Origin of the sequence: Mucilaginibacter sp. NFR10, from assembly GCF_900100445.1 — a bacterium.
Classification (GTDB): domain Bacteria; phylum Bacteroidota; class Bacteroidia; order Sphingobacteriales; family Sphingobacteriaceae; genus Mucilaginibacter; species Mucilaginibacter rubeus.
The window spans coordinates 461,372-519,042 of record NZ_FMTV01000001.1; the positions used below are offsets into that span (position 1 = coordinate 461,372).

Consider the following 57,671-nt stretch of genomic DNA (forward strand, 5'->3'; position numbering starts at 1 on the left):
GAGTAATTCATGCCGCTTTTTTGTTTGATAAAGCCCTATTTAAATCCATGTCATTGCGAGTGCAGCGTGGCAATCGCATGCTATACAGGGCGGACATGCTTCCGTGCGGTTGCCACGCTGCGCTCGCGAAATGACATGGTTTTTGTTTGTTTTTCCATGCAGCTTTTATCTTCCCAACACCTGTGGTTAAAAACAATCGCAATAAAAGTTCTATAAATTCTCTAATTCAATAAATTCGAGTTCAGACAAACCCACCGCAACAAAAATTATACACCGGCAATTCATTAACCGTTCATAAAAAATGCGTTTTTTAGCAGATTGAAAAAATATCCTAATTTTATTTAATGCGTTTTTATTGGTTTTTGCTTATCGCGTTTATATGTCCGCTCATAGTTTCGGCACAAACCGGTACTATTACAGGTAAGGTAGTGCGGGCTGATACCAAAAGCCCGGTAGCCAATGCCAGCGTGTTTTTAAACAATGCCACTTATGGCACTTCCACTGCCGAGGATGGGACCTTTACTTTGGCTGGTGTTAAGCCAGGCCAATACCAGCTGGTGGTTACCGGAGTAAGTATTGAAGAATATTCCACAACTGTATTAGTTGGTAAAGAGCCTGCAAAGCTAAATATCGAGGTTAATCAAAAAGTGCTGATGCTGCGCGAAGTAGTGATCAGCAGCAGCGCCGACTGGAAAAAGAATTACGAACTGTTCCGCAAGGAATTTGTTGGCGATACCGAAAACGGCAAGGAGTGTAAAGTTACCAACCCACATATTTTAAATATTATCTACCACAGGGGAAAGCAGCAGTTGGAAGCCTCTGGCGATGAGTTTTTGGTGGTAGAGAACCTGGCCTTAGGCTATCGTACCAAATTTTTGCTCAAAAACTTTTTGTATGATGCTATTGAGCATACCATATCCTATTCGGGAAGTGCGCTTTTTGAAAACCTGCCCGGCAGCGCAGCACAAAAGAAACTCTGGAAGCAGAAACGCGAACAAGCCTATTACGGATCGGCCCAGCATTTTTACCGTTCGCTTTATAAAGGAACGTTAAAACAAGAAGGGTTTGAAGCGCATGATTTTACAAGGCAAATTAATCCCGAGCGCCCTGAAGAAGCTGTGTTGATGCAAAAGATGAAAAAATACCGGGAAGGCCCGCGCGATTCGGCCATGCGTTATTATAACCTGTCGAAGATGACCAAATGGTACCGGGAAAACCTCGCTAAGCTGCCTTACCAGGAGTTTGAGATTTTGCGTAAAACACCACAGGATGGCATTTATGCACTTACCTTTCCGCACTTTTTATATGTAGTATACACCAAACGCGAGGAAACTACCGAGTTTAAGGACGTCTATCATCCGCTGGATATGCCTAACTACGAAACCAGTATCATGACCAAATATTCAAGTTATATTGCTTTTGATATGAACGGTATCGTGGTATCAAGCCCGAGCCCGCTTTATGAGGGTTCATGGTCGAAGGCTAAGCTTGGCGATTTGCTGCCGATTGATTACGAGCCGGGGGATTAGTTTGGTCGTGGGAAGTATTTTATGAATAAACAGCTGTTTAATTTATTAAAATTTTGATTCTGCGTTGATAGGACTTGTTGTAGTTTGCATAGACAAAATCAATGATAAAAATAGTTGCCTTAGAAGATGTGATTATCGTGTTACATAACACTTTGTAACAGACAGATTGTTATGTCTATTATGACTACAGCAGACACCACATTAATAAAAGTTCCGCAATTTTCTTCAGAGAATGGATTTTCTACAACGCAACAAAGGAGTAGACATATGGCTAAGATAAAAGGAAAAAATACGAAGCCGGAGTTGACGTTTAGAAAAGCACTTTGGCAGTTAGGAATACGTTATCGTAAGCATCTTAAAAGTCTGCCAGGAACACCTGATATCACAATTTTAAAACATAAAATTGTAATATTTATAGACGGTGAATTTTGGCATGGGTATAATTGGGAGGAAAAAAAGAAACAAATAAAAAAAAATCACGCTTTTTGGATTCCTAAAATTGAGAGAAATATTCAAAAGGATAATTTGAATAATAATACTCTTATTAACATGGGTTTTAATGTCTTAAGGTTTAGTGATAAACAAATTAAAAGCAATTTGCAAGACTGTTTGAAAATTGTTATCAATTATATTGAAAACACTAATGAAATTAGATTATCAGTCTAAATTTTTGCTAAACCTATTAGACTTATATGAATTATATAGTTCGATTTCGTAACATTGTAATTGAAAAATTCAAATGTTAGAACTACAAATAAATAATAGAATTAAATCAATTCCTTTAACTTTAAACGAGACAAACGAATTGTGTGATATAGATTGGATTCGTTCAAAAGAAAGATCGACTGTTTTAAAACCTATTAAAACAATATCTGTAATCGATTTATATAGCGGGTGTGGTGGAATGAGTTTGGGGGTTAGGGAGGCTTTACAAAAGAATAATTTAAAATTTGATATAAAACTTGCAGTCGATACAAATCTGTCAGCCTTGGAGGTTTATCGTCGCAATTTTCAAAAGCAAGAAGATATTGTCAGAAATTTAGACATCAACCAATTTGTTTCGACTAACATAGGCGAAAAGCCTAACGAAATAGAATTGCGAACACAGTCTCTTTTTGAAGGTACCCAAATTTTGGTTGCTGGACCACCTTGCCAGGGGCATTCAAATTTAAACAACCACACAAGAAGAAATGACCCAAGAAATAATCTTTATTTAAATGCAGTAAGATTTGTAGAGCTTATTCGACCCAAAATAGCTATTATCGAAAATGTTTCTACTGTTATACATGACAAAGATACTGTTGTACAAAAAGCGGAGAAAGCGTTAAAGCGAGCAGGGTATACTATTTATTCGCAAATTCTAAATGCTTCTAAATATGGGATAGCTCAAACCAGGAAAAGGCATTTTCAGGTTGCAGTACTAAAAGAAAACATTCATTGGGATTTAAATGATTATGAAGAAGAAACTACAGAGCTTTCTAAATATCTTGAGGATATTTTGACCGAACATGAACGGAATAAAGGAATATTCTATTCTCCATCCATAACACAGAAGGTAAACCAAAGGAGAATAGACATATTATTTGAACAAAATCTTTATGATTTACCGGATGAACATCGTCCTGATTGTCATAAATTTAAAAATCATAGTTATAAGTCGTGTTACGGAAGATTGTACTGGAATAGACCGGCGCAAACTATTACAAGTGGTTTTGGTTCTATGGGACAAGGTAGATATATTCATCCGCTACAAAGAAGGGTAATAACTCCCCATGAAGCTGCAAGAATTCAAGGATTTCCGGATTTTTTCAAATTTGATTTTGTACAAAAACGAGGAGATTTACATACCATGATTGCAAATGCAGTACCACCAAAATTAATTGCAATCATTTTAGATTCATTAATTAAAAAAAATGCCCTATAATGCCTAAAAGACTTATCACACAAGAAGAACAAGATTCAGCGGAAGAACAGATCTTACAGCAGCAAGTTTTCGCTGATTATGATACTAAGGAATATCCGATAGAGGTAATCGTTCAGAAATACGAAGAAAACAAAGATGATGATTTAAATGAACTATTTATTCCTACTTACCAAAGAGATTTCGTTTGGGATGAAAATAGACAGTCGAAATTTATAGAATCGATTTTAATTGGCTTGCCAATTCCATACATCTTTACGGCAGATCGAGGCGAACGTTTTGAAATTGTTGATGGTTCTCAAAGAATACGATGTTTGGCAGCGTATATTAATGATGAATTGGTTTTAAAGAATTTGGAACGATTACCAAAGTTAAATGGAATGAAGTTCTCTGATTTGATTTTATCTCGTCAACGAAGGTTTAAGAGAAAGACACTTAGATTAATTGAGTTGAGTGAAAAGGCAAGTCTTGAGGTAACGAATGATTTATTTGAAAGGATAAATACAGGTAGCGATATCTTAAGAAAGATGGAAGTGCGAAAGGGGGCATTTGCTGGGAAGTTTTATGATTTTGTTACTGAATGCTCCCAAAATGACTTATTTGTTAGACTTTGTCCAATTAGTGAAAAAGTCAGAAAAAGAGAAGAGGCACAAGAATTGGTTTTACGTTTTTTTGCCTATTCAGATAATTATTTGAAATTTAAACATCGAGTTGATGAATTTTTAAATGATTTTTTAAAGGAAAATAAAAGCGATTTCGACGAGGACAGAATGCGTGGTGAGTTTTTGCTAATGTTAAAATTCGTTGAAACATATTTTCCTTATGGTTTCACAAAAGGAACTAATTCTAAAACTACGCCAAGAGTTAGATTTGAAGCAATTTCTGTCGGCGTCAATCTGGCGTTGCGGATAAATCCTAATTTGATTCCACATGATTTATCTTGGATGGATTCACAAGAGTTTAAATTACATACACGTTCAGACGCCAGTAACTCTCGACCAAAGATTAAAGGAAGAATTGAATTCGTACGCGATAACCTGCTGAAATAATATGAAAGTTGTTTTGGTTGAGTTTGAAACGAGGGTTAAAGAAATCGATTTGTATTTCGATTTCATCACCGATATTATCGAAAATGAAGCTCAGCTTCTTTTTCCCAAAAAACAGAAAACTAAATATAAAAACATTGACAGTGAGTTAACTAAGATATTAAAGGCGAATGCCTTTTTACTTTTGTATAACCTAATCGAATCATCGCTCAAAAAATCAATACAAGAGATTTATAACTCGTTGAATAAAGAGAATGCCAAATATGTCTCTGTCACAGATGAAATTAAAAAGCGATGGATTGAAGTGAATTATAAAAATTTCAAGTCTCAGCCTTATGTGGCAGAAAAGATTCTCGAAATAATAAATACCATCAATGAAGATGTTATAAACATGGATTTTAATGCATCTAAGACAATAAGTGGAAATGTTGATTCTCGAAAAATAAAGGAATTTTCAACTATTTATGGTTTTTCTTCAAAGACCCATCATACTACCAATGATGGTAATAAGTTATATGTTGTTAAGAACAAAAGGAATGATTTAGCGCATGGAACGATTTCTTTTTCTGATTGTGGTAAAGAATATACGATTGAAGACATTACAGAGATAAAAAAACAAGTTGTTTCGTATATGCGGGGGATTTTAAAAAACGTTTCAAAGTTTCTTGACGAAAAAAAGTATTTAAAAGCAATAGCTTAAATCTCGTATTGTGCTTTGATACACCATTAATGTATCCACTCCTAATTTTTCCTTACCTTTATCGCCATAAATCATATGAAGTTTATTTATCAAACATGGTGGAAGGTTGCGGCTGTTTTGCTGGTGCTGTCTACCTTTTACACCGGCCTGGTTTTCAAAGCGCCGAGACTGCCAATTATTCACGAAACCATCCGTAATTTGTATTTTCACGTACCCATGTGGATGGGCATGCTGACTGTTTTTGTGGTATCGGTTTATTTTAGTATCAAATACCTGCAAACGGGTAAAGAAGAGCACGACCTTGCCGCCGTTGAGAGTGTTAATACCGGCTTGCTGTTTTACACCTTGGGCCTTTTAACCGGTATGCTGTGGGCAAAATTTACCTGGGGCGAATTTTGGAGCGGCGACCCCAAACAAAATAGCGCGGCCATTGCATTTTTGTTGTACTGTGCTTACCTGGTGCTCCGTAACTCTATTGATGAGGAGCAGAAGCGGGCCAAGATTTCGGCCATCTACAATATCTTCGCTTTCCCCATCATGATTGTGCTGATATTTGTTTTGCCCCGCATGACAGATTCATTACACCCCGGCAGCGGCGGTAACCCTGCATTTGGTAAATACGACCTTGATAACGGTATGAAGATAGCCTTTTACCCGGCTATGGCAGGCTGGAGTTTTATTGCCCTTTGGATAGCAACTATCCGTTACCGCATCCGTTTAATTGAGAATAAGAAGAACGCTATAAATTAAGATGAAGAAATTAACGCTTTTATTGCTACTGCTTACGTTTTGTACCGCTGTTTTTGCACAGCCAGGGCAGCAGGTTGAAATGGCCGATGCCCTGCGCCAATCGGGAAAAATTTACGTGGTTGTAGCAACTATTTCCATAATTTTTGTTGGACTGGCTATTTACCTGTTTACTATAGACCGCAGATTAAAAAAAGTCGAAAACGAAAAGTAGTTCAAATAATATGTTTAAACAATTTAAACATATCATTCGTAACGGTGTTGACTGGTGTATAGGGCACACTAACTAAGAAATATTTGCAATATTGATAAAAATTGTACCAAATTTGCTCACTTTTTTAAGAGATTAATATTTATACAATAGTTATGGCTACGAATATTTTGATTGCCGACCAGGAAACACACTTCTTCAGCGACGTGTGCAAAAACTTCGATCATGCTGCCCAATTCACCAAACACGATGCAGGCCTGCTTGATCAAATTAAATCATGTAACAGTGTTTACCGCTTCCGTTTCCCCATTCGCAAGGGTAACAGTTTTGAGGTAATTGACGCCTGGCGTGTGGAGCACTCGCACCACCAGTCGCCAACCAAAGGAGGTATCCGCTACAGCGAAATGGTGAACGAGGATGAGGTAATGGCCCTCGCCGCGCTCATGACTTACAAATGCGCCATTGTTAACGTTCCGTTTGGCGGCGCCAAAGGCGGTATCAAAATAAACCCTAAAAACTACACCGTAAGCGAGCTGGAAAACATCACCCGCCGTTATACCGTTGAGTTAATCAAAAAGAACTTTATTGGCCCAAGCATTGACGTGCCGGCACCTGACTATGGATCGGGCGAGCGCGAAATGAGCTGGATTGCCGATACTTATGCTACCATGAACCCCGGTCAGCTGGATGCCATGGGCGCTGTAACCGGTAAGCCTATCGCCCTGCATGGTATCGCAGGCAGGAGGGAAGCTACCGGCCGTGGTGTGGCCATTGCTACCCGCGAGTGCGTAAGCGTTGGCGAGGATATGCAAAGAATTGGCCTTTTGCCAGGCTTATCAGGCAAAAGGGTAATTGTACAAGGCCTGGGTAACGTGGGTTACTATTCGGCTAAGTTTTTATCCGAAATGGGAGCGATAATAGTTGGCCTTTGTGAGTTTGAAGGCGCTATTTATAACGAGAACGGCTTAGATATCGAGGCTGTATTCCAGCACCGTAAGGCAACAGGTTCTATTTTAGGATATGCTGCCGCGATACAGGAATTTACCAATACCATGGAAGGCCTTGAGCAGCCGTGCGATATCCTGGTTCCGGCAGCCCTTGAAAACCAGATCACCGAAGCAAACATTCGCAATATACAGGCTAAGATCATAGTTGAAGGCGCTAACGGCCCAACCTCGCCAGAGGCTGAAGCCATATTTTATGCCAACGGCGGTATCATCGTGCCTGATATGTTTGCCAACGCAGGCGGTGTTACCGTATCTTATTTTGAATGGTTGAAAAACCTGAGCCACGTAGCATTCGGCCGTATGAACCGCAGGTTTGAAGAGAACTCCAACCTTAACCTGGTAAATATGGTTGAAGGTATTACCGGCGTAGCTTTAACCCCGGTACAACGCTCAACCATTATTAAAGGTGCATCCGAGCTTGAACTGGTAAACTCAGGACTGGAAGATACGATGATCCGCTCATACCATGAGATCAGGGAGATCTATAAAAGCAATCCTGAGATTGGCACCCTGCGTAACGCAGCCATGGTTGGCGCTATTAATAAAATAGCGGTATCATACCAAAATTTAGGTATCTGGCCATAATTAAGGATTTAATAGTTTTATATATAGCGAGGTGGGTTTGAAAAAGCTCACCTCGTTTTTTGTTTTCAATCATGCCGCGATAGGGATCGCAGCGGATACCGGCCACTGAGCGTAAAGCCTGCAGGCGTATGAGCGCAGAGCCCGGGCCGCAGGCATCGCCCACAATTCGCTTTTTGTAACATGTATTTTATCTTACTTTTATAACATGGGAACATGGGATGCTGCTATCGAAAGCAATGATACTTTTCTTGACGTCTATTCTGCTTTTTTTGAGCTTTATAATAAAGGGCAGAGTCCTGTTTACGCTTTTGGACAGGTAATGACAATGTTTAGTGATGATTTTGAGGACGAAGACTCAGCAAATAACGCGCTGTTCGCGGTGGCTTTAGCCCAGTGGGAAACAAAATCACAAAATACTGAACTATTAAATAGAGTTAAAGAGGTTATTGTTACGGGAAAAGACCTCGAAGTTTGGACTAATTTAGGTGCCGATGAAGAGTTATTGGAGGAAAGAAAATCGGCACTCGACCAGTTTTTATTAAAAATAAGTACTCCCAAAGAAAAGGCGAAACGTAGGGTTAAAGAAAAGTTTGTTTTTACCGCTGTTGAACTCATAAAAATTACTTCGCCGGATGGATTGAAGACTTTTAGTATGAGCGAAGAATACACTAATGGAAATTATATTCATACAAGTTCGAGCTTAAATTGGAAGAACGGAGGCGGTTCAATATTGTACTTTAATGAGCTTGGAAAAAATATCACTGCCCGGTGGATAGATAATCAAACATTAGAAATTGTTCACGATAGTGATATACTGTTTACGTTAAAACGTAACAATTCCGCCTACTATAACGATTTGGTTAATGTAATTTATGTTCCTGTTGGAGATAAGCCCGCTCCTCCACCGCTTTTAGTTTATTAATGTTCGTTGTTTAGAATCAATCAAGAATGATTCTAAATAATACATATGTCTTGTAATAAACATTATTCGCTGCACGTTTTGTATTTTTGCAAATCGTTATTTTAATAATATAAACCGCGGATGAAAAAAAGTGCAATTTTTGGTCTTGTTGTTATCGCTATAGCCATAGCGGTTATCATTAGTGTTTATTCAAGCTCAAGCACCTATGCTACCTTTGCCGAAGCGCAGCAAACCAGCAGTGAACTGCATGTAATAGGCCATTTCAGCAAGGGAAAGGAAATGGTTTATGACGCTACTAAGGATGCCAATTATTTTTCATTTTATATGAAAGATAATAAAGGCGAAGAGCGTAAAGTTGTTTTTACCGGTACCAAACCGGAAGATTTTGAGCGTTCGGAGCAACTGGTACTTACCGGCCAGATGGTTGGGAGTGAGTTTCATGCATCAAAGATCCTGATGAAATGTCCTTCCAAATACACGCAGGATAAGTTAGAAGTTACAGAAGCGAAGGCTAAACAAGCCAGCATTTAATCATTTTTGATGAATACAGTTTTTAAGGGCGAACACCTTTTACCGGGACAAATCGGCCAGTTTTTTATTGTTCTTTCGTTTGGTGCAGCCCTGCTGTCATTTATAAGTTACTATTTTGCTACTACAGATGATGCCGGTAAGGCCGACAGCGGCTGGCAGCGTTTAGGCCGTTTAGGTTTTTACGTAAATTCTATCTCTATTTTAGGAATGGGCACCTGCCTGTTCTATGTGCTTTATAATCATTATTTCGAATATCATTATGCCTGGGCTTATACCTCGCGCTCATTGCCTGTTTATTACCTGGTATCGGGTTTCTGGAACGGACAGGAGGGCGGCTTTTTGCTTTGGGCCTTTTGGCAGGCCGTTTTAGGTAATGTACTTATTGCAAGGGCTAAATCATGGGAGCGCCCGGTGATGACTGTTGTTGCCCTGTCGCAGGTTATTCTGGGAACCATGGTACTGGGTATCGATATTTTCGGTCAGCGGATAGGCAGCTCACCATTCTTGTTGTTGCGTAATTCAGGTATCGAAGCGCCTATATTCTCGCAGCCAAACTACCTCGACTTTATAAAAGACGGACAAGGAATGAACCCATCGCTGCAAAATTACTGGATGGTGATTCACCCGCCTACCTTGTTCCTGGGGTTTGCATCTATTATAGTTCCGTTTGCTTACGCGGTTGCCGGGCTTTGGCAAAAGCGATATAAAGAGTGGGTACAGCCCGCCATATCATACGCCTTGTTTGGTTCTATGATATTGGGTACCGGTGTAATCATGGGCTCGTTCTGGGCATATGAATCATTGAACTTCGGCGGTTTCTGGGCCTGGGACCCGGTTGAGAACGGTTCGATATTTCCATGGTTAACTATGGTAGCAGCCTTGCACGTACTTATCGTATTTAAAAATACAGGTCATTCCTATTTTACAGCTACGTTGCTGGTATTGCTAAGCTTTGTACTGGTATGGTACACCTCATTCCTTTCAAGAAGCGGTATTTTGGGTGAAAGCTCTGTACATGCGTTTACCGATTTAGGGATGTTTTGGCAACTGGTTATCGGCATCCTGATATTCCTTGTGCTATCTGTTTTTGTTTTGGTATGGCGATGGAAAGAATTGCCTATCACCAAAAAAGATGAAGAAACCTACTCCCGCGAATTTTGGATGTTTGTTGGTTCGGTATTTTTAGGGCTGTCATGCTTCCATCTTATTGTAGTAACATCGGTACCTGTATGGAACGCCATGTTTGGCACCAAGATAGCACCTCCCTCTGATGCTGTTAAACATTATAACGTGATCCAGTCGTCATTTGCATTTGTGGTGACTTTATTGACCGGCTTTACACAATTCCTGAAATATAAAAAGACCGATATTACCCGGTTTTTCATTACCACAGGCGTTTACCTTTTGTTTGCCATATTGGTAACGGCGCTTGTTGTTTACTTAACCGGTGTTTATCGCCTTAATTTCGTGTTCAATCTGGTGATGTGCGGTTCGGTTTATTCGGTTATTGCCAATGCCAAAGTTTTGGTTGATGCTTTTAAGGGGAAGTTTAAACTGGCCGGTTCGGCCGTAGCGCATTTAGGATTTGGCTTGTTGATGGTGGGCGCGGTAATAGCGGCAGGCACCAGTAAAGTAGTTTCTGAAAACGCGAGTGGCGTAGTTAATGTGCAGGGTTTTGACGCCAAGGCTGGCAATGCCCGCGAAAATATTATGATCTACAAAAACACCCCGGTAAAAATGGGCGATTATACAGTTACCTATCTTGGCGATTCGATTTCATCACCATACCATTTTTACAGGGTTGATTATAAAAAGTTTGATGCCAATGGTAAACTGCTTGAAAACTTTGTGCTTAAACCCAAAGTGCAGGCCAGCCGTGATGCCGGAATGTCTTCATCGCCCGATACCAAACATTACCTGTTAAATGACTTGTATACCCATGTCACCGCTATCCCAAGCGAAGGTTTTGCCATGCAGGGCGAGGCCGGTCACGACGAAGGTAACGATGATAAAAACTACGATGAGCCTGTAGCCCATGAAGTTGCCATTGGCGATACCATCCGGTACCGCGACGGCTTCATGCTGGTTAAATCATTAAACAAACAGGCCACGGTACAAAATATCCCGCTTACTGCCAACGATGTGGCTATCGGCGCCAATATCGAAGTTCATGCGCATGATGGCAAGGTGTATACTGCCGAACCTGTATTCATGATCAGGGGCGGTAACGTGTTTGATTTTGCCCGCAAGGTAGAGGACGCAGGTTTAAAACTGCGCTTTTCAAGGATCAACCCTGAGAATAAAAAAGTAGAAATCACTGTTTATCAGCAGCCGCAAAACAAACGCCCATGGATTGTGATGCGCGCTATCAGCTTCCCGTATATTAACTTTTTTTGGAGTGGTACTATCATTATGGTGATTGGCTTTTTGCTTTCTATCCAAAGGCGTAATAAAGAACTTAAAACCGTTTAACTGTTGTTAAATGGATATTACCAGGCATCAGTATGAAATAGCCCGGCAGGGGTGTTCTGTTGTTGAGCATATTTATACTGATTCTGAAGTAAAAGTCATCGTCGCCGCTATTGAAAACGCGGATAAAACCAGTCCGCTGTTCAGGCAAACAGATGACCTGTTTGCCATAAGACAGTTTTTAAAGGCTGTGCCCGAAATAAGCCCACTGATTTTTACGGGGAGATTAAAAACCTGCTTACAGCAATTGTTTGGTGACGGTTATTTTGCCGTTAAATCTATCTATTTCGATAAGCCCGAAACATCCAACTGGTTTGTAGCCTGGCACCAGGACCTGACCATTTCTGTTGATAAGAAAATTGAGATAACAGGCTACGGCCCCTGGACGGTTAAGCATAACCAGTTCGCCGTTCAGCCCCCGCTTCATATTTTGCAGGATAACTTCACCATCCGGATCCATTTGGATGATACCGATGAAGGTAATGGCGCTCTGAAAGTGCTACCAGGTTCACATCTTAAGGAGATCTATCGTTCTGAAAATATCGACTGGCAGAAGGAAATCGAAGTAAGCTGCAATGTACAGGCAGGCGGCATCATGATCATGCGGCCTTTACTCATGCATGCCTCAAACCGTACTACCAACAGCAAACGGCGTAGGGTAGTGCATATTGAGTTTAGCAGGACTGAATTGGCAGAAGGGATTGATTGGGCTGAAAGAATTTAATTATTCGGAAAGTCATATGTTTTTCCGGTAGTTCCGTAAGAGACACCAATGTCGATAAAAAAATCTCTAAGCATTTGATACTTTTGTGTGCACGGCACCCCTTCATCTATTTTTCTTGATTCAGATTCACTTCTTTGGCAGTGAAAACAAATGTCCAGGTGATCTATAACTTTACCTTTTTTGTCAAGAAAAACAATTGAGTTGCGCGGCTCAAAGCAGTTGGTGAATCCTACTATAAGGTAGTTCTTCATGCCGCTGTAACCATAGTTATAGATAATATCGGTGAAATTTTCTATCTCTTTATTAGTTAATATTTTCGATTGTTTAACATTATCGTATTTCAAACGGTGATTTTCAATAATGATGCCCGGAATCGTATCCGGAGCTTGTTTAGGGTTTCGTATCGAATTACCTGCAGAGTCTATTATTATGTCCTGATTTGGTTGCCCTCCTCCCACATAAGATATTGCTATTATTTTAGCAGCAACTGAAAAAGGATATTTCTTTAATCGTTGAGCAACAGTAAACCTTTTTGTATAAATGCAATTATCAAATTCAGGTTTATAGCCCTTAATACTTTCACGTGTGTAGGTAACATGTGGTACAATTTTTCGCTTGAAAATATGTTTTACTTTTTGATGAACCGTTGTATCTGTTAAATAATAACCATTGCGACTACAGTTTGCGTAACAGGCAAGGTTTATCAATAACGAAAAGCAGGTAATCAATCTAAATTTCATCTGATAAAACTACAGATAAAATTGATTTTCTTACCCCTTCAAAAACGAAAGGATCTTAGCATTTACGGTGTCGGCCTTTTCAATCATGGGTAAATGTGCTGCGCCATCAACAGGGAAAAAGTCGGTCTTTAATACGCTGCGGATAGAATCGCTGAAACGTGGCAATACTGTTTTATCAGCTTTACCCCATATCAGTAATACGCTTTTGCCTGCACTGTTGAGGCAGGTATTGCTCTCACGACCATTTTGATTGTAATTGTACAGCGTTGAAACCAGCGCGTTTCTAAACCCTTTATACTCCATTTGGGGGAGGTAACGGTTTATCCACCCGGGGTGGTTTTTGGGATAAAGAAAATCGGTTGTTTGTCCTTTTGCTCTTTCGTCGGAGTTCACGGCTTCGTTATAAAGTGTGAAATATTGCGGAGCTACCGGCTTTTTTTGTTCATATACCGGGTCGACAAGGATTAGTTTGTTAACCATACCGGGGTGACTGCAGGTAAAATTGGTTATCACCGCGCCGCCAAATGATACGCCAGCTAAATTTATTTTCCCGCTTAATTTAAGTTGATTAATGAGATCGAGCAGTTGCGTATTGTAAAGCTCCTGGTTATAGGGAACATCGGGCCTGTCTGAATAGCCGCGGCCATACATATCATAGCGTAATACCCGGTATCCTTTTTTTATCAAAAAATCGTACGTTGGGTCCCAGATATAATAGGGTACGCTAAAACCGTGAACAAGTATAACAACCTGGGCACTATCAGGGCCCTCAAGCTGGTAATGGGTTACGCCCTGACTTAATTTGATAAAGCTGCCAGGGATGTTTATGCGGCTGGCATCGGTTAAGGTTTTGGTTTCTTTATTGTTATATCTATAGAAGCCGTATAGTATTAATGACGCGGCCCCGACAAGAAATATCACAATTATAATGCTTACTTTAAGTATTTTCATGCGGTATTAGATGTTGGTTTCTAAAATACAGAAATATTTATACTACAGTTAGTTAAATAATTATATCTATTGTAAAGAATATATGAACATTACCATAATAGGCTCCGGTAACGTAGCTACGCACATGGCAGCGGCCTTTAAGAATGCCGGACACCGTATTGTACAGGTATACAGCCGCGATATGCAGCATGCCGCGCTTTTAGCCTACCATGTAGCTGCCGAAGCTGTTGATAACCTTGACAATATTAATCCCGATACAGGATTGTTTGTTGTTTCGGTTAAGGACGATGCTATAACGACTGTTGTTAAAGCGTTGTCGGCCCATAAAAAGTTAATAGTACATACATCGGGCTCAACCGATTTGAACAGTTTGCTGGCTTTTACCCCGAAGGCCGGTGTATTTTATCCCCTGCAAACGTTTAGCAAGATAAGAGAGGTTGATTTCCGATCTGTCCCGCTCTGTCTTGAAGGTGCTGATGATGGTATACTTGCTGATTTAAAGCAGCTGGCATTTACCATCAGTAATAATGTATATAGCGTTAACTCCGCCCGGCGCAAAATATTGCACCTTGCCGCGGTATTTGCCTGTAATTTTCCCAATTATTTGTATGGGGTTGCCCAGGACCTGCTTGCGCAAAATCAAATGGAGTTTAACATGCTACGCCCCCTGATCATGGAAACTGCCCAAAAAGTGCTTGAGCAGGAACCGCGCAATGTACAAACCGGCCCTGCGGTACGTAATGATGAGGGTACTATGGCTACTCACATGCAGATGTTGAGCGAGATGCCTATGTTACAGGATATTTACAATTTATTAAGTCAGGGTATTATCAAAAACAATAAAGGGTTTACCGCACCCGAGTAATTTTGTTACTTTTGCTTAAATGAACATTTATAAAATAAAGATCAATTTCGAGGAAAAAGGGCACGAAAGCGTTGAGTTACCTATAGCCGAAGGAGAATCTGTATTAGACGTATGCCTGGAGAATGGCATTGAACTACAGCACAATTGCGGTGGTGTTTGCGGATGCAGCACATGCCATGTTTATGTAAACAAAGGGATGGATAATATCCAGGAGATATCCGATAAAGAAGAGGATTTTATTGACAGGGCTGTTAACCCGCGCATTAATTCGCGCCTGGGTTGTCAGTGTGTGATTGTTGATGGCGACATTGAAGTTACCCTGCCGGATCAGTCGCAGTTTTTAGGCCACTAATATTTGCATCAATCCGTTTAAACAATAAATAAAACGTATAATTTACAACGTATTAGCGTAACCCCCGGGTAGTACGTAAAATCAACAACAATGAGCGATAATAAATTTGCCTTACCAATTCACTGGAATGATTATGAAGATATTGCCATTGAACTTTATGAAAAGTTTGGTGACGATTTTGACGAATCAAAAATATACCGCATCCGTTTTACCGAACTGCTGGAATGGGTATTGAGCCTGCCTAATTTTGCCGGTACCCGTGCCGAATCAAACGAAGGCCACCTGGAGCAGATCCAGTCGGCCTGGGTATACGAGTGGCGGGATAATCAATAATTCAATTGGCAGTTTTGAGCTGGCGGTTTGCCGTTTTAAATTTGCGATTAGCAGTTTAGCACGAAGCAAACATTCTATAGTCAAAGAATCGGTGAAATCACCTCAACAAATCGGTGTAGTCACGAAACAAAATCGGTGTAATCACAACCATGGAATCATTCCTGAATAAATTAAAAGATATTACTACCCTCATTTTTGATGTGGATGGCGTTTTGACCGACGGGTCTGTTTTTGTAACGGAAGCCGGCGAACAAAGCCGCGCCTTTAATATTAAAGATGGCTACGCGCTGCAGTTAGCTGTTAAATGCGGTTATAATGTTTGCGCGATATCGGGCAGCCGCTCAAAAAGTGCCATGTACAGGTTAAACAGCCTTGGCATCCAGGATGTGTATATGGGCACACATACCAAATCGCAAAGGTTCAAGATCTACCTGGAAGAAAAAAGCATTATTGCCACCAATGTATTATACATGGGTGATGATATTCCCGACCTGGAAGTGATGAAGCTTGCAGGCCTGCCTGTTTGCCCTGCCGATGCTGTTGAAGAGATCAAAGCGGTTAGCGCTTACGTATCGCCCTACGGCGGCGGCAAAGGCTGTGCCCGCGATATCATTGAAAAGGTGCTGAAGGTTCAGGATAAATGGATGAGCAAACAGGCGTATAGCTGGTAGGGTTTGGTCCATAGTACATAGTCGATAGTCCATAGATAATGGTTCATGGAATTAACCCGGCAGATCATGGTTATAAATAGTTTTGTTGCTACTATGATCTATGAACCATTTGCTACGAACTAATCAATGCAGCTGCCATAATCTATGAACCATCAACCATGAACTAAAAATATGAACATCATCCCACCCATAATTCTCGCATCAAAATCGCCAAGACGGCAGGAGCTGCTCCGGCTTATGGATATTGATTTCAGGGTTGTGCTTAAAGAGGTTGATGAGTCATTCCCCGATGGGCTTACCCCAACAGAGGTTGCCCTGCATATAGCCCGTAAAAAAGCAGAAGCATTTGACGAAACGGTAGGAGATGAGGTAGTACTTACTGCCGATACTATAGTTTGTATTGATGGCCTGATACTGGGTAAACCCGAAACCCGCGCACATGCTATCGAAATGCTGCAAATGCTATCGGGCCGTGTACACCAGGTTATTACCGGTGTATGTTTGTTATATAAAGGGCGTTATAACAATTTTTATGATCTTACCGAAGTGCTCTTCCGCAAGCTTTCTGATGCCGAGATCAGTAATTATGTAGATAAGTATCAGCCGCTTGACAAGGCCGGATCATACGGCATCCAGGAGTTGATAGGCCTGATAGGCATCGAACGGATTGAAGGCTCATATACCAACGTTGTTGGTTTACCTACCCAAAAGGTTTATGCACAATTGCTTAACTTAAGCAAATAGATTTCACATACAGGCGCAAGTATTGTGCGGCTGCCTGTGCGGGGATTACTTGTGCCTTTCGCAAACCATTTTATTCGTCGTTACAGTTTCGCTAAACATCGTTACTTTTTGATAAAGCGTGTTTTTTCCGGTACAATTAAATAAATAATTATTTAATTTAAACCTTTGTTTCCTGCATAGTCTAAGGTGTTAAATAAAGGGAGTAATTTGTCATGAAAAAAACTATTAATACAGGGCTGGTGTTACTGCTGGTGGCCACCTTGTCTGCATGCAGCAGTTACAATTATTACACTGCAGCCCGAAACAAAACAGATTTATCCGCTTACCGTACATTTGCCTGGCTGCCTCCTGCAACCATGACCAATAAAGCCGGCGCAGTTGTAAAAAAGGAAGTGGCTGATGAAAAGGTTAAGGACGCGGCTATTTCGGCATTGGAAAACAAAGGGTTAAAATTCCAGGAAAACAACCCCGATTTACTGGTAAGTTATACCACAGTTACCGGCCGGGGAATGAAAACTGAGTTTTATCCTTATTACTATGGCGGTTACCCGGGCTTCGGTTTAGGATTTGGCTGGGGTTGGGGCGGTGGCTGGGGCTATCGTCCGTTTTATGGCTACGGCGGCTGGGGTTGGGGATATCCTTATGGTTACGGTTATGGCGGCGGCGGTTATGCCCGCGTACCTTACAAAGAAGGTACCCTGATTATCGACATTATGGATACCAAATCGCGCAAACTGGTATGGCGTGGTTTTGGTGTTGGCGAACTGCACAACCCGCAAAAAACTGTAAAGGAACTGCCCAAAGTAGTTAACGGCATTATTGAACAACTACAGCTTAACCAGGTACAGCAAGACCAGGTGCCAATGAAAAAAGCATAAAAAATTTGCTGATCAATTATTGAACTAATGCAAAAATCCCTTCGGGCGCTAAGCCTGGAGGGATTTTTGTTTGCGGTATAAATGGGTTACAGCAAAAGTAAGGGCAGCTACGGCTAAAACAATAACCCAGGCATCAAGCGGGCAGTTAGCGTCGCCGTCGGCATTATCACATGGATTATCTAACTGGGCAAAACAGCTTAGGGTGGCGGCCGCAAAAACAAGAGCGGTTAAAAAGAACTTTTTTTTCATATGCGCAAATCGCTTGTTATTGTTTTAAAAATTTACCGGTGCCAATCAACTGCTTGGTTTTGTTATCGGTAACCCTTATGATATATGTCCCGGGTACCAAACCGGTTACGTTGTTTTTCCAGTAAAGCTGTGTGATATTTACTGCCTTCAGTATCACGCCACTGCTGTTAGTTAACTGAATATTATAGTTTGCTGAAGCGTTGGTTTGCCCTATGGTTAGGTTTAATGTTTCCGTTACAGGGTTTGGATATATCGTAAGCAGGCTATTGCTTATGTTATTTTTTGTATTGGCATACATTAATGGCAGCTCTTTTGACAGGCTGATATCATTGTTTAAATCAGTTAACTGAACACGGTAATTATTTAAGCCTTTTGCCGGGTTAGGGTCGGTATAAGAGTAAGTTCCCAAACCGTTCGATTTTATCACATCCAGGTTTTCCCAGGTTTTGCCGTTATCGGTGCTTCTCTGCAGTGTAAATGTGGTGTAGTTGGCCTCATTTTCAACAATCCAGGTTGTTTTAGCGCCGCCGGTTGCTTTTACTGCATTAAAATCAAGCAGCCGCAGGCCCAATTTAGGTGATTGGCGCAATATCAGCTGAAAACGTTTTTTACCAAAAGTAGCCGGGGTACTTTTATCAATATTGTAGCTGTAAATGTTGTTGTGTTTAAGATCCAGCGAATCTTTAGTAAAGTTATCCTTAAGCCATATTTCATAAATGGCAGGTACGTTACTAAGCGCTCTTAGTTTTAATTGATATGGCCCGGATGAGGTAGCGTCAGACGTTAGGGGGATGATCTCCTGCTGTTTTTTAGGGAAAGGCCGGTGATGGATAACGGTTTTAACGCTATCGCTTGACAGGGCCGACAAGGCTATCTGTGCACCATTGGTTCCGAGGTCTTCCGCGTCTTTACTATTTCCAAAAGCCGTACTGGCGTCGTTGTTAAACGCAATAACAATATCATCGGTATTAATGGAATCCTTTATCATTTGCAGCCTTAATATCGGTTCGGCCAATGATGATGCATTTTGTTGTGATGCTGCTGATTGTGCTTCGGCAGCCTTCAATATGTCCATGTCGGCAGCTGTGGCCGCCAGCTTCTGTAACCCCTTATCAGCAGGGGCACTTAATAAGGCTATCAGATTTGATGCCGTTGGTTGCGTTGTTGACTTCGCCGATTCCCTGAAAGTTAATGATTGCGAAGCTGAGGTAGCCTGTATAAAAAACGCCTGCCCGCTGGCTATCATATTACTTGCATAGCCATCGCTCGAAATACCGGGGTTAATATTGGTAGTCGTATCTGCCGTAGATATAGCAGTGGCCTTTTGCATGTAGCTGGCATACTGCTTTGTTTTTGGATTGTAAACCCATATTTTGCCCGGAGCAGATAGGGTTGCAGCCGAAGATACCTCTGAGGGGAAACCGGCCCCGTAAATTGATGATGTGGCGGAAACGGTTGTTGTTGTGCCCCTGCGGTTAAATTTTTCCCAATTGATGGTGGCCGCGTAAGGATTTCCAACCAGGTTATATCCGTTAACCAGGCTGCCTGTAGTATTGCTGAACAAGAGGCTGGTTGTGCCGCTGTACCAGTTGGTTACTGTAATGTTACCTGTATTTAATGTACCTGTTGCTGTTAAAGTGGTGTTGGTGGGCACATAGCTTGCGGTTGTTGAAGTTGCAAGATCGGCGGCCGTCCTGTCTCCCCTGAAAAAGAAAAGGAAACCGTTGCCGACAGGTATGGTATGTGAGCCGTCGGTATCAAAAATATAAGTTGGCGGGGAGTTGATATTGTTGATGCCCCTGAAATTACCGGCTGTAAAAGACACTTGCGACGAGGCTATGTTTTCCCTGAAGCAGTAAATTGTGGGATTGCCCGATTTATCAAAGCCGCCTGTTGTGCCTGTGGTACCGGTTATCCATGATGAGTTTTTAAGGTAATTTACACTGATTACCTTGGCAGCTGAACCTGTATTAACAGGAGATGAAAGTAACCTGTACCCCCGGTTATATGAATTGCCACCGCTTATAAAACGCTGTACGTTTACATTGCCTGTAATTGCTGTTCCGGAAGGGATAGCATCTACAGTGGCCGAACCTGTTGCATCGGAGTTTAATGTTAACACACCGCCGGCGGCAAGGGTAGCTGTACCGCCCATAGTAAGTATACCCGAGGATGATACCGCGAATTTACCCGTGCCCGACATGGTTTTTATACCGCTGCCATTAACAGTAACATTATTGAATTTTGTGCCGTTGGTGCTGTTGTCTGTAAGAGATTGAGCGCCTGCTTTACTAAAGAAAACTGTCCCGGTACCTGCCGTAAATGTACCTGTATTGGTGTAATCGCCATTGAAAGTTAGTGTGCCCGAACCGCCTGTAATAACAGCGCTGTTAGTAGCGTTACCAGTAATGCTAATATTGCCCGAACCCTGGGTTACGTTTGCTGAATTGGTCCAGGTTCCTGTAATGGTTATAACGGGGTTGTTCGTGTTAAGGTCTATTGCACCACCGCTTGTGATCCAGTTTCCGCTTACGGTTAGCGCGCCTCCGTCGACAGTTTTGGCTGCTGCCCCTGATAAGGTAAGGTTATCATAGTTGGATGGGTTTGTACCTATAAAGCTGTCATTAGTAGCGTATATTGTTTGCGTGCCGGAGGTAGCTGCGTAGTTAACGAGTCCGGTGCCGGTGCCGCCGGTGGTGAAATCGATAGTGCCACCTGTAGCAGCACTTATTGGGGTATTACCTGTTAAAGTTAATGTGGAGGCGCCGGTACCGGTATCCATATCAACTAATGCGGCGTTGGTTACAGTTACTATACCATCATTCCTGTTTACATAGTTTGAATTGGTGGTGGCTATGTTGCTTGCAGTTAATGATCCGGAATTTAGATGAAATGCCGCATTATTTACCGAATAGTTTTGCAGGAACCCCAAGGCGTAATAGCCAATTGCCGACGAGGTAGTATTTAACGATAACGAATTGGTGATATTAAATACAGGGACTGTGGTATTGATGGTAGTGGTATTTGATGTTGGCGAGGTAAATATGTTTGGCGCCGGTGGTGTTGTATTATCGCCCACTATAAATGAGTTGCAGCTTAATGTTGCATTCCCTGTACCTGTAATGGTTGTTGTTACATCACCGCTGCTGCTGTTGTGGTTTTGTGTGATGGCGCCGTTTACTGTAAGCGAATAGGTGTTATTGATGGTTAAGGTAATTGACGGAGACCCGAATAGGGTGCTGGTTAAAGGGCCAAATACCATGGATGCTATGCTGGGTACGCTACTTTGAACAATAGGCTGGTTTTTAAATGAAACAACGCCTATGCGTGCCACATTAGCAGAAGTTGGCACCGTTGCGGAGCTCCAGTTACCGGTATTGTTCCAGTTATTGTCTGAAGCGCCTGTCCAGTCAATTGCATTTGCAAAAGTTATGATATTACCATTTGACGAGGGTCCCGTATAAGTAATGGCCGAGCTGTTTCCATTCCCCGTAAGGGTATTAATGCTGGTGACAGTAATAGTACCTGTAGGGCTGCCACCATAATTGAGCTGGCTTTTTACCGTACCTGTATAAAAATAATAGCCGGGGACAGAATAGGATCCATCTGTATTGCCCGAGCTTGAGATAAGGTCGCCCACACTATAGTCTTGTATAGCGTTACCGGTGTAAGTTACTGAACTTATCAATGCATCAGACGAGGTAGAATAATACGAATCATCTGATCGGTATAAGCTCCCTGAACTATTGAAATAGGCCTCGAACCCTGCACCGGATGTGTTCATTACCAGTTGGTTGATAACAAAGTTGCCCCTTGATATTATTTTGAGGCCATAGAGGATTACACTTTCGCTTTCATAATAAGCAGGTTGCGTTACATTATTAGCCGTTCCGTTTGCACCTGTGGTGGTAAATTGAAGCACACGGGTATACATATCAAAATTATCCCATTGGAAGCGACCGGCAGTAGTACATGTTGATTCGAGATAGGAATAATAGTATGTGCTGTAGCTGCCGCCTGTTGTGCTTGTACTTGAAGCAACAAGCGTTTTAGCCGTAGTCATGCCTGCCACAAAAACATCTTTAAAAATTGCCCAGCGGCCATCTTTCAAACGTTGCACTTTGATCATGTACGTTTGCTGATCATTGGCCATTGTAGCGTTAAGGAGCTCGTTATAATGGCCTGAAAAAGTGCCATTGTCATACCTGTACCGCAAGCTAAGTGTAGTACCCGTGTGGGTTATGTAAATACCCTGCATATTATTGGTGGTATAGCCATTGGCAATAAGCCAATAACGCCAGGTATTGTTACCAACAGCCATCACGTCGGGATCAGAGGGGCCTGTACTGCTGTTGTTTTTATAAATGAAGTTCCACTCAAAATCATTGGCGGTAAGATCTACGCTACCTGATGTGCCGCTTCCGACAAAATCCCACCTGATAGCGCCAATAGCGTTGGTTGCAGGTACCGCGGATCGCAGGCTTACCGAGCCGTTTAAAGGACTTGTAGTTGATGCATCTATGGTAACCGATGAACTTGTGCGGGTGGCATTACCAACCCCGGTTGCTCCTAATGATGTTGTAGTACCGGCAGAGGAAGTTTCAAAGTTATTGTAATAGTAGGTAAGGTTATCGCTGGTTTCCTGGGCCGCAACTGCGCTGATCAGGCATAGCAGATATCCGGTAAATAAAACGCAGCGTAATTGTGTTTTCAAATTAATAGGGTTTCGGGCAAATAATGTCAATAATGATGCTGATTCAATAAAAACGGGATTAAAGTACAAATTTCAACTCAAATATGGGTTTGTGTTGCCAATGGCATCAGTCGTGATGTCTTTTATTGAAAAAATGGAAAATTTGAAGAAATTAATTATTGATTATTGTTTACACACTTTGGGGAATATTTTCTACTATGCTTTTAATCAATAAGCAGGCTGTTAACTTACAGTAAGGGCTAATTAATCACTGCGCAACGATAACTATTTCAAAATATTCCTGTTAGGAGTGAGGATTTTGGTTTCCGGTAAAAAACTGTTCAGGTTTGATCGGGGGGTATGTGTCTTTAACAATCATCACCATTAACAATTAGTCAACTGAAGTTAATGTGACGATGACTATACGCTACATGGGGTGTTTCAGAGTGGCGTCGGATAAGTGTTCAATTTTTAAAAAAACGGGTGTTCAACTTTTTGTGGTACGGAATTGTAATATTCTGATTATCAATGCATATGTGTTCAATTTGTATTTTATATAAAATGTAAGTGTTTGATAATCAGTGCTTGTTTGTTTTGAAAAATACGCCAGGTGTTCCACATTAAAAAATTGAACACCTGGCGTTATACACTTTATTTAACCTTTTGGCTGTTATTGCCGCGGTTAAGATCAGGCAGGGCGTTGTCGGGATCAATGGTCACCGATTCAGCTTCCTGTGTAGTAGGCAGTGTATAGGTTATTTGCCCGGATTGCAGCCAGGTTTCAACCGGCAGGTAAAAGCGTTTCTTACTGCCATCTTTAAATTTAACCTCAACAGTAAACGGCATGGGCATCTGCTCTTTGTTTACTGCTTTGATGGTGATACCTTTGGATGCATCTTTACCTGCATATTTTGCGTCGATAAGCGCTATATCAACCAGCCAGTTATTATAAAACCAGCCCTTCCAAAACCAGGAAAGGTCTTCGCCGGCCCCGTTCTCCATCGACCTGAAAAAATCGTCAGGCTGCGGATGTTTAAAAGCCCATTGGTTGATATAATTTTTAAAGGCATAGTCAAACCTGTCTTTACCCAATATTTGTTCGCGCAGTAGTACCAGGCCAAATGCCGGCTTATAGTATGTAAGTGGATGGCGGTATTTTTCGGGGATGGCATCAGGAGCCGTCATAATACTTGGCGATTGCGGATCAAGCAATGATGGGATAATTTCATCGGCAGGGTTGCCACCGCCGGGAGCATACTCACTATCACGTTTAGGGGCATATTCGCCTTTATTAAAGGCATCGGAAGCATATATATCGATAAAGGTGTTAAGGCCTTCATCCATCCAGGCATAACGGCGCTCGTTTGATCCTACAATCATCGGGAACCAGTTATGGCCTATCTCGTGGGCTGTTACCCAGTAAAGCACGCTGCCTTTATCGGTAATACCATCAAACACAATACCCGGGTACTCCATGCCGCCGGCAATACCGGCCTCGTTAATGGCTACCGGGTAAGGGTATACAAACCATTTTTCAGAAAAGTATTCAATTGATTTTTTGAGATACTCGGTGGCCCGGCCCCAGGCATCGTTGCCATAGCTTTCGGCCGGGTAAACGCTCATCGCCAATGATTTTTTACCGCCGGGCAGGTTCACCCTCGCTGCATCCCATATGTAAGCTTTTGATGCACCAAAGGCAACGTCACGGGTATTGAGCATTTTGAAATGCCAGGTGAGGGTGCCCTTGTTAACCGGGCGACTGGCCGGATCATTAACTTCGGCCAAATCACGGATCATGATGGTTTTATCACTGTTGCGGGCTTGATCTAAGCGGGCTATTTGTTTAGCGGTCAAAACCTCCTTTGGGTTAAGTAATTCGCCTGAGCCTGCTACGATCATATCCCATGGTACGGTTACCTGGTAATCGATATCGCCGTAATCTAAATAAAACTCACCACTGCCCAAAAATGACAGGGTGTCCCAGCCGTGGCTGTCGTCATAAACACACATCCGGGGAAACCACTGCGCAATTTCGTAGATCTTGCCATTTTTGGTATCACAGTAATCGGTACGGCCTCCAAAAGCGCCCGGAATGGTATAATGATAATTGATGCGCAGCTTTATTGCACCTTTTTGCAGCGGATGTGCAAGGCGCACCTGCATGCGGGCGTCAGTAATTACATAAGGTACAGGTTTAACCACATCACCATTATCAACCGATACGGATTCTATCTGATAGCCGCTGGTATGCTGGTCGGCGCTGGGCGCATGGTCTGTGAAAAAGTTAGAGCGGGCATCCTGTTTATAAGTATTTTGATCAAGCTGCAGCCAAAGGTATGGCAATGCATCCGGGCTGTTATTGGTATAGTTAATCACCACAGTACCGCTGATTGTTTTCTTTACGGTATCCAGGGTAACTTTCAGGTTATAGTCGGTCCTGTTTTGCCAGTACTTTGGTCCGGGTGCGCCATTAGCCGAATGGAAATCGTTACCTTTTTCGGTATAAAACATAGGCGAGAAAGCATCCGCCGAGTTATAGTTTGACGACGTATCGTTTGGATTGAGTTTCCTTTTTTGCGCGAATGCGCCGAGTGCTAAAACCGACAGTAAACCAATGCCGATAAATTTTAATTTCATGGTGTGCAATTAAGCACCCAATATACAAAGGATGGCCGGAAAACAGTTTGTTAAAAAAGTTTTAAATAATTATGGAATTTTATGCCGGGTAGCATCATTATAATAAACTACTTAATCACCCGGATGAATTAATATATTTATCAATTAAAACGTTGGTATAATGTCTATTCAACAAATCAGCATACCTAAACCCTGCCACGAGCAATGGTCACAGATGGTACCCGCTAACAGCGGTCGTTATTGTTATCACTGCTGCAAAACGGTTATCGATTTTACGGTAATGAGCAATGACGAGACCATTAAACTTCTTGCGGCAAAGGATAATGTTTGCGGCAGATTTGGCCAAATGCAGCTGATTGAAATTAATGCGGGTATTGGCGCAAATAAAAAGCGATCCTTATCATGGATTGGTATCCTGACAGCAGCAATAATAAGCTTAACCCAGCTTGAAAAAGCTGAAGCCAAAACCAGGCACAGCCTTGAGCAGGGAGAGTTTCAACGTAAAAGCAATTTGCTCATACCTGTCCCTACCGGTGTTCAAATATTAGTAAAAGGCCTTGTAACCGAAAAAGGGACTAATGTTCCGATTCCCGGCGCTACAGTCCGTTGTAAAAACGGTGAAAGTGCAAGCACTGATGTTGATGGCGAATTTAAGTTTTTGGAACTTTCGGAGGCAGATACCCTTGTTGTTGGCTTTATCGGTTTTAAGACACAGGAAATAAGGCTTGCCGACATAGCTGACAGGTCGCAAATAAAAATAGAATTAGAGCCGGAACCGCTAACTGAACAATTTGTTGTGGTAGGAGGTGTATTTGTGCGCCATTCTTTTATTCATCGCCTGTGGCATAAAATAAAAAACATATTTTAGGGCTTTATTATAAAAGCTAAACTTGCATTTTCCTGTAAATATACCTTTAGGCAATTCATCAATTCCCGTACATTTTATTTGCGAGACACTCTCGTACTTTTTAGGTTACCGGTATTACGCGTGGCTACGTAAACATTCGACAGATAAGATCAGTACTGAACACAGGCTCATCATCTTTATTGGCGCGGCGGCAGGTGCATTTATCGGCTCGCACCTGGTTGGGATCTTTGAAAATCCGCCTTTGCTGTTTTCGCATTTCAATATCATCTATATTATGGGCAATAAAACCATAGTGGGTGGGATGCTTGGTGGGTTAATAGGTGTTGAGCTTACCAAAAAGCAGTTGGGCGTAACCGCGTCATCCGGCGATCTGATGGTTTATCCGCTGATCCTGGCTATGGTTATTGGCCGTACCGGGTGCTTTTTAGCCGGGCTGGAAGATGGGACTTATGGCATAGCCTCCAACCTGCCCTGGGCTATTGATTTTGGTGACGGCATCCGCAGGCATCCCACAAATTTGTATGAGATTATATTTTGGCTGATGCTCTGGGTTGTGCTGAAGTTTATAGAACAAGATCACCGTTTTGCCGATGGCGGGAGATTTAAAATATTTATGGCAAGTTACCTTGTCTTCAGGTTACTGGTTGAATTTATTAAGCCCGATTATTTTTTCAGTTTTGGTTTGTCGGTAATTCAGTTGGTTTCTATCGCCGGTATTTTGTATTATTATAAAGTATTTTTATACCCTAAAAAGCTGTTTGTAAACCATGCCTGAACGCCCGTATATATACTATGATTTTACGTTAAGCATCTGCTCTACCTGTTTACGACGGGTTGATGCCAAGATTGTTTTTGAGGATAATAAGGTTTACATGCTTAAAAACTGCCGCCTGCATGGTTTTGAAAAGGTGCTGATTGCCACAGATGTGGAATATTATAAAAACTGCCGCAACTATGCAAAGCGAAGTGAGATGCCGCTTAAGTTCAATGCCAAAACGCATTATGGCTGCCCTTATGATTGCGGCCTGTGCCAGGATCATGAGCAGCATTCATGCCTTACCGTTGTGGAGGTTACAGACCGATGTAATTTAAGCTGCCCTACCTGCTACGCCATGTCATCGCCCACATACGGCAGGCACCGTACTTTGGCCGAAGTTGAACAGATGCTGGATGTAGTAGTAGCAAATGAAGGTCAGCCGGATGTGGTGCAGATTAGCGGGGGAGAACCCACGGTGCATCCGCAGTTTTTTGAAATCCTGGATATTGCCAAAACAAAGCCCATTAAGCATTTAATGGTAAACACCAACGGCATCCGCATAGCTAAAGATGAAAATTTTGTAAAGCGGCTGGCCACATACATGCCCGATTTTGAGATCTACCTACAGTTTGATTCTTTTAAAAAAGAAGCGCTGGAGCAACTGCGGGGAGAGGATTTGCGTGAGGTAAGGCAAAAGGCCATTGAAAACCTTAACAAGTACAATTTGTCCACGACATTGGTAGTTACTTTGCAAAAAGGTTTAAATACTGATGAATTAGGGACAATTATTGAATACGCGTTGAAGCAACCCTGCGTTCGCGGCGTAACCTTCCAGCCTACGCAACAGGCCGGCAGGTTAGAGAATTTTAATGAACAAACCGACCGCTACACCCTAACCGAAGTACGTAACGCGATACTTGAACAAACCAGTGTATTCAATAAAAACGACCTGATCCCGGTACCCTGCAACCCGGATGCGTTGGTGATGGGTTATGCCCTTAAATTGGGAGGGGAAGTGATCCCGCTGACCCGGATGATAAACCCGGATGACCTGTTAGATAATTCAAAAAATACCATTGTTTATGAAAATGATGAGCGCCTGAAAGGGCATCTGCTCAATATGTTCAGCACGGGTAATTCGGTTGATAAAGCTAAAGAACATCTGCACTCGTTGTTATGCTGCCTGCCTGAAATTGACGCGCCAAGTTTAAGCTACGATAATCTGTTCAGGGTGATCATCATGCAATTTATAGATGCGCAAAATTTCGATGTGCGCGCTATCAAAAAATCATGTGTACACATCGTAAATAAAGATATGCAGATCATCCCTTTTGAAACGATGAACATTTTTTACAGGGATGATAAGCGGGAATATCTGGAACAATTAAGAGGAGAAATTTTGGTATGATCGAAGGCGACAATAATAATATACAATCTCAAACGAATAGTAAGGTTCCCGTTAATAATGAGGGAAAGAGACCACCTGCAATGAAAATAGTGGGATACAATCTGTTAGTGCTTGCTGCATATACCATTATTTGTACTATTACAAATAAAGACGGTGGTGCTATTTTTGATATGTTTTTTATAGGTATCCATTTTTTTACAGGTGTAATATTAGCTATTGTAAATAAAAGTTGGATTTGGTTGCTTAGCGCTTTAATGATTTTAATTATCGGATTTTCGACCTGTGTAGGAATGTTAAGCATCAGCGGAATTTAACCGCGCTCCAACATCCCCGCCAAAACTCCTTCTTTTAATGAATTAGTACACATGCTCACCTTATGAAGATCCAGCGCATGCATAATAAAACGGGTAACTAAGGAAGCAGCTACGATCATATCAACCCGGACGGGTATAATCCCCGGATTACCCAATCTTTCTTTATGGCTTGAGAGGATGAGCTTATTGGTGATGGTTAGCAATTCTTCTTCATCAAAATCATAGTGTTGGATACTCTTGAGATCAAATGATTTTGCTTTTTCGGTTTCTATGAGCCCGGCAAAAGTTTCAAACGAGCCGGATGAGCCAACAAGGGTATCTATTTCAATACCGGAGGTGGCAATGAACAGATCATTCAGCGTATCCTCCAGATACAAATTCATGGCCTCGATAGATGCCGGAGGGATAGGGTCTGTATGGTGGAACTGGTCCATGAGGCGTGCCGCGCCAACTTCAAAGCTTTGTTTCCACAGGATTTTATCGGTATTGCCTAAAATAAACTCCACACTGCCGCCCCCAATATCCATAATGAGCGAGTTTTTAGCCGATAGGCAACCACTTAATTTTACACCGTTATAAATAAAACCAGCTTCCTGTTCGCCATCGATTATTTCGATAACAATTCCTGTTTTTGCTTCCACTTCTTTGACGAAATCTTTTCCGTTTGAAGCGTTCCGCAGGGCCGAAGTTGCTATCGCCCTAACGCCGTCAACATTATTGGCCTGTATAAGTTCCTGAAAGCGTTGCATGGTGTTTACACCGCGCTGAAAGGCTTCGGGTAAAATATACCCTTTATTAATGCCGCCCTCGCCAAGTTTAACGGCTTCAGTGATATGTACAATTTCATGGTAGTCATGGTTATCGCCTTCGGCAATCAATAAATGGAAAGTATTTGTACCCAGGTCCATTACTGCAACGCGTTTACTCATACGGCTAAAATAAATAATCCCCGAAAATGTTTATCATTCCCGGGGATTTTATTCTGTAAATCCGAAATCGAACATCCGATATCCGAAATAAAAACTATTCTTTATAAAAGAACCACTTAGCCAGTTCTTTATAGCTTGCTTTTTTGCCGTACATCAGTACGCCAACACGATAAATCCGCGCCGCAACATAGGTAGTAAATAAGAAGCCTATTACCATTAAGCTCATCGATAAAGCAACCTGCCAGGGCGGTGGATCAAACGGGATCCGTACCATCATGGCAACGGGGGCTGTAAAGGGTATCATGGAAAGCCATACCGCCAGGGGGCTGTCCGGTGCACGGAATAATACCGATACCGACAAAATATAAGTGAATAGTAAGGGCATGGTAATAGGAAACATAAACTGCTGGGTTTCGGTTTCGCTGTCAACTGCCGAGCCTACGGCAGCAAACAGGGCAGCGTATAAAAGATATCCGCTTAAAAAGTAAAATATAAAGCAGCCCATGATATACCCGAACGGAATCGTTTGTAACACCGCAAGCGCATTTATCATAGGACTGGTTGGAGAGTTAAGCGCGTGGCCAGCTATTTTAGTAGATATTACGGATAAAATTATCCAGGCACCAAATTGGGTTAAGCCAACTAAACCAACACCAATGATCTTGCCCAACATCAATTGAAACGGCTTTACTGATGATATGACCACCTCGATAATACGATTGGTTTTTTCCTCAATTACCCCGCGCATTACTTGTCCGCCGTATATAAACAGGGATATATAAATGAGGATAGCGCAGGCAATACCAATTAAAATATTGGGCCCGATATTGGCGTTTTTATCGCCCTTGTCAGAAATTTCAATGGCGTTTAATGATATGTTAGTTCTTTTTATGCTGCGTAAAAGGGCTGTATCAATATGGTGCCGGATGAGGTTATTTGAAAAAGCAATATCGCTCATCTGCTTTTCAATTTCCTCGGAGAGGGGAATAGAAGCTTTCTTTTTTGAGAAGATCTGCACCGAATCCCTTTGCGTATAGTTTGCAGGGATATATAAAATAGAGATGCCTTCGCTGTCCTTTAATAATTGCTTTGACGATTTAAGATCAGTGAGGGCATAGGTGAACTTTACATTAGTTACATCATGGAACTTATTGGCGAAGTCGCCGCTTTTATCAATCACGTTAACCGTTTGTAAGGATGATAATTTATCGCTGTCTTTAGCTACCATGGTAACAACGAATCCCATGGCCAGGATCAGCAGCGGTACTACGAATATCATGATGATAAATGATTTTTTTCGTACACGGGTAAGGTACTCGCGTTGTATAATGAGTAATACTTTATTCATGGCCGGTGGAATTTAGGTTTACTTTTTCAATAAAAATTTCGTGCATGCTCGGAATAACCTCCTGCAGCATATTTACCCGCGCTTTAGGAATTAAGTATTGAAGCACATCATTGGAATTATGCCCTTCCTTTAGTTTTATTTTGATATTGTGACTGTCATCATCGGCAATAACTTCGCTCATTATTTCAAATGGCTGGCTGTCATCAAATACAATACGTTCACCGGCATACTCAATAAGGTAGGTTTCGTTACGGTATGAGTTGCGGATGTGTTTAACCTTGCCATCCAATATCTTGTGCGATTTATGGATGAGGGCGATGGCATTACAAAGCTCCTCAACCGATTCCATACGGTGGGTAGAAAATAAAATAGTAGCGCCTTTTTTATTTAGCTCCAGTATTTCATCTTTAATCAGTTCGGCATTTACAGGGTCAAAGCCGCTGAAAGGTTCATCTAAAATGATCAGGTCGGGCTCATGTAGTACAGTTGCCACAAACTGGGCTTTTTGCTGCATGCCCTTTGAAAGCTCTTCTATTTTCTTTTTCCACCAGGTTTCCATTCCCAGCTTCTCAAACCAAAATTTAAGGCGTTTTTGCGCTTCGGCGCGGCTTAAGCCTTTTAACCGGGCCAGGTAGATCATCTGCTCACCGATCTCCATTTTTTTATAAAGGCCACGCTCTTCGGGCAGGTAGCCAATACGTTCAATGTGCGACTGGTTAAGTTTTTCGCCGTTAAAATAAATCTCGCCCGAGTCGGGAGCAGTAATTTGATTAACTATACGGATAAGGGATGTTTTACCGGCGCCGTTAGGGCCAAGCAGGCCAAAAATCTGTCCGCTTTCAACTTCCAAACTTACATCACTGAGTGCACGGTGACCGGCGTATTGTTTAACAATATTGCGGATACTTAGCATTTATTAAGGTTTATGTATCTGTTTTGCTTGTTAGATGGAGTTAACCAATAAAAGTTACAGCTCCGGTTTATCATATGGTTGGTTGGGGTTGTCCATTTCATAGAACGGTTTTTGCCATTGCCGGTTATTGATAACATTTAAGGCTGTTACTGCTATGTAGATTCCAATAGCAGGAATTATCAGATATACAAGTCCGAGATATCGAATGTAAAAAATATAACTGGAATTTCCGATGAATGTAAATACTAACGGTACAACTATGTAAAATACCTGGATAAATAGCTCGCCCAGGGCAAAAAGCCGTAATGGCAGCCTAAATTCTGTTGGGCGTAGCAAAAAAGTCATGATCACGAGGCATATTATTATCAGGAAATTGATGGCACCGCTTACCTGGTAAAAGATGATTAATGATTGTACATTGACTTGAAAAATGCCGATAGCCGCACTAACTAAGCCCCATACCACACTATAGATCGTGTAAATGATGAACACGTTCACTATAAAAGGTTTTTCATTGGTATATTTTAAAATACTTATCACAAATATCGTCAGCCACGCAAAACAGATGACCGGAATAAATGAGAATAAATGCCGGACACTTTCCGGAATTGTAAATGAAATGGTTTGCATGGCCTGCATTAGCAATAATACCAAAGCACTTATTACTGATGTGGCAATGGTAAGATAGGCAGTATCACGGGTTGGTTTCATGAGCAGGGTAGGTTTATATTATATTTAAAGTAAACGGCATAATAATCAGCCTAAAGATAATAAGGCAAGGCTGTTTATTGAAATAAAAAAAGGCGTTATTGTTTTGATACAAAATACGCCGTTATTTAATAAAGTAGGTGCTTGATTTATTTCAGTTGCTTCAAGCTAAACCTCAGCGTTTCAATAGCTTCCTTTTGCCTCGAAATAATTACATACATATAGCCATTGTAAATGATGGTATGCGGGTAACCATATTGCCCGCCTTTCCACAAACCTTCCTTTTTAAGATGATAAAGCTCATCGGCTATGATATAGTTTTTGTCGAATGATTTGCCATCGGAAGAAAGGGATAACACTAGTGGGTTACGATCATAATGGTGCAATGTATCAGGAATACCAACATAATAAAATCGCTTATCCGGTAACCGACCGAAATGAAATTTACTGTCATTGTCCGAAAATGGAGCTTCCGCCGGGCGCGACCAACTGCTGCCGTTATCCCTGCTTTCAGTGAGCCATAAATGGCCTTTCCAGCCTTTGCCGGTTACCCTAAGCAGCATGTGCAGGATCTTGTCATCCGTTTCAAAAAAAGATCCTTCGCAAAGCGGCGGTAAACCTGATTTTGCAGCTGGGGCATAAAACATGGCAGGGTTATCCTGCTTGTAAAGCGAATCAGGATAAAAACTGCTTAGCTTCCAGCCCGAAAGTCCGCGGGGATCATCTGTGTAAGGGAAAGTGAAATTACCACTGATGATCAGCCTGCCGCTATTGGTAACCTCCGGACCGTGGTTTGGTACAACAGGCAAATGCATATCAAGCGGTTCGCTCCAATGCTCACCGTCGGTGCTGGTTTTGGCCCACAAGTGGGTGTTATTGCGATGCTTGTCATAGTCGCCGTAATAGGCTACTAAGGTCCCTTTATATTGATAAAGCCCGGCGGCAGTGAGCACCGTGAGGGTATCGTTGATTTTGCCCGGAGTGGCTAATGTTTTTAATGTCGACCAGTGTTTAAAATCTTTAGAAGTGGCGTAAACCACCCTTTGCCCCGGCGAGTCCTCATCGATCATTCCGTTGCTCCATATTGCCACAAAGCGGTTTTTAAAATGAATGATAGATGCATGATGGTTATAGAGCCATTCTTTATCCGGCGAGTAGATCATTGATCGTTCGATGGTTAGCTTTGGCACTCCGGCTTCGGTTTGGTAATTGTTGCGAATAGCCGGGGTTTGAGCATGGGTATTAAGAACGGATAAAAAAAGGCAGGTAACAAAAAGGAGCTTGAATTTTGCAGACATGATCCTAATTAACGCAAATTATCCGGTAAGTGAAAGTGGAGTTGAGGTGTCCGCGTTTGTTTGTCCAGAAAATCATCGTTATTAATATGCGAAAATTTTATAACAAAATCGTGGCAATCCTTTTATCCCATAAATCAAGGTTCTTTTACTAAATTACAGGCTCTATCAACATACATCATTTATGAAGCTAGCCTTAATCCTTATACTTACGCTTTCTGCCGCCGTTAATGTATCTGCCCAACAGAAAAAAGCTTTAAAACCTGCTGATGTTTATCGGATCCCAACGGTAAGCGATCCCCAGTTATCGCCCGATGGCAAGTGGGTGGCTTATAGCGTTTCTGAAGTTGATACTGCAAAAGACCGCCGTGTATCACACCTGTGGATGCAGAGTTTTGATGGCAAAGAGTCTATCGAACTGACCCATGGTGAGGAGGCTGCCTCATCGCCGCGCTGGAGCCCGGATGGTAAGTATTTATCATTCCTTTCCTCGCGCGATTCAAAAACAGGCTCACAGGTTTGGCTCATCGATCGCCGGGGTGGGGAAGGTGTAAAACTGACCAATATTAAAGGTGATTTGAGCGACTACGCCTGGAGCCCTGATGGCAAGCGTTTGGTGATGGTGATAGGTGACCCCGAAAATAAAGGCAAAGAAGAACCTAAAACCCCCAAGCCCATAGTTATTGACCGTTATCATTTTAAACAGGATATAGTAGGATATCTTCAGCACTTGCATAACCACCTGTATTTAATTGATGTAACCACAAAAAAGCTGGATACATTAACCAGGGGCGATAAAGATGAAAGTTCGCCGGCATGGTCGCCAGATAGTAAGACTATTGCATTTGTGAGTAACCGCAGTGCCGATCCTGATAAAAATCAAAATACCGATATTTTTACCATTGATGCCCGGCCAGGCGCCAGTATGTTGCAGTTAACCACCTGGAGGGGGAGGGACGGTAACCCGCAATGGAGCCCCGATGGCAGGTATATTTCCTACCTGCGCTCAACCAGCGATGCTGATTATATGATGTACGATCAAAATGTGGTTTGCATAATGGATGTTGTGGGACAAAATAACAAACCGCTTACGCTACAGCTTGACCGCCCCGCCGGCGCACAAACCTGGGCCAAAGACAGTAAGAACATCGTATTTATCGTAACGGACGATCGTACCCGCTATTTGGCCAATATCAATATCAACAGTGGCAAAATCACACCGATTAATAAGGGTGATTATGTTTTCAACGATATAAACACCAATCTTTCAGGCAACTGGGTAGTACAAAAAACCGACCCGTACACCCCTGCAGAATTATTCGCTTTGGAAGATAAGAAACTTCGCAGGTTAACTTTCCACCATCAGGCCTGGTTAAACACTGTACAGCTGGCTTATGTCAAAGGTTTTGAATCAACCAGTGTTGATGGTACAAAAGTGTCTGGTATTATTTTAACGCCCGATAGCGTTCCCAATAAAAAATATCCGTTGATCCTGTTTATTCATGGTGGGCCCGTAGGACAGGATGAATTTGGTTTTGATGCTACAAGGCAAACGCTGGCTGCTGCCGGTTATGCTGTAGCTGCTGTGAACTACAGGGGCAGTAATGGCCGAGGGCTGGATTATTGTAAAGCCATTTATGCTGATTGGGGCAATAAGGAGGTAAAAGATTTGCTTGGAGCGGTCGATCAACTCGAGAAATTAGGCATCGCCGATCCTGATAAGCTGGGCATAGGTGGCTGGAGTTATGGCGGCATCCTTACCGACTATACGATAGCCTCCGATACCCGCTTTAAAGCAGCAGCAAGCGGAGCTGGCAGTGCGCTGCAGCTTTCGGTTTATGGTAGCGACCAATATGTGTTACAGTACGAAAACGAAATAGGCGTACCGTGGAAAAATGCTGATAAATGGATCCAGATTTCGTACCCGTTTTTTCATGCTGATAAAATAACAACCCCGGTATTGTTTATGTCGGGCCTGAAGGACTTTAATGTGCCGACCATCGGCAGTGAGCAAATGTACGAGGCATTGAGAACCCAAGGCATTCCAACCGAACTGATATTGTATCCTAATCAATTTCATGGGCTTACTAAGCCAAGTTACCAGGTTGATAGGTTGCAGCGCTATGTGGAATGGTATGATAAGTATTTAAAAAAATAATATTTTTATGCCCTCGAAACGGTTTTTTTATCGTGTTTTATGAAATATGTCCTGTTGATTTTAGGCGGATTGGCTTCTTTGCCTTTGATTGCCCAAACTGTGAAAAAGCCGCTTAAACCTACCGATCTGTATAAACAGCCAACGCTGATGGCGCCGCAGCTTTCTCCGGATGGTAAATGGGTGGTTTACGAATTATCAGAGGTGGATACAGCTAAGGATAAGCGTGTATCGCACTTGTGGATGCAGAGTTTTGACGGCAAGCAATCTATTCAGCTTACTTATGGCGATGAGCCGGCATCTACTCCTAAATGGACCCCTGATGGTAAGTTTATTTCTTATCTGTCCGAAAAAGATTCGAAAAATGGCGGGCAGGTTTGGATGATGGACAGGCGTGGCGGCGAGGGGCATAAACTTACCGATATTAAAGGTGAACTTGAAGAGTATGTTTGGTCGCCGGATAGCAAAAGGCTGGCATTGATCATTAAAGATCCCGAAAACAAAGGAAAGGAAGCTCCTAAAACCACGCCTCCTATAAAAATAGACCGTTACCATTTTAAGCAGGATATTGAAGGGTATCTGCAACACCGGCATTCGCATTTGTATTTGTATGATGTGGCCGCAAAAAAGCTGGATACCCTGACCAGCGGTAATATGGACGATAGTTCCCCGCAGTGGAGCCCCGACGGAAAAACGATTGCCTACGTAAGTAATCATACGGCCGATCCGGATCGGAATGAAAATACAGACATCTTTACGATAGAAGCTAAACCCGGTACCGAGCCGCAACAGCTTACCACTTTTACCGGCCATGATATCAATCCCCTTTGGAGCCCGGACGGCAAGCGTATTGCTTACCTCCGTTCAACAAGCGATGCAGATTATTTCATCTATCAGCACGATGTTTTATATCTGATGGATGCCGACGGGAAAAATAATCGCCCGTTAACGGATCAATTGGACAGGCCTGTTAGCAATATTGCATGGAGCCGGGACAGCAAAGACCTGGAATACCTGGTACACAGCGACAGAGTCCGTTATATCAACAGGTATAACCTGCTTACCCGTAAATCGGTATTGGTGTATAAAGGGAACCAATGCAGTTTTGCTGATATAATGAGCCATTCGTTAGGTGTATGGGTAGGGAAGATGACCACGCCATACATGCCGCATGAGCTGGTGGCGATTGAAAACGGAAAAATCCGCCGTTTAACTTTTCACCAGGAAAAGTGGCTGAACGAAGTTAAGCTGGCCTATGTGAAAGGTTTCCAGTCGTTCAGCAGCGATGGCACACTGGTTTCGGGGATACTTTTTACGCCCGATAGCGTAATTACTAAGAAAATGCCTTTCATTCTTTACATTCACGGTGGCCCTACCGATCAGGACGAGTTTGAGTTTGATGAGATCAGGCAAACACTGGCCTGCGCCGGTTATGCTGTAGCCGCTGTAAATTACCGCGGCAGTACCGGGCGCGGCATCGAATACACCAAAGCTATTTATGCCGATTGGGGCAATAAGGAAGTGAAAGACTTACTGGGTGCTGTAGATGAACTGGTTAAACTTGGCATAGCCGATAAAGACCGCCTGGGAATTGGCGGTTGGAGTTACGGAGGCATCCTTACCGATTATACCATAGCTACTGATCCCCGCTTTAAAGCAGCATCAAGCGGGGCTGGCAGTGCCTTACAGTTAGCCATTTATGGATCAGATCAATGGGTAGTACAATATGATAATGAACTTGGCGCACCATGGAAAAATGCTGATAAATACATCAAATTATCGTATCCATTTTTCCATGCTGATAAAATAAAAACCCCAACGCAATTCATGTCTGGCCTAAAAGATTTTAATGTGCCAACGGGAGGAGGGGAGCAAATGTATGAAGCGCTACGGTCACAAGGAGTACCAACCCAATTGGTACTTTATCCCGGCCAGTATCACGGTATTACCGTACCAAGCTACCAGGTTGACCGACTGAAGCGCTATATTGAATGGTTTGATAAATATTTGGCCCCCCAATCCCCTAAAGCGGGAGCTTTTTGATAAAGCAAGACTTAGGAGCAAGAGCGGCTTAGATAATTATACCTAAGCCGCTTTTTTTTATTCTGTCAATTCAATAATTCTGAAAATTCTGATTTCAGACAACCAGCTTTCCTTCAACCGAATCATCAATAGTTTTGCCGACAGCTGCACCGGCAAGGCGTTTTACAAAGGCGACGGCATTGCCATGTTTATTATCCCAGTAATAGCCTTCGGTTGGTTCAACTTTAATAACGCTGATGCGCGGATCGTCGACACCTTCGGTAAACCACACTTTGAGTGTCGGTTCCCATAGTTCTTTGATCTTTTCTTTATCTTCGGTAATGGTGGCTATCCCATAAAGGTTTAAAAAGTCAGAATATCCGGAACCCTGGAAAAGCAGATGGACAAAGGGATCTTTAGCTAACTCCTCATTTTTATGGCTGTCATTAGCACTCAGAAACCAGAAGTTGCCCTCATCATCAATTTTCTGTGCCGACATTGGCCTCACTGAAGCAGGTACGCCTGTTTTAAGACTGCTCACAAAGAAGCAGCTTTTTGCGCTTTCGGCAAGTTCTTTGATCTTGGCCAAGGCTTCAGGTCCATTCAAGTCCCTCATATTATCCTCAGGCTGTTGTTGATTGATACTATCCATTATTTCAAGTTTTGTTGGTAAATGTTATAAGAGTAACCAATCAAAAACTCAATTGTGTGGATTTATTTAACTTAATAGATAATTATTTAGTTATAAATGGTGGTTTGAGTGGTGGTCTAACTTACGAAGTTTTTAAAACTTCGTAAGTTAATATTGATCATTACCCAAACACCACCATCCTGTCCGGATATTTTGAAGCATAAGTTGCTACAATATTTTTGATATAGTCATTCCCCGGGTAAGGTGTGAGATAGCTTTTGAGTTGCTGTATGTTATTGGCATCAAAATAATGGGAGATATAGCCCATACCATAAAACTGGCCTTTCTCCACCAAAATACAGCTATGTTCGTCGCCGGTACGGCCCTCATCCCTGATAGCGTACGTTGGTAAAGCTTGCTTAAGCTGATCGATGGCATTGTTAACCTTTTCGTTATAACTGTCGGGAGGTTCAACACCTTCGCAGGCACAGGTACTTCCTGCTGCACTGACGCAGGGCTCATTGTTTTTTTGTATAAAACAAAGCTTAGGGCACAGGTCAAATGCTTCTATCAGTTTGTTGAGCAGGTTATACCCGTCAAGCAGGGAATTGCAGGTATATATCGGGTCGCTGTATTTGCGGTATTTATCAACTGCCAGGCGAATATACCCGCGTTGATCTTCAAAAGCGTAAAGACAGAAAGCATTTTCAAAGCGTTTTAACGAGCGATTATATTTGGGCCATAAGCGTTTGATCTCAATAGCTTCCAACACAAAGGCGATGAGCTCGGTGCCGCAAACCTGATAGCTGATCTGGTATATATTGCGTAAAAATTCCTGGCGCTGAAAGCCGGGGTTGTTGCCTGTAAAGTGGCTGCTTACCCTTTTTTTAACGTTTTTGGCTTTACCTACATATATCACTTTGCCTTTTTGATCATGAAAGTAATATACGCCCGGTGTATACGGCAACTGGTCAATGTCTTTTTTGGATAGGTTGGGTGGCAGCACCTGATCTTTTGAACCTTGCTTAAGCGATTGTTTAATGTGATTATCGGTATCACTGTTCAGCAGCAGGGTAAACAGTTCGGCTGTAGCTTCGGCATCGCCCATAGCCCTGTGGCGGTTTTGATTATCGATACCCAGATGTTTGCATAGCCTGCCCAGACTGTATGAGGGTAATCCCGGCAATATCTTTCGGCCAAGCCTTACAGTGCAAAGCTTATTGGTTTGCAGATCGTACCCGGCAGCGGCGAGGTGATATCGAACAAAAGAAAAATCAAAATTTACATTGTGCGCTACAAAGATTTTACCGTGAATGAGGTGGTAAATATCAGCTGCCACATCCTCAAAAGGGGGGGCATCCTTTACCATCTCGTTGGTAATGCCTGTTAAGGCGCTGATGTAAATAGGGATTTCACGCTGCGGATTAACAAGCGTTTCAAACCGCTTCACTACTTTTTTTCCATCATGTATGCATATTGCTATTTCGGTGATACCATTAGCGCTGGCATGCCCCCCTGTAGTTTCTATATCGACAATTGCATACATGATATTTCAAATGTAATATAAATTTGCTAATTATTTTAGTGTTGTTTAAAAAAGTCGGGAAGTCGGAAAGTCTGCAGTCCGCAAGTCGGAAAGTTTTTTGTTTAAGAGGGATTGCCCAGCTTATAAAAACAGAAATAAGGCAAAAGAAAAAGCCCCTGAGAAACTTTCCCAGGGGCCTAAATATCTTTCGGACTTTCCGACTGTGGACTTCCGACTAAAGACTTAAGACTTCTTATTTTTATTAGCCTGTATCTGTTGTTGCTGGCGCATCATCTCCTCCATTTTGGCACCAAAGCCTGATTTTTTCTTTTTAGTATCTTCAGGTTTCTTTTTGTTTTCCTGGATCTGGGCATGGATCTTTTTATCATCAACCATGAATTTGATCAGGTATTGCTGTAAAAAGGTGAACATGTTGGCCAAAAAGTAATAATAGTTCAAACCGGCAGGGTAGCTGTTCAGCGTGAAAAGGAATACCAGCGGAGTGATGTAGCCAATGTATTTCATTTGCCCTGTAGCACCGGAGATCTGGTTGTTGAAATAAGTATAGATCAACGTTGAAATGGTCATCAGTAAACACATTAAGCTAATGTGGTTAACACCGCCAAGAAAAGCTATCGGAGCAAATTTAATAACCGAATCATAAGTTGAAAGGTCATGCATCCACAGGAAGCTTTCGCCCCTTAGCTCAAATAGGCTTGGGAAAAAGCGGAAGAACGCGATAACTATCGGCATCTGGATGAGCAATGGTAAACAGCCGCCCAACGGGTTAACACCTGCTTTTTTGTAAAGCTTCAGGTACTCCTGTTGCAGCAATGTAGGGTTATCCTCACCAACTTTAGCTTTGATCTCATCCATTTCGGGCTTCAGCACACGCATTTTGGCCATTGAAAGGTATGATTTGTAAGTAAGCGGTGATAATACCAGCTTAAGCAATACAGTCAATACCAGGATAATCAAACCATAGTTCCAGTTAAACTTGTTAAGGAAGTTAAATACAGGCAATACCGCAAAACGGTTGATATATTTTAATGGTCCCCAACCCAGATTAACCAGTTTATCAAGGTCGTGCCCCTGGTCTTTAAGCGTATTAAAACGGTTGGGTCCAAAGTAAAACTCCAACGGTAAAGAACCATCAGTGCCGCGGGTAAGCGACAGGTCGGCTTTCATTTGTTTTACATCGGTGGTATCATTAAAATCAGTAGCAACAGCAATATCTGTTTTGGTAATGCCGCCTTTGGCTATCAGCACATTTGAAAAGAAGTGTTGTTTAAAAGCAACCCAGGCCATTTTTTTATCGCTGATGCTTTTTTGGTCGTCTTTGCCTTCGCTCAAGTAATCAGCATCCCCATCGGTATTGTAATAGTACACCGTTGAATACTGACGCTCCATTTTGATGTCTTTTTCCTGTTTGCGCAGGCTGGTGGCCCAGTTAAGGTTAATGGTGCTGCTGTTGGCAATAACGCCGTCAAGGCCGGTAGGCTTAATGGTTAGCCCAAGTTTAAAACCATCACCTTTTAAGCTGTATATATAATCAATATATTGGGTAGGGCTATAGCTTAAACGCATAGTAACCGAACCGGAATCTTTTTCGGCTATGTTAAGTTCTTTTGCACTTGGGGTAAAATAGTAATTGTTGGTGTTGATATTGGCAACACCGGCAGCAAACTTCAATCCAAATTGGTTATTGTTGCCGCTGAAAAGCACCAGGGGCTTCTTATCAAAAGTTTTGTAGTTTTTTAACTCAACGGAAGCGACTTTGCCTCCATGGGTGCTTAATTTAATAAGCAACTCTTTATTACCAATGGTAACAAACTCTTCTTTACCAACAGATGCGGCGCCAAAAGGCATTTTTAACAAGGCCGAATCAACTTTGGCTGTTTTGGCGGTATCAAACTTAGCTGTGGTTTTGGCAGCAGCGGCAGCTACAGCGGCACCAGCTTTTTTCAGCGAATCCTGGTGCTGTACCTCGCGCTCTTTTTTAAGGTCGGCTTCCGATGGCTTTAAAAAGTATATCGAGCCGGCAATGATCGCCATGATCAGGAATAATCCTGTAAACGTATTTTTATCCATTATCTAATTATCGTACAATTACTTATTTTTTGCGGGCATAAGCCAGCGAAGCGGCGACAAAGTTAATAAAAAGTGGGTGCGGATTAGCAACTGTTGATTTTAATTCGGGGTGAAATTGCGAACCGACAAAAAACGGGTGGTTTTTAAGCTCTACAATCTCCACCAGGCCATTGTCAGGATTAATGCCAGATGGGGTAAGGCCCGCAGCCTCATATTGCTTAAGGTACTCGTTATTAAACTCATAACGGTGACGGTGCCTTTCCGAAATATGGTTTTTTCCGTAAATAGCCGCCGCTTTAGTGCCTTTTTTAATATCGCAGGGATAAGCGCCTAAACGCATGGTACCGCCTTTGTTGGTGATATTTTTCTGATCTTCCATCATGCCGATAACCGGGTAAGGGGTTTCGGGGTTCATTTCGGTACTGTTGGCATTCTCAAATCCTAATACATTACGGCCAAACTCAACTACCGCACATTGCATACCTAAACAGATACCAAAGAAAGGGATATTATTTTCACGCACATGGCGGATAGCCTGGATCTTACCTTCAAAACCACGCTCGCCAAATCCTGGGGCAACCAGTACGCCGTGCATGCCCTTTAATTTTTCAACAGCGTTTTCGGGCGTAAGCTGTTCCGAAGGGATATATTCAATCCGCACTTTACATTCCTGTTTAGCACCTGCATGGATAAAGGCTTCGGTAATAGATTTATAAGCATCCGGCAGCTCCACATATTTACCAACCAGCGCAATACGTACATCGGCAGTCGGGTTTTTCAGGCGGCCAAGAAATTCTTTCCAGTTTTCGAGGTTTGGCTCGTTTTTGTGCGGAAGTTTTAATTTAGTCAATACGGTTTTGTCAAGCTGTTCTTTCAGCATTAACAGGGGTACATCGTAAATACTTGGTGCGTCAATCGACTCAATAACAGCATTGATATTCACGTTACAAAACAGCGCTATTTTTTTGCGGATATCGTTGGTAAGGTGGTGTTCGGTACGGCAAACCAGGATATCGGGCTGGATACCATACTCTAATAACATTTTTACCGAGTGCTGCGTAGGTTTGGTTTTTAATTCGCCTGCTGCTGCAAGGAATGGTACCAGTGTAAGATGGATAACTAAAGAGTTAGCCGATCCAATTTCCCAGCGGAATTGCCTTACAGCCTCAATATATGGTAATGATTCAATATCGCCTACAGTACCGCCAAGCTCGGTGATCACGATATCGTAATCACCGCTTTCGCCCAATATGCGGAAGTTTCTTTTTATTTCATCGGTAATGTGGGGCACTACCTGTACAGTTTTTCCTAAAAAAGCTCCTTCACGTTCTTTATTAATTACATTTTGATAAATGCGGCCGGTAGTAATGTTATTGGCTTTTGAGGTAGGAGTGTTCAGGAAACGCTCGTAGTGGCCAAGATCAAGATCGGTTTCGGCACCATCTTCGGTAACATAGCATTCGCCGTGCTCATAAGGGTTAAGCGTTCCCGGATCAATATTGATATAAGGATCAAACTTTTGGATGGTTACGCGGTAACCGCGCGATTGAAGGAGTTTGGCTAAAGAAGCAGAGATTATACCTTTTCCTAACGATGAGGTAACACCGCCCGTAACAAAAATATATTTAGTCATGATTTTTTTTGAAAATGACCGGGCTTTTATACCGCGGCCAATTGTTTCTGTACGGGATACAAAAGTACGAAAATTTTCACGCTTCGGCGCATCTGTTTTTAAAAAAAGGGAACTGTTAAAATAATGCAAACGGAACTATTTATATTACAGGTTCTTATATTGCAGTTCCTTGAATTATGTAATAGAGCATAGTAATCCTGCAATAGAAAATATTTTCAGTAGGGTAAACTAATTGTGTTATTGTTTTAAACCTTGATTGTAGTTAGCCGTCTATCTGTAACAACTTAAAACCTCTTCAAATGAGATACTATATCACAATTATCCTGCTGTTCTTTTTTGTCGATAAACTGTACGCGCAACATAGCGGAAATGTGGTTTATGGCGATAACTCAAGCATTAGGATCAGACCATCGGGTAAAAAGCTCTTCTTAACCGATTCTACTTTTATTATTGAAGCCAATGTACTTATGAACGTTATAGCCAATGATTACGCTGTAACTTTCGCCGTGTCAGATTCTGCAGCATCTGTCGAAAAATGTAATGAACAGATCAATAAGCGTACTGCCGGGTTTATTGGCAAATTGGCCGGTTTAAATATTAAACCAAATGAGATTTATGTTGATTTGATAGGTCAGAATAAAGTATTGGATTACCATGTGAAAGATAATCGTGCAGAGCAGTACTTAAAAGGATTCGAGATAAAAAAGAACATTACAGTAAAACTTTCTAATATCGGTCTTCTCGATAAATTGATGATTTTTGCTTCGGGTTTTCAGATCTATGATATTGTTAAGATTGATTATATCGCTAAGGATATTGAGCAGATAAACGACCGGCTATTCAAGCTCGCAACCGAGGTAATTAATCATAAAAAGGAATTATATGTGCAGGCAACAAACGCTCAACTGCTATCTGTATCTCAAATTTACGCTGAAGATTATTCAAGTTATTATCCAACGCAACTTTACAAAACTTATATGGCCAATAATAGTGGCTCGGTTTCGTCGCAGTATGACAGGTTTGTCAAAAAAGACCTTAATAATACCGTAACAGCTTATTACGAAAAGATAAATTACAGCGGAATTGATAAAATAGTAAATCCGGTTATTACAGAACCCGCCATTGAGTTTGCACTAACGCTGCAGATCAAGTTTCAGATAAAAAAAGTTAACTGATAAACTATCTCCCTAAATGAAACCGATGTTCTCGTTTGTAATTGCAATCCTGATGTGCGCTGAATTATATGCTCAGCACACGGTCTCGCCCAATAAAAAAAACACCGATCAAAAAATAATTAACAACTATCTTTACCAGCTTAATAAGCAACTGGTTGTTGATGGCTATGAGGGCAATAAAAGCCAATTAACAAAAGCAAGGATCGATAACCTGATTGAAGGAAGCCGTGATCGATATACCGAAGGCGCAGTTACTTATTCGCCCGATGGCAGGTTTAAGATCTTTGTTTTAAAGGGCGAGATGGTAGGCGGCCATATCAACTGTATCTATACAGCGTTTATACATTCGGCACAGGCAATACAAAACATTGTGATAAGCCCTGTTGAACGTATTTTTAAGCTTGGGGCGAATAAATACCTGATTATTCAACGAGAGGTAACCTGCGGAGGAACTATATTTTATGATTATCGCAAAGCTACGGTAATAGCCCTTGTTAAAGGAAAGTTAGTTTATTACCCATTTAATTACAAGTATCCCGCGGGCGGGACCAACGCGGATAAACAGGAACCTGACGGTAGCCTTATACTTGAACAGTTAACTGATGATGATCATATTTATAACCCTGCAGACAGCATACTTTTAAGGTTCGACCCTAAAACCAATAAGCTCCAATACAGATATCGGGTTGATTATAGCATTTGCTGTGATAAGAATTGGGTAGCAACGTTTTCTGGATTTTTTCAGTTTGAAAACGATCGCTTTATACAAAAAAGCGAGAGCAGCAAAGACTCGAAAATTACAGGTGATTAACCTTTAAATATTAAACCCGCTCCCTTTGCCTGCTATACATATCTATCTTACGGTGCAACTCGTTAGGATTAAAAGGCTTGCTTACATAATCGTTCATACCTACGGTAAAGGCCATATCCTGGATATCAAGCATGGCAGATGCAGTAAGGGCTATAATGGGCAATTTTTTGTACTTATCATCAGGTAGTTCACGGATAGCGCGGGTAGCCTGGTAACCATCCATTTCGGGCATTTGCAGATCCATCAAAACCATGTCATAGTCATGGGTTTGCACCAGCATCAGGGCTATCTCGCCGTTTTCGGCAACATCACATTCAACTTCCCATTGTTTCATGAACTGTTTGGCCAGTATCACATTGATCTGGTTATCTTCGGCAATTAGCAGCCTTGTACCCTTAAGACTTTTTAAGCGATAAAACTCATCACTATCGGCTGTGCTGCTTAATTGTTTTTTGCTGTTTTTAAAGGTAAGGGTAAAATTAAATACCGAGCCTTTGCCATATTCGCTTTCAACGGTAATGTCACTACCAAGCAGTTGCAGCAGGCGTTTGGTAATAGTTAAACCCAAGCCTGTACCGCCGTATTTGCGGGTTGTATCTGAACTGGCCTGGTTAAAGCTTTCAAAAATATGATCAATTTTATCGGGCGTTATACCTATCCCGGTATCGGATATCTCAAAATCAATGGTTGATGAGTCAGTTGTGTTGCTTGCTAACGATGCGGTTACCGTTACTCTTCCTTTATGGGTAAATTTAACAGCATTGCTCATCAGGTTGGTGAGGATCTGGCCCAGGCGCACCGGATCACCAATGATGGCATTGGGCAAATCCTGGTCCATCATCAGTTTTATCTGGATGTTTTTTTCGTTTGCCTTTTGCAGCAGGGCAAGACGGATATTTTTGATCAGATCGGTAAGACTAAAGTCAACGCTTTCAAACTCAACTCCGCCAGCCTCTATCTTGCTGAAATCCAATATGTCATTGATGAGTACCAGCAGATTTTCGGCCGAAAACTTCAGGAAGTTCAGAAATTCCATTTGCTCGGGCTTGGGGTCCTGGTGTATGAGCAGGTGAGTAAAACCAATAACGGCGTTCATTGGCGTACGGATTTCGTGGCTCATAATACTCAGGAATTGCGCCTTAGCCATGGCCGCTTTTTCGGCAAGTTCTTTTGAGTGGATCAGGGCAACTTCCAGTTCTTTGGCTTTAGCTATGCGCTCGTGCAAAAAGCTGATGATATGGATCAGGTCATCGTCTGAGTCGGAGATGTTTAACTCCACATCGGGATTAAGTGCCCTGATGGCTTCTTTCAATTGTGAGATGGAGCGCTGTTTGATCTCATTTTGTAACCGCAGGTTATCAGTAACCGTTACATATTCACGCTCACTTACATTAAAGGCATGGTCTGCAAGCTTTATCGATTTTTCAAAGTTTTTGAAGCTATTGTTTACTGCATCTAAAAACTGCAAAATAGCGCCATCTTCCAGGCATTGTTCGGGGAGCAATTTTTTTATCTGCTTATCCAATAAGTGATGGTACTCCATAATCAGTGTTCGGTAAAGGTTGTGATGGTCATGGTTTGGTTATGCAACTCACAATTTGACCCCTTATTAAGGGGTGACAATTCTCCGTATGAATAAAAGCCCGCCATAATGGTTTTATTGCCGAAGATGTGTTTAGCTGCCATTAATTCTTCGTCTGTACGGTCGTTAAGTACCAGTTTTCGGCCCACGCAGCTAATCAATATAGCCAGATCGGCATGCTCCGGCCCGGTTACTGCGTCGGCAGCGGCCGATGAAGAAGCACCGATCAGTTTTTCAAAATTGGCTTTCATCAGGCGTACTTTACTCCCTTCGGGCAAATTGCCGGCAAAGGTCATTGATTTTTTGTCTTCGTTAACGCTCAATATGGTTCGCACCAGTTTTTTATCTGAGCCTTCAATGGTTAGCGACAATGGGAATAGCAGTGCCGAACCAGGCAGTTCTTTAGCATACTCACCTAAATATTCTTTATAAAGATCGAGCGCGCTTTTCCCATCTATCTCAAAAAGTACATTTTTATCCGACCTGGTAATGCTTCGCTGAGGCCCAAACTCTTCCCAGCCCCCGCTTGATCCATGGCTAATATGCAGGCTATCGCCATAGAAGCCTATGGCTATCACATTACCTTGCGCGGGGACAGCGTTAAGACTGGTAAATGTGCTGTTAAACCGGGCTGCATCGCCGGCCAGGCCTCCGGTTACGGGAACCTTGCCCGGATTATCGCGGTTAAAGCCATCAACCAGTTCACTTCCGTTTATGAAAGTGCCGTCGGATATAATGAATACACAATTTAAGCCTTTTTTATCCAATTGCGACATCAGGAAGGCTCCCGTTTCGGCACTGTTGGCCTGTTGGTTTACATGGGTAGCAGTACAGGCTATGGATGATTTTTCTAACTCAACCGCGGTTACAACAATGCTGTCGTCATACACATCACTGCCCATGATTTCGCCAGCTGTGGAGGCAAAAACTACATTAGCATTAGGATAGCTCTTTTTAAGATAATCATAAATTTCAGGACCGGTAATTAATTTCGGTGCACCGAAAGCAAGTACCAACTGACATTTTTCAGCACTAAATTCAGGGTCTGTAAAGTAATTTACCCAACCCTTGTTTACAAAATGATGCTGCCTTATCTTCATGATGATTTTAGGTTAATAATATGGTGATGCTACAGATGAAGTTAATAAATTAAGAAACAAAAATTGCTTGAAATATGAAAGTATTAAACAGCTTATTGTTTACAGAAAATTCATTAATTATAAATATTGGAATTGTGTTTTAATAGTTTAAATTGGACTTTAATACAGTACGCTTAATCTTATACGTATTAAGAATAACAAGGTTATCAGTACGGGAAGTGTTAATCTATTGGGAGGGTTGAATCAGAAACTATATATCAAACTTCAGTTTCTCCAGATCTTCAGGCACATCAACGGCGTGGGTTTCCAGCTCGGTTTCGGCCACTTTGATACGGTAACCATTATCTATCCAGCGAAGCTGCTCCAGGCTTTCGGCCTTTTCAAGCGGGGATACAGGTAGTTTGGTAACTTCCTGCAATATATCTGCACGATAACCGTAAATGCCGATGTGTTTGAAAAAGGTGTGAAATTCGAGCCAATTCTCGGGTTCCTGGCCGCGGATATGGGGCAGGGTAGCGCGGGAGAAATAAATAGCTTCGGATAATTTATTGATCACCACCTTGGGCGAATTGGTATTATGGAGTTCCTGTTCGGTCAGGATCCTTTTTATAAGAGTGGCCAGTTGGGTTTCCGGATCGTTAAAGCAGGCTGTTAATTTGGTGATCTGCTCAGGGTCAATAAAAGGCTCATCGCCCTGGATATTGATGATCACGTCATACCCGGGGTGCAGGCGGGCAACTTCGGCACAACGGTCGGTGCCGCTTTGGTGGTTGGCACCTGTCATTACCGCAATGCCGCCAAAACCGTTTACGTGGTTAAAGATCCGGTCGTCATCGGTAGCCACGACAACTTCGCTCAGGCTCCGGCATTTTTTTGCCTGCTCATATACGCGTTGGATCATAGTTTTACCGCCGATATCAACCAATGGTTTACCGGGAAAACGTGACGATGCGTAACGAGCGGGAATAATGCCTAAGATTTTCATTTGATTTTTATTACAATGGTTTTAAACATTTGCAAAGCTAAGTCCTGATCCTGCTTTGATAAATTACTGCCTGATAGTTGGAAGTTTAAAGTTGATGATTTACTTTGATAGTAAATACCAGTAATTCCTTTTGAAGGATTTTTTGGCCAAACTGTTTTTACAATAAAATCTCGTTTCGACTCTTCATTAAAGTTGTGATCTTTTATCTCTGCAGGGATTTCTATCGGAATATACACTGTACTATCTTTGGTAAGTATATCTGCAATATAGTCAGCTTTAGGAAATTTGCTTTTTTGCTTAGCGGTAGGTTTATGTATTGAAATTTTGACTTTTATATTGGGGGCGTCACTATATGTACGTTCTCTATCGCAAAAATCACATCCGCGTTGCCAATCGTTAGTTTTTATATACTCCTGTTCTGATAGTAATAAGTGATTAGCATATCCCATCGAACTAATTTCGAAAGAGAGAGTATCGGTTGGAGCAATAATTCTACCTACAAAAGAGTCTATGCCTTGTTCCTGTTGGAAATGCCAGTTAGGAGGCAACCATAGTTTGAAACTATTCAAACTGAGCAGATGCCATGTGCTGATATTTACTTGTTTTTCTGAACTATGTTCGCAGGAGAATAAAAGAATAGATAATAAAGCGAAGATCAAAAACTTCTTCATACCCTATTAACTATTAAAACAGCCCGTTAATCTCCCTTTCAATCAAGTTCACAATGGTAGCCATGTCCTCGGTATTGTTAGCAAAATCAAGATTGTCTTTATCAAGGATGAGGAGTTTGCCCAATTTATAATTGTTGATCCATTTATCATACTTTTCGTTCAGTTTTGAAAGATAATCTAAACGGATACCTATTTCATACTCACGGCCGCGGCGCTGAATATTGCTTACCAGGGTAGGCACGGATGCTTTAAGGTAAACCAACAGATCGGGCGGTTTAATAAACTCGGTGATATTTTGAAAAATTGATTCGTAGTTTTCGTAATCGCGCGTGGTCATCAGGCCCATATCATGCAAGTTTTCGGCAAAAATATAGGCATCCTCGTAAATGGTGCGGTCCTGTATAATATTATGCCCGCTTTTTTGGATATCGATGATTTGGCGGTAACGGCTATTCAAGAAGTAGATCTGAAGGTTAAAGCTCCAGCGCTTCATGTCGCTGTAAAAATCCTCTAAATAGGGGTTGTTATCTACTGCTTCATACAAAGGGTCCCATCCGTAATTTTTGGTCAGCATCTCGGTAAGGGTGGTCTTTCCGGCGCCTATATTTCCTACAATAGCTAAGTGCATATATTTTAGTTCATGGGTTATAGTTCATGGTTCATAGCTGATGTTTTTAACGAAGAACACCCGCTGTTTTGAAATGAACTCCGACTAATATACACTATGAACTATGAACTATCAAAACCCGCTATTTAAAATTTCCTGAAGCCGATGATCTCTCTAACTTCCTTTATCGTTCTTGACGCGCTTTCGCGGGCCTTTTCGGCACCCATTTCGGCTACTTTGCGCAGGTAATCGGCGTCGTTGGCAATGGCGTTGATCCTGTCGCGGATAGGGGCCGTTGCCAGTACCATATCTTCGGCAAGTTGTTTCTTTAAATCGCCGTAACGGATAGCCATTTTATTATAAAGCCCATCAAAGTGGGCGAGGGTATCAGGGGTGGAAACAACCTTCATTAAATCGAACAGGTTTTGGATCTCCTGTGGTTTTTGCTGGTTTTCAACGGTAGGGCCGCTATCGGTTACCGCGCGCATTACTTTTTTGCGGATAGCTTCAGGGGTATCACCTAAAAATATGGCATTGCCTTCGCCTTCTGATTTACCCATTTTTCCCTTGCCATCTAATCCCGGAATTTTTACCAAACTTTCGCCAAAGCTAAAGGCAAAAGGCTCGGGAAAATAATCATGGTTATATAGCCTGTTGAAACGGTTGCCAAAAGTGCGGGCCATTTCAAGATGCTGCTCCTGATCTTTACCTACAGGCACTTTAGTAGCTTTGTGGATAATAATATCCGCAGCCATTAAAACCGGGTAGGTAAGCAGGCCGGCGTTCACATTTTCGGGATTGGCGCGTACCTTGTCTTTAAAAGATGTTGCTCGTTCCAGTTCGCCCAAATAGGCGTTCATGTTCAGGTACAGATATAATTCGGTAACCTCCGGAACATCCGATTGCACGTATATGGTAGCTTTTTCCGGGTCGATGCCTGCGGCTAAATATTCTATCAGCACCTGTTTTACGTTGCCATGTAAGTTGGCAGGCGTAGGGTGTGTAGTTAACGAGTGGAGGTCGGCAATAAAGAAAAAGCAGTTGTATTCATCCTGCATTTTTATAAAGTTTTGCAACGCCCCGTAATAATTTCCTAAGTGTAAGTTTCCGGTCGAACGGATGCCACTAACAACAGTCTCCATAGTGTGGCGAAAGTAAGGAATTTTTCTATTTTTGGTAATGATGAAAATGATATTGAGAAAAGTACACGTATATCTTTACATTGTGAGCGTGGCCCTGGGCTACGTTATATTATGGCCTTTTTTCTATTATTTTTCGCGTAAGCCCGAACGCTATCACACGCTCAATTCATTCAGAAGGCTTTGGGGCTTAGTGAGTTCTGCTTTCGCGGGGATATTTTACCATTTTGAATATGAACAACCGATTGACTGGAACAGGCCTTATATCATTTGTCCTAATCATACCTCAAACCTTGATATTTCGGCTATGTGTATCCTGGTTAAAAGCAATTGTTGTTTTATGGGCAAACATGAGCTGGAAAATGGCCTGGTAACCGGTCTGTTTTTCCGTACGGTGGATATTCCTGTTAATCGTGATAGTAAAATGTCGTCGTTCCGGGCGTTTAAAAAAGCATCCGAGAAATTACAGGAAGGCGTTTCTCTTATCATTTTCCCCGAAGGCGGAATTTCGGATCATTATCCCCCGCAGCTTTGCCCGTTTAAAAATGGTCCTTTCAGGCTGGCTATTGAGTTAAAAATACCTGTCATCCCGGTATCGTCGGCCAATACCTGGCGAATACTTTGGGACACCGGCATTAAGCACGGCAGCAGGCCAGGGATCTCTAAATTTAAGGTTCATAAGCCTATTGAAACGGCACACCTGAGTATCGACGATGCCGATGCTTTACGGGATGAAGTATTTGAAATTATGAACAATGATTTAAAGTTTGAAGGCGCTGTTTCTACCCTGGCTTAGTCAATTATATGACAGCAGACCGGGAATTTGTAATATATTTGTGCATAAACCCATTGAAGCGGCCCAGTTAAGCATGGATAATGCCGGCGCACTGCGCGATGAGGATCACGCTATTATAAAACAAAAAACAACAGGCATGACCATAGATAAAGAAACCGTTGAAAAAGTAGCCCACCTGGCCCGCCTTGAACTTACTGAAACCGAAGTGCAGGATGCGATGAAGGATATGAGCAAGATCCTTGATTTTATGGCTAAATTGAACGAGGTGGATACCACAGGTGTTGAACCGCTGGTTTATATGACCACCGGTGCCAACGTGCTGCGCGAAGACGTAGTTAAACAACAAATTACCCACGAAGAAGCTTTGGAAAATGCCCCTAAACATGACGAAGACTACTTTTTGGTGGCCAAAGTGATTGAGAAATAGTTTTTTGTCCGAAAGTCGGGAAAGTCGGTAAGTCGGAGAAGTCCGAAAGTTAAGACGGTAGTAAGTTAGACTAAAAACTTGCGGACATCGGACTTACGTACTACCGACCACTAAAAATAAAAACCACTGTAACATTCGGCACCCCAGTGCAGTCCAAATAAAAAATAATTCATGGAGCCAATAAATACTGCCAAGCCGTTAATAACCATAAAAGATATCGGGCGTAAATATGTAATAGGTGCCGAGGTGATCCACGCACTTAAATCAGTTTCGCTTTCTATTAACAAAGGCGAATTTGTGGCTTTGATGGGCCCTTCCGGCTCCGGCAAATCAACCCTCATGAATATTTTGGGCTGTTTGGATACCCCAACCAAAGGGCAGTACATCCTTAACGGGATAGATGTGAGCCACATGACCGATAGTCAACTTGCCGAAGTACGTAACTCGGAAATTGGTTTCGTGTTCCAGACATTTAACCTGCTGCCCCGTAATACTGCTTTGGATAATGTGGCGCTGCCACTAATCTACGCCGGCGTTAATAAAGAAAAACGTAAGGAACGTGCCGGCAATGCATTGAAAAATGTTGGCCTTGGTCACCGTATGGATCACAAACCCAATGAACTTTCGGGCGGGCAAAGACAGCGTGTTGCTGTGGCAAGGGCGCTGATCAATAATCCATCCATTATACTGGCCGATGAGCCAACAGGTAACCTTGATACCAAAACATCCATCGAGATCATGGGCCTTATTGAAGATATCCACGCCAAAGGTAATACCATTATCCTGGTAACGCACGAAGAAGATATTGCCTTGCACGCCCACCGCATAGTGAGGATGCGCGATGGATTAATAGAGAATGACTACGTTAATACCAATGTTCAAACCGTTGACCGCAGGGTAGAGGAGGTGTAAGCCCCCCAGCCACTGAGGGGGGAGTTATAGCTTTTATTATCTACAGTATAATGCAAATCTATCTCCGTGAAACAACTACAAACAGGCAGCTTCTACGGACAAACCAATCAAACAACGCATTTACATGGTATCACCATAACTGACACCGAATATACCCTTGATAAGGTGGACTGGCATTACCATGAAAATGCCTATTTCACTTTTATATTGGCCGGTAATGTTATTGAAGGCAATAAAAAGGAAGTTTATCATTGCCCGGCAGGCAGCCTGCTGTTTCATAACTGGCATGATCCGCACTATAACATCAAGCCCAAAGGCTTTACCCGCGGCTTTCATATTGAATTGCAAAAGCGCTGGTTCGATAACCTGGACTTGAAACAGGATAAACTGGAAGGCAGCTTTGCCATTCAGGACCCGGATGTGAAATTTCTTTTATACCGGATTTTTAAAGAATCAAAGATTTGTGACGAGCTGACCGCAATGACTGTAGAAATGTTATTGCTGCAAACGCTTAATAAAATGCAGGTAAACAACGCCGGCATGTCACGACAAATTCCTGCATGGGTTGGCAAGCTGAAAATGTTGCTGGCCGATGATCCTGCACGGAAGCATACGCTTTCCGAACTTTCCGGGCTATTACAGCTCCACCCAGTTCATTTATCCCGTGATTTTTCCAGGTATTTCAATTGTACTATGGGCGAATATATCCGCAAGCTCAGGATTGAAAAATCGTTCGCTTTATTGGCAGATGGCGGGTTATCCTTAACAGATATCGCCTTTACCTGCGGATTTGCCGATCAAAGCCATTTTTTACGTTGTTTTAAGCAATTTGGCTGTGATAGCCCGTCTGCATATCGTAAGCTTTTATTGAAAAAGCATGTTAATCCTGTTCTATTTTGAATGTATTAATTGGGGCAGTTTTGTAAATATCTAAACAGACAGCAATGAAACATTTTCTCCTTATATTCTTTATAATAACTGCAACCATTTGCAGGCTATCCGCTCAGGTGGGCAATATCATCGAACCTGACCCTATAACCTCCGCTCTTCAAAAAGCCAATATGGGTAAGGTTGTTTTTGAGGCGGATACAATCCCGCTTGAAAAACTGGAACAAACCGATCTGTTAACAAGCTATGAGGCTAAACCTGCCAATAATTTGTACATGCGGCTTTTGCTGGCCAATTCATTAACCAATTACCAGCATAGCTTAGCGCCGTCGTTAAGTGTTGAACAGCTGAACCAGGGTAATTTTCAGTTTGTTTTTTATATAGATGGCAGGCAGGTTTACCAGGAAAACCTGCATAAAGGGGCCAATTTGCCTATCGTAAAAAATACAAAGACCACCATTTTTGTTCCGCTCATTAGTAACCGGGGAGAAGATTCATGGGGGCGTTTTTTATGGGGAAGGTTTATGGCCCATGGCGGGGAAGATGCACTTACTACAGGTACGCACCGGCTCAAAATTGAAGTAAGGCCCTATGTTGCTGTCCCTGATTTGAAAGTAGGTGAGCTGATAGCACAGGGAGAGATCAGGGTTACCGTACCGGCAATTGATTTCAGAGACGCCGAACTGCAAAATATAAAACCGGGCAGCGGCTGGCAGGTATCAAAAGAAGATTTTGATAAAAAGAAGATCATGGAGATGAATGCCCTTATTGCCGGCAACAGGTTTAAACAGATCACCAGCGTGGTAGTGATCAGGAACGGCAAGTTGCTAATTGAGGAGTATTTTAACGGCAGCGCGCGCGATTCATTGCACAATCCCCGTTCGGTTGGTAAAACATTTGCTTCGGCCGTGATGGGGATAGCAGTTCATGATGACTATATCAAAAGCGTTGATCAAACCTTAAAGGAGTTTTATGACCTTAAAAAGTTCAGTAACTACTCGCCTCAAAAAGAAAATGTAACACTAAAAAGCCTGCTTACCATGAGCTCTGTTTTTGGCGCGGATGATAATCAAAGTGATTCGCCGGGGAATGAAGAAAATATGTACCCCACCGATGATTGGGTGAAATTTGCCCTCAGCCTTAAAACAGACAGCAATAAAAGGGCAGGTAAACAATGGAATTATTTTACAGCCGGCGTGGTGATATTGGGCGACATCCTGAATAAATCAGTGCCCGGCGGACTTGATAAATATTCGGCCGAAAAGCTGTTCAAGCCATTGGGCATCAGCAATTATCGCTGGCAATACACACCGCAGAATGTACCCAATACCGCGGGCGGCCTGCAAATGCGCTCGCTTGATTATGCCAAATTCGGGCAATTGTATAAAAATGGCGGTGTTTGGAATGGCAAACAGGTAATTTCGCAAAACTGGGTTAAGGAATCATTTACCAAACACCTTACGTTACCAAAAGATGTGGTAGGTGAGGGCTTTTACGGTTACCTGTTCTGGAACAAAACCTATTGGGTAAACAACGAAGCTTACGAAACTTACTACTGCTCAGGCAATGGCGGCAACAAGATCTTTGTTTTTACCGATGAGCCACTGGTAGTTGTTATAACCGCCGAGGCCTACAACACGCCCTACGCGCATTCGCAGGTTGATAGAATGATGAAAGATTATATTTTACCGGCGGTATTAAAATGATTTTCTGTTAGGGTGCATCACATGCGTCTCCGAATATGCAAATCAAAATTGTAACACAGGGAGGCGCATGTAATGCGCCTTTACCTTTTTATAGTTATTCAATCTTTAATCGAAATATCAAATTATCCCGTCTGCAATCGAAGTAATAGAAATCAAGATTTTTTAGATGATAATACGCTTTTGTGGCCATGATGTAATTTAGATAGACTTTTAGTGGCTGGTTTATTTTGACTGAAGTTATTGAGATCCGTTTTTTATCGTTACTTAATATATACAGTCCTTTATCACCCTCATAGCAAGGTGTGTCATTACCATATTCAACAGTTAATATATCTGTATCTTTTATTCGTTGCTTTTTGATAACAATTGGCTTTTTATCAAAAGCGGTATATTCAGCTATTATTTTATTGTTGTATTTAACATGCCAGTAATCAACAGTATCGGGTTTGAAATGAGCATGGGTGTTAACAGCGACAGCCAAAATTAGTGCGAATAGGCTCATATGGTATGGTTTAATATAGGTAAAGCAGGGCTAATAGCCTTACTCGCTCAATCGCAGGTGGTACACAGCCTCGAAACAAACTCTGCCAGGTGCATAGCTTTTTCTGCAGATATGGCGTGGGTATTACCGATAATGAGGGTATGCTCAACAATCTCTATTACAAAATCATCCAGCCTGATATCCATTACCACGTTGCGGAAATTACGGTCGGCACCGGTAATTGCTTTTTGGCGGTCGCTTACCAGCATATAAAAAGTGTCACTAAAGG

At 42.1% G+C, this 57,671-nt stretch carries 53 protein-coding genes (1 of these 53 cut by a window edge); 31 read left to right on the forward strand and 22 right to left on the reverse strand.

Annotated features, from left to right (window positions below):
• The first annotated feature begins 344 nt into the window (after positions 1–344).
• From BLP33_RS02070 to BLP33_RS02125, 12 genes are all read left to right on the forward strand, one after another.
• The gene (locus tag BLP33_RS02070) at positions 345–1,529 is read left to right on the forward strand and encodes a carboxypeptidase-like regulatory domain-containing protein (RefSeq protein WP_090524392.1); all 1,185 of its coding nucleotides are present in this window, start codon (positions 345–347) and stop codon (positions 1,527–1,529) included.
• 180 nt (positions 1,530–1,709) lie between these two features.
• Complete coding sequence (locus BLP33_RS02075) at positions 1,710–2,195, forward strand: very short patch repair endonuclease (protein WP_090524394.1); 486 nt, start codon at positions 1,710–1,712, stop codon at positions 2,193–2,195.
• A gap of 73 nt (positions 2,196–2,268) precedes the next feature.
• Positions 2,269–3,453, forward strand: a complete 1,185-nt coding sequence (locus tag BLP33_RS02080) for a DNA cytosine methyltransferase (RefSeq protein WP_090524396.1) — start codon at positions 2,269–2,271, stop codon at positions 3,451–3,453.
• Positions 3,453–4,499, forward strand: a complete 1,047-nt coding sequence (locus BLP33_RS02085) for a DUF262 domain-containing protein (RefSeq protein WP_175489900.1) — start codon at positions 3,453–3,455, stop codon at positions 4,497–4,499. The genes BLP33_RS02080 and BLP33_RS02085 overlap by 1 nt, the downstream gene beginning before the upstream one ends.
• Position 4,500: 1 nt before the next feature.
• Entirely contained in the window at positions 4,501–5,196 is a 696-nt protein-coding gene (locus BLP33_RS02090; RefSeq protein ID WP_090524401.1) for an MAE_28990/MAE_18760 family HEPN-like nuclease, read from the forward strand.
• Between the two features lie 75 nt (positions 5,197–5,271).
• Positions 5,272–5,946, forward strand: coding sequence for a cytochrome c biogenesis protein CcsA (gene ccsA, locus BLP33_RS02095; protein ID WP_175489901.1), 675 nt, complete (start codon positions 5,272–5,274; stop codon positions 5,944–5,946).
• A gap of 1 nt (position 5,947) precedes the next feature.
• Positions 5,948–6,157, forward strand: coding sequence for a CcmD family protein (locus tag BLP33_RS02100; protein WP_090524403.1), 210 nt, complete (start codon positions 5,948–5,950; stop codon positions 6,155–6,157).
• Between the two features lie 152 nt (positions 6,158–6,309).
• A complete protein-coding gene (locus BLP33_RS02105) occupies positions 6,310–7,746 on the forward strand; it encodes a Glu/Leu/Phe/Val family dehydrogenase (protein WP_090524405.1) in 1,437 nt (478 codons plus the stop codon).
• Positions 7,747–7,951: 205 nt separating this feature from the next.
• Positions 7,952–8,668: a hypothetical protein gene (locus BLP33_RS02110; protein WP_090524407.1), complete on the forward strand. Its 717-nt coding sequence runs from the start codon at positions 7,952–7,954 to the stop codon at positions 8,666–8,668.
• A gap of 120 nt (positions 8,669–8,788) precedes the next feature.
• On the forward strand, positions 8,789–9,199 hold the full coding sequence (locus BLP33_RS02115; RefSeq protein ID WP_090524409.1) for a cytochrome c maturation protein CcmE domain-containing protein: 411 nt from the start codon (positions 8,789–8,791) through the stop codon (positions 9,197–9,199).
• A 9-nt stretch (positions 9,200–9,208) separates the two neighbouring features.
• Positions 9,209–11,671, forward strand: a complete 2,463-nt coding sequence (ccsA, locus tag BLP33_RS02120) for a cytochrome c biogenesis protein CcsA (RefSeq protein WP_090524410.1) — start codon at positions 9,209–9,211, stop codon at positions 11,669–11,671.
• Between the two features lie 10 nt (positions 11,672–11,681).
• Positions 11,682–12,392 (forward strand): phytanoyl-CoA dioxygenase family protein, encoded by a 711-nt coding sequence (locus BLP33_RS02125; protein WP_090524412.1) that lies wholly within the window; start codon positions 11,682–11,684, stop codon positions 12,390–12,392.
• Here BLP33_RS02125 and BLP33_RS02130 read toward each other — a convergent pair.
• Positions 12,389–13,132: a hypothetical protein gene (locus tag BLP33_RS02130; protein WP_090524414.1), complete on the reverse strand. Its 744-nt coding sequence runs from the start codon at positions 13,130–13,132 to the stop codon at positions 12,389–12,391. The genes BLP33_RS02125 and BLP33_RS02130 overlap by 4 nt on opposite strands.
• Positions 13,133–13,162: 30 nt before the next feature.
• Positions 13,163–14,083, reverse strand: coding sequence for an alpha/beta fold hydrolase (locus BLP33_RS02135; protein WP_090524416.1), 921 nt, complete (start codon positions 14,081–14,083; stop codon positions 13,163–13,165).
• A gap of 82 nt (positions 14,084–14,165) precedes the next feature.
• Between BLP33_RS02135 and BLP33_RS02140 the strand changes: the two genes are divergently transcribed.
• From BLP33_RS02140 to BLP33_RS02165, 6 genes are all read left to right on the forward strand, one after another.
• On the forward strand, positions 14,166–14,948 hold the full coding sequence (locus BLP33_RS02140; RefSeq protein ID WP_090524418.1) for a Rossmann-like and DUF2520 domain-containing protein: 783 nt from the start codon (positions 14,166–14,168) through the stop codon (positions 14,946–14,948).
• A gap of 19 nt (positions 14,949–14,967) precedes the next feature.
• Positions 14,968–15,300, forward strand: coding sequence for a 2Fe-2S iron-sulfur cluster-binding protein (locus BLP33_RS02145; RefSeq protein ID WP_090524420.1), 333 nt, complete (start codon positions 14,968–14,970; stop codon positions 15,298–15,300).
• A gap of 90 nt (positions 15,301–15,390) precedes the next feature.
• Positions 15,391–15,633, forward strand: coding sequence for a Fe-S cluster assembly protein IscX (gene iscX, locus BLP33_RS02150; RefSeq protein ID WP_090524422.1), 243 nt, complete (start codon positions 15,391–15,393; stop codon positions 15,631–15,633).
• Positions 15,634–15,782: 149 nt separating this feature from the next.
• Complete coding sequence (locus tag BLP33_RS02155) at positions 15,783–16,304, forward strand: KdsC family phosphatase (RefSeq protein WP_090524424.1); 522 nt, start codon at positions 15,783–15,785, stop codon at positions 16,302–16,304.
• Positions 16,305–16,475: 171 nt separating this feature from the next.
• The gene (locus tag BLP33_RS02160) at positions 16,476–17,048 is read left to right on the forward strand and encodes a Maf family protein (protein WP_090524425.1); all 573 of its coding nucleotides are present in this window, start codon (positions 16,476–16,478) and stop codon (positions 17,046–17,048) included.
• Positions 17,049–17,260: 212 nt separating this feature from the next.
• Entirely contained in the window at positions 17,261–17,926 is a 666-nt protein-coding gene (locus tag BLP33_RS02165; RefSeq protein ID WP_090524427.1) for a DUF4136 domain-containing protein, read from the forward strand.
• A gap of 48 nt (positions 17,927–17,974) precedes the next feature.
• Here BLP33_RS02165 and BLP33_RS02170 read toward each other — a convergent pair whose 3' ends face one another.
• The 3 genes from BLP33_RS02170 to BLP33_RS02180 all read right to left on the reverse strand — a co-directional run bounded on the left by BLP33_RS02170 (position 17,975) and on the right by BLP33_RS02180 (position 25,505).
• Positions 17,975–18,175 (reverse strand): hypothetical protein, encoded by a 201-nt coding sequence (locus BLP33_RS02170; protein WP_090524429.1) that lies wholly within the window; start codon positions 18,173–18,175, stop codon positions 17,975–17,977.
• A gap of 16 nt (positions 18,176–18,191) precedes the next feature.
• Positions 18,192–22,889 (reverse strand): T9SS type A sorting domain-containing protein, encoded by a 4,698-nt coding sequence (locus BLP33_RS02175; protein WP_139159912.1) that lies wholly within the window; start codon positions 22,887–22,889, stop codon positions 18,192–18,194.
• A gap of 630 nt (positions 22,890–23,519) precedes the next feature.
• Positions 23,520–25,505 carry a M1 family metallopeptidase gene (locus BLP33_RS02180; RefSeq protein ID WP_090524433.1) on the reverse strand — a complete coding sequence of 662 codons (1,986 nt, stop codon included), beginning with the start codon at positions 25,503–25,505 and terminating at the stop codon, positions 23,520–23,522.
• A 160-nt stretch (positions 25,506–25,665) separates the two neighbouring features.
• On the opposite strand from BLP33_RS02180, the gene BLP33_RS02185 reads away from it, so the two are divergent.
• Genes BLP33_RS02185 through BLP33_RS02200 form a run of 4 tightly spaced genes read left to right on the forward strand, consistent with a single transcriptional unit; the run spans position 25,666 to position 28,852 of the window.
• The gene (locus BLP33_RS02185) at positions 25,666–26,373 is read left to right on the forward strand and encodes a carboxypeptidase-like regulatory domain-containing protein (RefSeq protein ID WP_090524435.1); all 708 of its coding nucleotides are present in this window, start codon (positions 25,666–25,668) and stop codon (positions 26,371–26,373) included.
• Positions 26,374–26,395: 22 nt separating this feature from the next.
• Positions 26,396–27,148 (forward strand): prolipoprotein diacylglyceryl transferase, encoded by a 753-nt coding sequence (locus BLP33_RS02190; protein ID WP_090524436.1) that lies wholly within the window; start codon positions 26,396–26,398, stop codon positions 27,146–27,148.
• Positions 27,141–28,538 carry a radical SAM protein gene (locus tag BLP33_RS02195; protein ID WP_090524438.1) on the forward strand — a complete coding sequence of 466 codons (1,398 nt, stop codon included), beginning with the start codon at positions 27,141–27,143 and terminating at the stop codon, positions 28,536–28,538. Before BLP33_RS02190 ends, BLP33_RS02195 begins: the two co-directional genes overlap by 8 nt.
• Entirely contained in the window at positions 28,535–28,852 is a 318-nt protein-coding gene (locus tag BLP33_RS02200) for a hypothetical protein (protein WP_090524440.1), read from the forward strand. The genes BLP33_RS02195 and BLP33_RS02200 overlap by 4 nt, the downstream gene beginning before the upstream one ends.
• Here the strand turns inward: BLP33_RS02200 and BLP33_RS02205 are convergent.
• The 5 genes from BLP33_RS02205 to BLP33_RS02225 all read right to left on the reverse strand — a co-directional run bounded on the left by BLP33_RS02205 (position 28,849) and on the right by BLP33_RS02225 (position 34,048).
• Complete coding sequence (locus BLP33_RS02205; RefSeq protein WP_090524442.1) at positions 28,849–29,781, reverse strand: Ppx/GppA phosphatase family protein; 933 nt, start codon at positions 29,779–29,781, stop codon at positions 28,849–28,851. The genes BLP33_RS02200 and BLP33_RS02205 overlap by 4 nt on opposite strands.
• A gap of 94 nt (positions 29,782–29,875) precedes the next feature.
• Positions 29,876–31,129 (reverse strand): ABC transporter permease, encoded by a 1,254-nt coding sequence (locus BLP33_RS02210; RefSeq protein WP_090524444.1) that lies wholly within the window; start codon positions 31,127–31,129, stop codon positions 29,876–29,878.
• Positions 31,122–32,042 (reverse strand): ABC transporter ATP-binding protein, encoded by a 921-nt coding sequence (locus BLP33_RS02215; protein ID WP_090524446.1) that lies wholly within the window; start codon positions 32,040–32,042, stop codon positions 31,122–31,124. Before BLP33_RS02215 ends, BLP33_RS02210 begins: the two co-directional genes overlap by 8 nt.
• 54 nt (positions 32,043–32,096) lie before the next feature.
• Entirely contained in the window at positions 32,097–32,753 is a 657-nt protein-coding gene (locus BLP33_RS02220; RefSeq protein ID WP_090524448.1) for a hypothetical protein, read from the reverse strand.
• A gap of 146 nt (positions 32,754–32,899) precedes the next feature.
• A complete protein-coding gene (locus tag BLP33_RS02225) occupies positions 32,900–34,048 on the reverse strand; it encodes an exo-alpha-sialidase (protein WP_090524450.1) in 1,149 nt (382 codons plus the stop codon).
• Positions 34,049–34,229: 181 nt separating this feature from the next.
• On the opposite strand from BLP33_RS02225, the gene BLP33_RS02230 reads away from it, so the two are divergent.
• Together BLP33_RS02230 and BLP33_RS02235 are read left to right on the forward strand one after the other, a co-directional pair.
• Entirely contained in the window at positions 34,230–36,203 is a 1,974-nt protein-coding gene (locus BLP33_RS02230) for an alpha/beta hydrolase family protein (protein ID WP_090524452.1), read from the forward strand.
• 39 nt (positions 36,204–36,242) lie between these two features.
• Positions 36,243–38,243: an alpha/beta hydrolase family protein gene (locus BLP33_RS02235; RefSeq protein WP_090524454.1), complete on the forward strand. Its 2,001-nt coding sequence runs from the start codon at positions 36,243–36,245 to the stop codon at positions 38,241–38,243.
• 94 nt (positions 38,244–38,337) lie between these two features.
• Here the strand turns inward: BLP33_RS02235 and BLP33_RS02240 are convergent, their stop codons facing one another.
• From BLP33_RS02240 to BLP33_RS02255, 4 genes are all read right to left on the reverse strand, one after another.
• Positions 38,338–38,874 carry a pyridoxamine 5'-phosphate oxidase family protein gene (locus BLP33_RS02240; protein WP_090524457.1) on the reverse strand — a complete coding sequence of 179 codons (537 nt, stop codon included), beginning with the start codon at positions 38,872–38,874 and terminating at the stop codon, positions 38,338–38,340.
• 160 nt (positions 38,875–39,034) lie between these two features.
• Positions 39,035–40,399 (reverse strand): exonuclease domain-containing protein, encoded by a 1,365-nt coding sequence (locus tag BLP33_RS02245; RefSeq protein ID WP_090524459.1) that lies wholly within the window; start codon positions 40,397–40,399, stop codon positions 39,035–39,037.
• 222 nt (positions 40,400–40,621) lie between these two features.
• Positions 40,622–42,469, reverse strand: a complete 1,848-nt coding sequence (gene yidC / locus BLP33_RS02250; RefSeq protein ID WP_090524461.1) for a membrane protein insertase YidC — start codon at positions 42,467–42,469, stop codon at positions 40,622–40,624.
• A gap of 22 nt (positions 42,470–42,491) precedes the next feature.
• Positions 42,492–44,102: a CTP synthase gene (locus BLP33_RS02255; RefSeq protein WP_090526164.1), complete on the reverse strand. Its 1,611-nt coding sequence runs from the start codon at positions 44,100–44,102 to the stop codon at positions 42,492–42,494.
• 299 nt (positions 44,103–44,401) lie between these two features.
• Between BLP33_RS02255 and BLP33_RS02260 the strand changes: the two genes are divergently transcribed.
• Together BLP33_RS02260 and BLP33_RS02265 are read left to right on the forward strand one after the other, a co-directional pair.
• On the forward strand, positions 44,402–45,277 hold the full coding sequence (locus tag BLP33_RS02260) for an SIMPL domain-containing protein (RefSeq protein WP_090524464.1): 876 nt from the start codon (positions 44,402–44,404) through the stop codon (positions 45,275–45,277).
• Between the two features lie 16 nt (positions 45,278–45,293).
• Positions 45,294–46,088 (forward strand): hypothetical protein, encoded by a 795-nt coding sequence (locus tag BLP33_RS02265; RefSeq protein WP_090524466.1) that lies wholly within the window; start codon positions 45,294–45,296, stop codon positions 46,086–46,088.
• A 10-nt stretch (positions 46,089–46,098) separates the two neighbouring features.
• Here BLP33_RS02265 and BLP33_RS02270 read toward each other — a convergent pair whose 3' ends face one another.
• The 6 genes from BLP33_RS02270 to trpS all read right to left on the reverse strand — a co-directional run bounded on the left by BLP33_RS02270 (position 46,099) and on the right by trpS (position 52,175).
• Complete coding sequence (locus BLP33_RS02270) at positions 46,099–47,631, reverse strand: ATP-binding protein (RefSeq protein WP_090524468.1); 1,533 nt, start codon at positions 47,629–47,631, stop codon at positions 46,099–46,101.
• A 2-nt stretch (positions 47,632–47,633) separates the two neighbouring features.
• Entirely contained in the window at positions 47,634–48,770 is a 1,137-nt protein-coding gene (locus BLP33_RS02275; protein ID WP_090524470.1) for an FIST signal transduction protein, read from the reverse strand.
• Between the two features lie 250 nt (positions 48,771–49,020).
• Complete coding sequence (gene kdsB / locus BLP33_RS02280) at positions 49,021–49,755, reverse strand: 3-deoxy-manno-octulosonate cytidylyltransferase (protein ID WP_090524472.1); 735 nt, start codon at positions 49,753–49,755, stop codon at positions 49,021–49,023.
• Positions 49,752–50,426 carry a hypothetical protein gene (locus BLP33_RS02285; protein ID WP_090524474.1) on the reverse strand — a complete coding sequence of 225 codons (675 nt, stop codon included), beginning with the start codon at positions 50,424–50,426 and terminating at the stop codon, positions 49,752–49,754. The genes kdsB and BLP33_RS02285 overlap by 4 nt, the downstream gene beginning before the upstream one ends.
• Positions 50,427–50,439: 13 nt before the next feature.
• Positions 50,440–51,054, reverse strand: coding sequence for a deoxynucleoside kinase (locus BLP33_RS02290; protein WP_090524476.1), 615 nt, complete (start codon positions 51,052–51,054; stop codon positions 50,440–50,442).
• Between the two features lie 125 nt (positions 51,055–51,179).
• A complete protein-coding gene (gene trpS / locus BLP33_RS02295; RefSeq protein ID WP_090524478.1) occupies positions 51,180–52,175 on the reverse strand; it encodes a tryptophan--tRNA ligase in 996 nt (331 codons plus the stop codon).
• 37 nt (positions 52,176–52,212) lie between these two features.
• Here trpS and BLP33_RS02300 point away from each other — a divergent pair, with 37 nt between their 5' ends.
• The 5 genes from BLP33_RS02300 (at position 52,213) to BLP33_RS02320 (ending at position 56,901) form a co-directional block, all read left to right on the forward strand.
• Positions 52,213–52,968, forward strand: coding sequence for a lysophospholipid acyltransferase family protein (locus tag BLP33_RS02300; protein WP_254780044.1), 756 nt, complete (start codon positions 52,213–52,215; stop codon positions 52,966–52,968).
• 40 nt (positions 52,969–53,008) lie between these two features.
• Positions 53,009–53,395, forward strand: a complete 387-nt coding sequence (gene gatC / locus BLP33_RS02305) for an Asp-tRNA(Asn)/Glu-tRNA(Gln) amidotransferase subunit GatC (protein ID WP_371328316.1) — start codon at positions 53,009–53,011, stop codon at positions 53,393–53,395.
• Positions 53,396–53,566: 171 nt separating this feature from the next.
• Positions 53,567–54,307, forward strand: coding sequence for an ABC transporter ATP-binding protein (locus BLP33_RS02310; protein WP_090524482.1), 741 nt, complete (start codon positions 53,567–53,569; stop codon positions 54,305–54,307).
• A 66-nt stretch (positions 54,308–54,373) separates the two neighbouring features.
• Entirely contained in the window at positions 54,374–55,207 is an 834-nt protein-coding gene (locus BLP33_RS02315; protein ID WP_090524484.1) for a helix-turn-helix domain-containing protein, read from the forward strand.
• A gap of 44 nt (positions 55,208–55,251) precedes the next feature.
• Positions 55,252–56,901 (forward strand): serine hydrolase domain-containing protein, encoded by a 1,650-nt coding sequence (locus BLP33_RS02320; RefSeq protein WP_090524487.1) that lies wholly within the window; start codon positions 55,252–55,254, stop codon positions 56,899–56,901.
• A gap of 94 nt (positions 56,902–56,995) precedes the next feature.
• Here the strand turns inward: BLP33_RS02320 and BLP33_RS02325 are convergent, their stop codons facing one another.
• Together BLP33_RS02325 and BLP33_RS02330 are read right to left on the reverse strand one after the other, a co-directional pair.
• Positions 56,996–57,403, reverse strand: a complete 408-nt coding sequence (locus BLP33_RS02325; protein WP_090524489.1) for a hypothetical protein — start codon at positions 57,401–57,403, stop codon at positions 56,996–56,998.
• Between the two features lie 47 nt (positions 57,404–57,450).
• On the reverse strand, positions 57,451–57,671 hold the end of the coding sequence (locus tag BLP33_RS02330; RefSeq protein ID WP_090524491.1) for a hypothetical protein. It continues 403 nt past the right edge of the window; only the last 221 of its 624 coding nucleotides appear in the window; the start codon falls outside the window, past its right edge; the stop codon is at positions 57,451–57,453.

Excerpts from the sequence above, each read along its gene's own strand:
- BLP33_RS02115 (WP_090524409.1), top strand. The coding sequence starts at position 8,789 with ATGAAAAAAAGTGCAATTTTTGGTCTTGTTGTTATCGCTATAGCCATA.
- BLP33_RS02245 (WP_090524459.1), bottom strand. The coding sequence starts at position 40,399 with ATGTATGCAATTGTCGATATAGAAACTACAGGGGGGCATGCCAGCGCT.
- yidC (WP_090524461.1), bottom strand. The coding sequence starts at position 42,469 with ATGGATAAAAATACGTTTACAGGATTATTCCTGATCATGGCGATCATT.
- BLP33_RS02235 (WP_090524454.1), top strand. The coding sequence starts at position 36,243 with ATGAAATATGTCCTGTTGATTTTAGGCGGATTGGCTTCTTTGCCTTTG.
- BLP33_RS02110 (WP_090524407.1), top strand. The coding sequence starts at position 7,952 with ATGGGAACATGGGATGCTGCTATCGAAAGCAATGATACTTTTCTTGAC.
- BLP33_RS02265 (WP_090524466.1), top strand. The coding sequence starts at position 45,294 with ATGAAACCGATGTTCTCGTTTGTAATTGCAATCCTGATGTGCGCTGAA.
- BLP33_RS02300 (WP_254780044.1), top strand. The coding sequence starts at position 52,213 with ATGATGAAAATGATATTGAGAAAAGTACACGTATATCTTTACATTGTG.
- BLP33_RS02155 (WP_090524424.1), top strand. The coding sequence starts at position 15,783 with ATGGAATCATTCCTGAATAAATTAAAAGATATTACTACCCTCATTTTT.
- BLP33_RS02135 (WP_090524416.1), bottom strand. The coding sequence starts at position 14,083 with ATGAAAATACTTAAAGTAAGCATTATAATTGTGATATTTCTTGTCGGG.
- BLP33_RS02100 (WP_090524403.1), top strand. The coding sequence starts at position 5,948 with ATGAAGAAATTAACGCTTTTATTGCTACTGCTTACGTTTTGTACCGCT.
- BLP33_RS02130 (WP_090524414.1), bottom strand. The coding sequence starts at position 13,132 with ATGAAATTTAGATTGATTACCTGCTTTTCGTTATTGATAAACCTTGCC.
- BLP33_RS02080 (WP_090524396.1), top strand. The coding sequence starts at position 2,269 with ATGTTAGAACTACAAATAAATAATAGAATTAAATCAATTCCTTTAACT.
- BLP33_RS02325 (WP_090524489.1), bottom strand. The coding sequence starts at position 57,403 with ATGAGCCTATTCGCACTAATTTTGGCTGTCGCTGTTAACACCCATGCT.
- BLP33_RS02290 (WP_090524476.1), bottom strand. The coding sequence starts at position 51,054 with ATGCACTTAGCTATTGTAGGAAATATAGGCGCCGGAAAGACCACCCTT.
- BLP33_RS02145 (WP_090524420.1), top strand. The coding sequence starts at position 14,968 with ATGAACATTTATAAAATAAAGATCAATTTCGAGGAAAAAGGGCACGAA.
- BLP33_RS02220 (WP_090524448.1), bottom strand. The coding sequence starts at position 32,753 with ATGAAACCAACCCGTGATACTGCCTATCTTACCATTGCCACATCAGTA.
- BLP33_RS02185 (WP_090524435.1), top strand. The coding sequence starts at position 25,666 with ATGTCTATTCAACAAATCAGCATACCTAAACCCTGCCACGAGCAATGG.
- iscX (WP_090524422.1), top strand. The coding sequence starts at position 15,391 with ATGAGCGATAATAAATTTGCCTTACCAATTCACTGGAATGATTATGAA.
- ccsA (WP_090524410.1), top strand. The coding sequence starts at position 9,209 with ATGAATACAGTTTTTAAGGGCGAACACCTTTTACCGGGACAAATCGGC.
- BLP33_RS02180 (WP_090524433.1), bottom strand. The coding sequence starts at position 25,505 with ATGAAATTAAAATTTATCGGCATTGGTTTACTGTCGGTTTTAGCACTC.
- BLP33_RS02170 (WP_090524429.1), bottom strand. The coding sequence starts at position 18,175 with ATGAAAAAAAAGTTCTTTTTAACCGCTCTTGTTTTTGCGGCCGCCACC.
- BLP33_RS02215 (WP_090524446.1), bottom strand. The coding sequence starts at position 32,042 with ATGCTAAGTATCCGCAATATTGTTAAACAATACGCCGGTCACCGTGCA.
- BLP33_RS02285 (WP_090524474.1), bottom strand. The coding sequence starts at position 50,426 with ATGAAGAAGTTTTTGATCTTCGCTTTATTATCTATTCTTTTATTCTCC.
- BLP33_RS02260 (WP_090524464.1), top strand. The coding sequence starts at position 44,402 with ATGAGATACTATATCACAATTATCCTGCTGTTCTTTTTTGTCGATAAA.
- BLP33_RS02085 (WP_175489900.1), top strand. The coding sequence starts at position 3,453 with ATGCCTAAAAGACTTATCACACAAGAAGAACAAGATTCAGCGGAAGAA.
- BLP33_RS02270 (WP_090524468.1), bottom strand. The coding sequence starts at position 47,631 with ATGGAGTACCATCACTTATTGGATAAGCAGATAAAAAAATTGCTCCCC.
- kdsB (WP_090524472.1), bottom strand. The coding sequence starts at position 49,755 with ATGAAAATCTTAGGCATTATTCCCGCTCGTTACGCATCGTCACGTTTT.
- BLP33_RS02240 (WP_090524457.1), bottom strand. The coding sequence starts at position 38,874 with ATGGATAGTATCAATCAACAACAGCCTGAGGATAATATGAGGGACTTG.
- BLP33_RS02275 (WP_090524470.1), bottom strand. The coding sequence starts at position 48,770 with ATGAAGATAAGGCAGCATCATTTTGTAAACAAGGGTTGGGTAAATTAC.
- BLP33_RS02210 (WP_090524444.1), bottom strand. The coding sequence starts at position 31,129 with ATGAATAAAGTATTACTCATTATACAACGCGAGTACCTTACCCGTGTA.
- BLP33_RS02310 (WP_090524482.1), top strand. The coding sequence starts at position 53,567 with ATGGAGCCAATAAATACTGCCAAGCCGTTAATAACCATAAAAGATATC.
- BLP33_RS02205 (WP_090524442.1), bottom strand. The coding sequence starts at position 29,781 with ATGAGTAAACGCGTTGCAGTAATGGACCTGGGTACAAATACTTTCCAT.
- BLP33_RS02070 (WP_090524392.1), top strand. The coding sequence starts at position 345 with ATGCGTTTTTATTGGTTTTTGCTTATCGCGTTTATATGTCCGCTCATA.
- BLP33_RS02225 (WP_090524450.1), bottom strand. The coding sequence starts at position 34,048 with ATGTCTGCAAAATTCAAGCTCCTTTTTGTTACCTGCCTTTTTTTATCC.
- BLP33_RS02320 (WP_090524487.1), top strand. The coding sequence starts at position 55,252 with ATGAAACATTTTCTCCTTATATTCTTTATAATAACTGCAACCATTTGC.
- BLP33_RS02105 (WP_090524405.1), top strand. The coding sequence starts at position 6,310 with ATGGCTACGAATATTTTGATTGCCGACCAGGAAACACACTTCTTCAGC.
- BLP33_RS02140 (WP_090524418.1), top strand. The coding sequence starts at position 14,166 with ATGAACATTACCATAATAGGCTCCGGTAACGTAGCTACGCACATGGCA.
- BLP33_RS02090 (WP_090524401.1), top strand. The coding sequence starts at position 4,501 with ATGAAAGTTGTTTTGGTTGAGTTTGAAACGAGGGTTAAAGAAATCGAT.
- BLP33_RS02230 (WP_090524452.1), top strand. The coding sequence starts at position 34,230 with ATGAAGCTAGCCTTAATCCTTATACTTACGCTTTCTGCCGCCGTTAAT.
- BLP33_RS02165 (WP_090524427.1), top strand. The coding sequence starts at position 17,261 with ATGAAAAAAACTATTAATACAGGGCTGGTGTTACTGCTGGTGGCCACC.
- BLP33_RS02255 (WP_090526164.1), bottom strand. The coding sequence starts at position 44,102 with ATGACTAAATATATTTTTGTTACGGGCGGTGTTACCTCATCGTTAGGA.
- trpS (WP_090524478.1), bottom strand. The coding sequence starts at position 52,175 with ATGGAGACTGTTGTTAGTGGCATCCGTTCGACCGGAAACTTACACTTA.
- BLP33_RS02075 (WP_090524394.1), top strand. The coding sequence starts at position 1,710 with ATGACTACAGCAGACACCACATTAATAAAAGTTCCGCAATTTTCTTCA.
- ccsA (WP_175489901.1), top strand. The coding sequence starts at position 5,272 with ATGAAGTTTATTTATCAAACATGGTGGAAGGTTGCGGCTGTTTTGCTG.
- BLP33_RS02160 (WP_090524425.1), top strand. The coding sequence starts at position 16,476 with ATGAACATCATCCCACCCATAATTCTCGCATCAAAATCGCCAAGACGG.
- BLP33_RS02195 (WP_090524438.1), top strand. The coding sequence starts at position 27,141 with ATGCCTGAACGCCCGTATATATACTATGATTTTACGTTAAGCATCTGC.
- BLP33_RS02125 (WP_090524412.1), top strand. The coding sequence starts at position 11,682 with ATGGATATTACCAGGCATCAGTATGAAATAGCCCGGCAGGGGTGTTCT.
- BLP33_RS02200 (WP_090524440.1), top strand. The coding sequence starts at position 28,535 with ATGATCGAAGGCGACAATAATAATATACAATCTCAAACGAATAGTAAG.